The sequence below is a fragment of the Deinococcus roseus genome (assembly GCF_014646895.1).
Lineage (GTDB): Bacteria > Deinococcota > Deinococci > Deinococcales > Deinococcaceae > Deinococcus_C > Deinococcus_C roseus.
Window position 1 is genome coordinate 119,172 of record NZ_BMOD01000001.1, and the last position, 57,671, is coordinate 176,842.

Here is a 57,671-nt window from a genome sequence, read left to right on the forward strand (position 1 = left end):
CGTCCCAGGTGCTGCTGGTGGTGAAGGCTGCAGACAGAATCGCTGCCTGCTGGCTGACCTGGGAGGTCTGGGAAAGCCCCTGAACATCGGTCTGGCTGCAGGCAGCCAGAGAAGCGGTGAGCAGCAAGATTCCAATCTGTCTCAGTCCAATCTGTCTCAGTCCAATCTGTTTGAGGTGCTTTGACTTCAGAAGTTTTGGCATGGTTCACTCCTTTCGGTGGGGTCTTCAGGTTCTGACCCTTTAAAAAATGCGACATCAGAGAACAATAAAAAACCGTCAGGATGAGGTGAGAGACTCACCCTGACAGTGGAGACTGTGTAGCTTAAAAGCTGTGTAGGTTATTTGAGGTTGTTGTAGATGGCTTTGGCGAGGGTTGCGGTGCTGTCGTCACCATCCAGGGACCAGACCATGCTGCCGCCCAGTCCTTTGGCCTTGATGTACGCGGCCTTGTCTGCAATGACCTGCTCGTCGTCGTAGCTCCAGAAGGTGCTGCCGTTGTACACCCACATCTGCTTGGTGACAGCGTTGCGGAACTTGGTACCAGCGAAGTTCTTCAGCACTTTGTAGTCTTCGATGCCAGCTTCATAGGTGCCGGGGGCAGCTCCAGAGGCGCTCTGGTACAGACCGTTGTTGACGTTGGGCACGCCGGTCCAGCCACGTCCGTAGAAGGGGATGCCCACGACCAGTTTGTTGGCAGGCACACCAGCGTTCAGGAAGGTTGTGACGATGTTGTCCACACTGTAGTTCTTGGAGGGGGCGGTGCCAGGACCGTTGGGATCGGTGTAGAGGTTGCTGTGGAAGTTGGTGGGTCCGGTGGCGTCCCAGGCTCCACGGAAGTCGTAGGTCATGATGTTGATGAAGTCCAGGTAGTCCTTGTAGAGGGCGGGTTCCTGGTTGGCGACCTTGTCTGCACCACCGGGGGCAGCGATGGTGAGCTGGTAAGGCTTGCCCGTGGTTGCAGAGAGGGCATTGAGCTGGGTGCGGAACTCTTTGAGCAGCAGGGTGAAGTTCTGCTTATCGGCAGCACTGGCGGTGTTGGTGGGCAGACCGCCGCCACCGGGGTATTCCCAGTCGATGTCGATGCCGTCGAAGACACCTGCGCCCACACCTGCTCCACCGGTGGCAGAGCCAGAATCCACGGGCAGGTTGCCTTTGATGTAGATGTCAATGCAGCTGGAAACCAGGGTTTTGCGCAGGGCATCGGTGGAGGAAGCGTTGGAGAACCACTTGCTCCAGGTCCAGCCACCCAGGGAGATCAGCACTTTCAGGTTGGGGTACTTGGCCTTGAGTTTCTTCAGCTGGTTGAAGTTGCCCTTGAGTTTCTGGTCCCACACGTCGGCAACGCCGTCTACAGATTCGGCTGCAGCAAAGCCCTTCTGGTAATCAGCGAAGGCGTCGCCACCGTCCTGGTTGCCGCTCTCTGCACGGGTGATGATTCCGCACTTGTAGGTTCCATCTGGCTGAGCGTACACATTTCCGAAAGCGTAGTTGATGTGGGTGAGGGTGGAAGCCGTGCCGCTGGTTTCGATGTTCTGGACCTTGTAACCACGGCCATAGATGCCCCACTGGGAGAAGTAGGCGACTCGACGGTAGTTTCCACCAGGCTGCACAGGGATGTTGACAGTGACATTGACAGCAGTGCTGGTTTTGTTGTTGCCCGCAGCATCAAACGCTTTGGCCGTGTAGCTGTAGCTGCCGTTCTGGCTGCTGTTGCTGTAAGCATGGGCATAGGTGTAGGGTGCGGTGGTGTCGGTGCCCAGCAGGGTGGTGCCCCGGTAGAACTCCACTTTGGACACGCCCACATTGTCAGAAGCTGTGGCGGTCAGGTTCACGTTGCCTGCAGCAGTCAGGTTGGTGGGACTGGCAGCCAGGCTCACGGTGGGAGCGATGGTGTCACCAGAACCTGCAATGTTGACCGTCACGCTGGCGGCGGTGCTGGTTTTGGTGTTGCCAGCGGCATCAAAGGCTTTTGCAGTGTAGCTGTAGGTGCCGTTCTGGCTGCTGCTGCCGAAAGCGTCAGCGTAGCTGTAAGGGGCAGTGGTGTCGGTGGCAATCAGGGTGGTGCCCCGGTAGAACTCCACTTTGGTCACCCCCACGTTGTCCGTTGCAGTCGCAGAGAGGTTCACATTGCCTGCAGCCGTCAGGTTGGTGGGGGAGGCAGTGATGGAGGAGGTGGGAGCAGTGGTGTCACTGGAACCGCCTGCACAGCTTGCACCGTTGATGGTGCAGGTGTTCACGCCGCTGAACACTCCGGTGCCGCCGTAGGACACAGTGACGCTGCCGCCTGCGGGAATGTTTCCGCCACCCCAGGTGTTGGGCAGGATGGTGTAAGAGCCGTCTGCATTTTTGGTGGCACTGCCGCCTGCTCCCCAGGGCGCACCAGAGATGTTGGCCGTGCCGTTGAATTTAAAGTTGAGGGTCCAGTTGGTGACCGCTGCAGCGGTGTTGTTGGTGAGGGTGATCACCCCGTTGAATCCACTGTCCCAGGCACTGCTGGTGGTGAAGACGGCAGTCAATCCCGTGGCCTGCTGGGTGACTTTTGCAGTCTGGGCGAGGGGGGTGGTTTCGCTGGAGCAGGCCACAAAGGTGACGGCTCCCATGACCAGAAGACCAGTGATGAGCAATGACTTCTTCACAGTAAAAAACCTCCTAGCGTGCGGATCCCGCACACATGAGCAAACAAGTTGATGGGTTTGTGTAACCAAACTATACCCAACCACTTTATTACCAATTCCAATTTTGTATAGACAAATTTTACCGGTATATGTGTGATCAATTTCTCAACTTTACATGTAAATATCGAGTAGAAAATAGATTTCTCGACTGGTACAGGTTTTCCTGCAGGGTGGTATTATGTTACCACTTGCATACCAATTCCGCATCTGGTCCTATCCACCCACACCACTTCAGCACCACCACATCAAGTGGTCCCAGTCAAATGCGCAAATTGATCAAAATGCCATCGGTCCAACATTTACAATTGCTTTACAACCCAGCCTCTCATTTCACTTCTCAGCGAAACACCATACCTCTCATCCAGAAGGCTGCCCCCTCAGGAGCACAACACAAAAGGCCAGCCGAAGCTGACCTGAGGATTTTTGTGGTGTTTTGTGGTGAATTGCAGTGAAGGCGTTTAGACTGCGCCGACTTTTTCAGCAATGATGCCCTCGATGTACTTGACCACGTTCTCCAGAGGGAGCCTGGACAGCACATCCTCCAGAAATGCCGTCACCAGCATCTTCTCTGCACTGGCACGGGGAATGCCGCGAGACAGCAGGTAGAACAGTTGCTCATGGTCCACAGGTCCGGTGGTGGAACCGTGGGAGCAGCGCACATCGTTGGCGTTGATTTCCAGCTGGGGAATGCTGTCGTTGCGGGCTTCGCTGGACAGCATCAGGGTGCGGTGCTTCTGGTAAGCATCGGTCTTCTGGGCCCCCAGATCCACCTTGATCATGCCAGAGAACACGCCTCTGGATTCATGGCTGTTCACGGCCTTGTAGAGCAGGTCAGAGTGGGCGTGGGGAGCAGCATGATGCTGCAAGGTGTAGTGGTCAAAGTGCTGGTCTTCACTGGCAAAGTACAGACCCAGCATTTCACTGCTGGACCCGCTGCCCCGCAGGTAAGACTGCATTTCGGTGCGGGAAAGGTCTGCACCCATGGTGACCACCAGGCTGTTGAGGGTGGCGTCACGGTCCACATCACCACGCTGGCGCTGGATGTGGGTTACACCTCTGCCCCAGTTCTGCACGCTGACGTAACGCAGGTTGGCTCCATCGCGCACGATCAGTTCCACAGCCCCGAAAGCGTAGGCATCAGACAGTTCATGGCTGTCCTGCTCGTCAATGAAGGTCACTTTGGAGTTGGCTTCTGCAACAACCAGGGTGCGGGTGGCGGTGTAGGCTCCACTCTCCTCCATCACACGGAAGGAACCCAGGGGGAGGTCCACTTCCACGCCACGGGGCACGTACACAAAGGCACCGTTGGTCCAGACTGCAGCATTCAGGGCGCTGAATTTGCCTTCAGAAGGATCCGGGGATTTGCTGGGGGTGGTGCCCGGGGCAGCAATGGTGGTGTCGTCTGGCACTTCAGCAGGCACAATGCTGTACAGGTACTTGCGCACCAGATCAGGATGGGTCTGCAGGGCACTCTTCAGGTCGGTGAAGACCACACCCTTGGCAGCCAGTTCCTCGGGAACGTGCTTGTAGACCACATCAGGACCGTTGAACACCAGGTAACCCGCCACGTCGGTGCTGGCCAGACGGGCTTTCACCAGTTCAGGCAATTCTTCAGCGCTGCTGACAGGTTGAACAACCTGGGCCGGTTTCAGGCTGGGAAGGTCGATGTAAGACACATCGGTGTATTTCCAGGCCTCCACCTTGCGGTTGGGGACAGGCAGGGTTTCATAGAGGCCAAATGCCTCCACTCTTTTCTGGGCAAGCCACTCTGGCTCACCGGTGCGGTTCAAAATCTGGGTCATTGTTCTCCTCGAAATTCAGGGGACTGCACAAACAGACACTACAGTTTCACAGGGGAAGGATTCACAATTTCAGCCCTGGGCACAAAACTTCTCAGCAGCGCACCCGCCAGTTCTCTGGCCGTTTGCTGGTCTGTGCTTCCAGAGAAGAAGTTGCGCTGGTAGGTGTAACGCCAGAGGGTGTCACCGGACTGGCGTTCAATCACCCGCAAGGTCACCTGGGAAATCAGCTGTGGATCGGAGGGCTTGCCGCCCTCGCGGCTTTCCACATTTGCCACCAGCAAATGGTCTCCATCGGTTTTGGCTGGATCCCAAAGCAGTCTAAAGCGGCGGGTTTCCAGTTCGGTGGCCAGGAGGTCCTTGAAACGGCCTCCCAGCGCACCGGAGAATTCACCCATCACAAATGCATCCACCACCACGGGTTTTTTCAGCTCCTGTTGCAGAGCAATGGGGGTTGCCTGAAGCACGGTGGCTGGCGCACAGCCAGAGAACACCAGACAGAGCAGGAGTGCAGTCCAGGGGTGCTTCATGCTTTAACCGACAGATCCTTCCATTTCCAGCTCGATCAGGCGGTTCAGTTCCACTGCGTATTCCAGAGGCAGTTCCTTGGCAACGGGCTCGATGAATCCGCGCACAATCAGGCCAGCAGCTTCGTCTTCAGAGAGGCCACGGGACTGCAGGTACAGGATCTGATCATCGTTGATCTTGGAAACGGTGGCTTCGTGGCCCACAGAGGCGTCTTTTTCCTGAATTTCGATGTAGGGGTAGGTGTCGGTGCGGGCCTCATCGTCCAGCAGCAGGGCATCGCACTCCACGTTGGACTTGCTGCCGTGGGCACCTTCGTAGATTTTGACCAGTCCACGGTAGCTGGAACGGCCAGAGTCCTTGGAGATGGACTTGGAGATGATGGTCCCGGAGGTGTTGGGCGCAAAGTGCACGATCTTTGCTCCGGCATCCTGATGCTGACCGCGGCCCGCCATGGCGATGGAGAGCACTTCACCACGGGCACCTTCTTCAAGCAGGTAACAGGCAGGGTACTTCATGGTGACTTTGGATCCGAGGTTGCCGTCCACCCATTCCATCACGCCGTCTTTGTAGACAGAGGCACGCTGGGTCACCAGGTTGTAAACGTTGTGGCTCCAGTTCTGGATGGTGGAGTAACGGAAACGCGCTCCAGGACGGACCACAATTTCAATCACACCAGAGTGAAAGCTGTCGCGGCTGTAACTGGGAGCGGTGCAGCCTTCGATGTAGTGGGCCTGTGAGCCTTCCTCGCAGATGATCAGGGTACGCTCAAACTGTCCAGCGCTCTCTGCATTGATGCGGAAGTAGGTCTGCAGGGGGATGTCCACCTTCACGCCTTTGGGGATGTAAACGAATGAACCACCGGACCACACAGCGCTGTTCAGGGCAGCGAATTTGTTGTCTTCGGGGGGAATGACCGTGGCAAAGTATTCACGGAACATCTCAGGATGCTCTTTCAGGCCGTCTTCAATGGAGAGAAACAGCACGCCCAGTTTTTCCCACTCCTCTTTGAGGTTGTGGTAGACCATCTCGGATTCGTACTGTGCACCCACACCGGCCAGAGCAGCACGCTCGGCTTCGGGGATGCCCAGACGCTCGAAGGTTTGCTTGACATCATCGGGCACATCGTCCCAGCTTCTGGCATTGACGCCCTCGGGCTTGATGTAGTAGTAGATTTCGTCGAGGTCCAGGCCAGAGAGGTCGGCGCCCCAGGTGGGCATGGGCTTGGAGTAATAGATGTCCAGGGCTTTCAAACGGAATTCGAGCATCCACTCGGGTTCATTTTTGGTTCTGGAGATCATTTCCACGACTTCGCGGCTCAGGCCTTTGGGCGCTTTGACAGAGTAGCGCTCGGGGTTGGACCAGCCGAACTCGTAGGCGTTGTTGATGCTTGCAATTTCTTCAGACATTTCTGTCCTCCTGTGTGGGCCGGGTCTTGAACACTAGACTTCCCACGTGGACTGGTACGTCCGGTTGGCCAGACACTCCAGCAGTTCTTTTTTCACGGTCAGGGTTCTCAAGATGCGGGCTTTCAGCTCATGGCCTCCAGCGGTGTCCAGAATCTCTCCGTGCTCGATGTCCGCACTTCTGGCATACACCATGTACGGGTTGATGATGCACTTGAAGTCCAGCATGAGGGACATTGCCGCAGAAGAATAGGACATGTAACTGTGGTGCAGTCCTCCGATGCTCACAAAGGTGATGATCCTGTCAAACCAGACCGCAGTGCGTCCCAACTCTGGATAATGGGTGCCCACCGTTTCGATCAGTTTCTTGAGGTTGGCACAGATGCTCCAGTTGTACACCGGAAACATCAGGATGATCCCCTCGGCCCCCAGAATTTTCTCTCTCCATAACCGCGTGTTCGGGTGGTTGAAAATCTGGTCGTTGTCGAAATCGGGCAGAAGGTGGTCCCCATAATCCAGCCATTCAAAATCCAGGGTGTCAGAGGCATGCTGCTGCATCCACTGGGCCAGCATTTTGCCTTTGCTCTCTGGATCAAGACTGGTGGAGATGAGGATCACCCTTGCCATGTCACAGCCACACTCAGGCGTTGGCGAGTTCTTTGACCCAGTCGTAGCCTTCGGTGTCAAGCTTCTTGGCAAGCTCAGGGCCACCGGACTCCACAACGCGGCCATCCACAATCACGTGAACTTTGTCAGGCACGATGTAATCGAGCAGACGCTGGTAGTGGGTGATGATGATGCCACCAAGACCCGGGCCACGCAGGCTGTTCACACCTTTGGAAACGATTTTGAGGGCGTCCACGTCCAGACCGGAGTCGGTTTCATCCATGATGATGTACTCGGGGTCCAGCATCAGCATTTGCAGGATTTCGTTGCGTTTCTTTTCACCGCCGGAGAAACCAGCGTTCAGGTAACGCTCCACGACGCTCTCGGGCCATTCCAGCACTTCGAGGGCGTGGGTCAGCTTCTGGTAGAACTCCATGAAGCCCACTTCTTCCCCTTCGGCTTTGCGGGCCTGCATGGCCAGACGCAGAAAGTTGGCGATGGTCACGCCAGGAATTTCCACAGGGTACTGGAACGCCAGGAACAGGCCTTTGCGGGCACGCTCGTCGGGTTCCATTTCCAGGATGTTTTCGCCGTCCAGCAGGATTTCGCCAGATTCAACCGTGTACTCGGGGTCACCGATCAGCACTTTGGCAAGGGTGCTCTTGCCGTTGCCGTTGGGTCCCATGATGGCGTGCAACTCACCTTTGGGAACAACCAGGCTCACGCCATTCAGGATTTTCTTGTCTCCGACAGAAACGTGCAAGTCACGGATTTCGAGTTGATGGGTCATGTGGTGGTGCCTCCATTTTTTCCATCCCACAATTGGTTCTTGTGGGATTTCTGGGTCTGCCAGGATGCTGCTTATTGCGAGTCATTCCTATTTCCAGAGTCCATTGTAGCCGCCAAATCACTTAAAGTCGAGTGATTTACTGTAGATTCTAGACCCTTTCTGGAGCGAAAAATGTCCTGTTGGCACCATGAGAAACATCGGGGCGGTACTGGTGTGGAGACAGGTATGAGGCTGTAAAATTGCAGCACAGATGAACGATGTGATGTACAAAAGGGCAGGCCCGCTGGTCCTGCTCATTCCAGAAAAACCCGATGAAGAACGGGGAAAGGTGGCAGAGGCCTGGGAAGAACAGGGAAAAACAGTGCTTGCCCTGGGAAAATTCTGGGAGCCTCCAGTTCTGGACTGCAGCACTGTAAGGCTTTATGGCAATGACACTTTACTGTCTGGTGCTGGCCCAGTTGCTGAATTTGCAACTGGTCTCCCCTGCTGAAGATTTTCTGGTTCGTGTGGATTCCAGGTGGCTGAAACGCAAAGTCTGGAGCAACACCATCAGGGACCTCCAGCCTACGGATTTTCCCCTTTTTGCAAAATCTGCAGTGCCCAAACTGTTCCGTTCTGGGGTTTTTCAAACCCTTGCGGATCTGAAACAGGAGTGCACAGGATTGGAGCCTGACACCCAGCTGATGTGTTCAGAAGTGGTGTCTTTTTTGGCCGAGGCACGGGTCTTTGTGCTGCAGGGCCGCCTGATGACCTGTGCCATTTATGAAGGCGAGGGATCTCTGGAAGATTTTCAGGAAAGCATTCAGCCTTTTCTGTGGGAGCATCAACTTCCCGAAACCTGCACTGCAGATTTCGGCTTCATTCCAGAGAGGGGCTGGGCATTGATTGAATTGAACCCCACCTGGGGGGCGGGTTTAAACGGGTGTGATCCTGGGGCCGTCAGCCTGTGTCTGGAACATGCCTGTTTTCCCATTCAAAACCCTCTTTGAGCTTCAAAAGGGCTTCTGGACCTTTCACTTTCTGATTGAAATTCTCATATGATAAATGAGGAGGTCTCATTGAATTGACCCTTGCTCAATGGCCCGTTTATTTTGTTTCTCAGCCTGTCACTCACACCATGAGGTATCAAATCTGATGCAAAACATCAAATCTTTTCTGCTGCTGGGCACTGTGGGGCTTGCTTCCTGTGGGATGCTCTTTCCTCAACCCCACACACCCTCCACCCCTGAGGGTTCTGAGGCTGCTGTTGAAAAGCTCTGGGTTCCCCCCACCTGCAGCCCCTACACCATCAACGGCTCTGGCTGGACCCGAAGCTTCGTCACAAACGATGGGTCTGCACCTCTGAATTACCACAGTTACGCCACCCTGCTCCCCAGTACCAGTGACATCAAATTGCTGCCTTATGCCATCAACAACAGTGGAAAAACCACCCAGGCCCTGCCTTTTTTCTACTTCTACACCTTCCGTCCCATCCTGCCCCTGACGGGAACCCCTGAAGGCGGTGGAAGCGCCACCCAGGTGTACATTGACACCCAGGTCATGGAAGGACTGGTGTACCGTGCAGCCACCCAGAAATTTGAACTGGTGGTCAACAACAACGCCAATGCCTTCAGAACCATCTCTGGCACTGGCGTGGTCAGCAGCCAGATCAACAGTGGAAAATCGTGGGGCTCTTTCAGGAACAACACATTCCTTCCCAGCCAGAGGCTGCTGGTCGAGGCGTATCTGAAAGGCAACATCACCTATAAAAATGAAATGGTGCTTGCAAATTACCAGGGTCAGGGCAGCAGTCCACAGAAGTGGTTTAAAGTCAGCATGCCTTATCAGGAGATGGTGATCAAGGTTACTCCAATGGAGTCTTACGCGAATGACACCTACTTTCCGGCAGAGAATCCCAGGTATTACACGGTCCCGGTGCGGGGTTTCACCAGCACCCCAGACGCAGAACACCGTTTTGTGCTGCGCAACGAGTTGTTTTATGAAAATCCCTATGACACGTCCAGAGGCACCACGCTTTCCGCAGGGACCACCGCTTTCTACAGCTGGCTGAACACCCGCAAGGACTTTGTCCTGAACTGGAACTTCACCAACCTGCGTCTCGCCCAGGCTTCAGTGGATGGCAGCAACAATCCCACCAGCCTCAGCGGTGTTCGAGATGCCTCTGGCTGGAACCTGGGCAGTCCTTCAGGTTTCAACGCTGCCAATTGCACCAGCAAAACCGCGCAGGTGTACCAGAGCGAAAAACAGGTGGATCACATCATGCCAGCGGCCACCCAGAGCCCTGCCACCCTGCCCAGTCCCAAACTGTCTGGACCATCGGTAGACAGCATCAAACTCCGAACAGTCAGCAGCCGGGATCCTCTCATTCTGGAAAAAAGAGGCACCACCACTTTCGTTTTGAAAAACACAGGCGCCCAGACCCTGACCTACCAATGGAACCTGGACCATGACCTGGTCATAGACGATGGTGGGCAACCTGACCTGATGGCCCCAGGAACATCCCGTACTTTTACCGTCAGTGCGCCATGTCCAGCAGAACCCCTCACGGGACGACCTGTGGTGGACACTTATCTTCAGACACTGAGCCTGTCCACCAATGATCCCACCGGGTCTGGGTACAACGCATACAAAGCCATTCAGGTTGAAGTCACCTGTGCCGCCAACACGCTTTATGGCTGGAGTTCTGGGAGCACTTTGTATGGAAGCAGCGAATACCCTGCAAACAGTGCTTCTGTCCAGTTTGAACCCAGCAACAATCCCCTGGGCTACTTTCAAACACGGCTGAACCCGGATCTGGTTTACAGCAACATCAAGGAAGTCAATCCAGCAGGAGGATCAGGCACCTGTCAGGGGGCAACCAACCGGGCAAACAATGCCAGCCGCTGTTTCTGGGCAGAAGTGGAAGCCAATCCTGCGTATCAGGCGGGCAACACTGTTGCCATGGTGTGCGCCAGACAACTGCGCATGGCTGCCATTGTTACTTACGTCAATGATCCCAATGCTGCTGGCTATCTTCCAGCTTCAGCACTGTACGGCACTCCTACCAAAGAAGCAGAACATCAAACGGCCATTTGCAACAATCCCAGTTTGACCATCATCGGGCCCGCTGGAACCTCCGAAACCTTCAGGTACACCGTGAGACACAGCCAGGGAAACCGAACCTATGCAGTCACCGAGGGGGGATTTGATCCAGACCCTGGGGCATTCAATGCTCAGGCTGTCTCCTGTGCTTACCGACTGCACAGCGCTGCAATCATCTGGCAAGTCAATGAACCAGGACATGACACAGGGTATCCAGCGGCATCTGATCTGTATGGAGATGAAACCAAAGCCATTCATTATGGCACCCTGGCCTGCAACACTCCATTGATGGTGATTTCTGGAGATGCGGTTACCAGCGGTTCTTTTCAGTACACCGTGAAGCACACCTATGGCAGTCAGGTTTTTACCGTCTCTGAGTCAGGTGTATCTCCTGATCCCACCCCCCGCACACCAGAAACCTTGGCTTTTTGGTGCAGCCTTGATCTGTATTCTGCAACCAGAATCTGGAACAGTGAGCACGATACCGGATATCCTGCGGCATCTGAGTTCTATGGAGATGCCACCAAGGAAGCCCTTTACCACACCAGACACTGCAACAACCCCGACCTGACCATCACGGGTGCAGCCGTGTCCAGTGGGCCTTTTCTATATACCGTGACCCACAGGTATGGCAACCTGATCTACACCCTCACCCCGGACAGCCGAACCACCACCAGCAAGTATTGATGGTGTTCCTTCAACACCCTTCCTGGTCAACCAGGAGGGGTGTTTTCAATTTGCCCGAGAACTTGCTCACCTCTGGTGTGCTGGATGTGAAGTTGCCTTCCCGCAGCACTTTGTGCTGATGGCTGACACCTGACGGCTTTTTGCTGCTACACTTCCCCCATCAGCTCTGCAAAAGCCTGGACCACCTGGGGATCAAAGTGTGTGCCTGATTGTTCCTGGATGTAGGACAGCACTTCTGCTTCAGGAAGCCCTTTGCGGTAGGGGCGGTCACTGGTCATGGCGTCCCACACATCCACCACCGAAAAAATCCTTGCAGAGAGAGGAATCTGTTCCCCTTTGAGGCCCAGAGGGTACCCTGTTCCGTCCCACTTTTCGTGGTGGTGGTAGGGGATGTCCAGGTCCCGCTGCAGGTATTCGATGTCCCTGAGCATGTTGCGTGCCCAGACCGGGTGCTGCTTGATCACCTCGTATTCATGGGTGGTGAGTTTGCCAGGTTTATGCAGGATTTCATCGGGGATGCCCAGTTTGCCGATGTCGTGCAGCAAGGCACCCCTGCGAATGTGCTCCAGAGCCTGCCCGGAAAGGCCCATGTGTTTTGCCAGCCTGAGGCTGCTTTCCATCACCCGTTTGGAGTGCCCCTCGGTTTCGCGGTCCCGCAAATCCAACGCACGCACCCAGCCTTCCAGGGTGGCGTCGTAGGTGCGGATCAGTTGCTGGTTGGTGTGCCGCAGTTCGCGCATCAGGGCCTGCTGGTACACCGAAATGGCCAGATGGGAGGCCAGCAGTTCAAAGAAGGACAGCCACCAGGCGTTGGGTTTCAGGGTGTCCCGCTGGAACACCTCCAGAATTCCGAGCAGTTCCCCTTTGACGATCAGGGGCGTACCCACATAGCTTTTGAAGCCTTCTCGCAGCAGAAATTCACGGGAATCAGGTGGGAAATCCTCGGGGTTGATGTTGGGGATCACCTGGGTTTTCATCCGGGAAAGCACCACCCCGGCCAATCCTTCATTGCGCCCAATGCGGTATCCGTAATCGGTGGGGGTGAGGTGCCCGATGGTGTCGATGAGTTCCAGGGTCTGGGTGGCCTCGTCCCACATGAAGAAAATGGCTGCATCTGCCTGCAGCGCTTCACGGGTGTAATACAGCACCAGTTTGAGGGTGTCCTGCCACTCCAGATGGTCGGTGATGCTGACCTGCAATTCCTGAAAGTAATGCAGGGCATTGAGGTAACGCTGGAACACATGCTGGCGTTCCAGGGCTTTTTGCAGGTGGGTTGCAAGTTCGGGCAGCACATCCCAGTGCTCTCCCTGCAGTTCCCAGCTCTTTTTGCGCTGGTCGTCCAGCCTCACCGAAAACGTGCGGCTGGCAGAATTGGGGGAATCCAGCACTGTGAAACCCAATTTTTCCTGCAGGAATTTCTGGGTGCACTGCAGAATTTCATGCTCGCTGGTGTGCTGGGAGAGGTCCTGCAAAAACTGGTTCCAGTGGTCTTGCAGTTGCTGGTCCCGCACCACCAGCACCGAGCCATCAAAGAGCCGGTAGATGCGCCAGCTTCCCAGAAAGGCCTGCAATTCCTGCCCTGCTTGAAAGTTTTGCACCAGGGTCTGGAGGTCTGGAGGAAAAGACCAGTCTGCGGGTGCCTGCAACACCGTGCCATCTGCACCAAGCACCACTGGATCTGACAGCTTCACACTCTTCCCTCTCCTTCTTTTGCTGGGTGACTTTTTTCTGGGTCACAGTGTACCGAAAAAGCCCTGACCACTTGTTTAAAAAGAGCCTGTCTGTGCCGGGTTCAAAGGGTCATCAAATCTGAACATCCAGCGCAGGATTTGCAGGTGTGTTTCCTGAGTGTACCCCCAAAGAAGTCTCAGAAACACCGGGCACACTTCAATCCGGGATGAGTTCTTCTGGATCTGGGTTTTCAAACCAGGTGGCCCACAAATCCATTTCTGCAGCCGTGATGGGATAACTGCCCTGCAGGTTGTGGTTTCTGGCTGCCACTCTGGCTTTCAGTTCTTCGAGGGGCACATCCAGATAAATCAGGCAGGTGCTGGCTCCAGCTTCCCGTGCCCTGCTCCTGAAATCCTCACGTTCTGCCCTGGACCACACGCCGTAATCCAGCACCACATTCACACCCAGTTTGAGGGCTTTGACAGCCAGATCCAGCAGCAGGGCTTCCATGGTGTCTCTGGCTTTCAGCAGGTCCGGGGTGCTGTGCTGCTCTCCAAAAAGAGGCAGCATCCACTCGTCGGTGGTGAGGCGCAAAGCTGGAGCCTCCTGCTCGATCTCTCTGGCACAAGTGGTCTTGCCTGCTCCGGGAAGGCCACACATCAGGTAAAAAGTGGGCTGCATGACAAGAGCATATCTAAAGGACCAGCAGACCTGTGGCAAGGTCTGAGCATTCTCGGACCTTTGATCGTTTGTGACACCTTCCCGTTCTCCTACCGAGGGTCTTTCAGCCTCTTGTGCATCACAAACCAGAACACCCACAATCCCACAGATGCCAGGATCAGCATTGTTTTGAGCAACACAACCACACCTGGGGGTTCAGACAGAATCAAAAACTGAAAAACAAATATTCCCTGCACGAAAGCAATCAAAAAAGTCAAAAATCCTGGGCTCATTTTTCCAGAGGGCTTTTCTTTTTTATCCTCTCCCTGCAAGCGTTTCTTGAGATTGCCAAAAGACCACCAGATTCGGTAAATTGCCAAGAGGAACAGCAGAATTTTGCCTGTCAGACCATAAAATGAATGGCTGTATTCAGACACATCCAGCAGCACATAAAGCACGCATAGAAAAACCAGGGCAGCCAGCAGCGCAATCAGCACATCAAGATACAGTTTCCATTTGGAGTCACCAGACACATCCAGATTATAGGGTACGGCTTGCAATGACAGTCCTTAAGGATTTGCTCGTCTTGTACAACGATCGCATCACCAGGGTTACCTGAAAATCGTCCAGATCTAGACCTGCTTGCTGTACAAATTCTGGAAAAGTGAGATGGATCGCTTCACCAAAAGCTGACCTTTCAGGTAAACTGCAGCCATCCTTCGGGGCGGGGTGCAATTCCCCACCGGCAGTGAAAGGTTGAAAAACCTGCAGCCTGCGAAGCCGTGCAATCCACATCGCGCGGCCCGAGCCTGGTGAAAATCCAGCGCCGACGGTGACAGTCCGGATGAGAGAAGGAGATCCCACATGCCCCCGCATGCTGGGAAGGTTATGTTGTATCAAGACAGAACAGAGCAGGACACCCACCTGATGCAGGAGGCGTTATCGCTTGCTGCACGGGCACTGGGTCGCACCAGCCCCAACCCTCCGGTGGGCTGCGTGATTTACCACCACGGACGGGTGGTGGGTCGGGGATTTCATCCGAAAGCTGGAGAACCCCACGCTGAAGTGTTTGCTTTAAAGGATGCCGGAGATCTTGCCCGTGGCAGCACCGTTTACGTGACGCTGGAGCCGTGTTCACACCATGGCCGCACCCCACCCTGCGCCGATGCCCTGATTGAAGCGGGCGTCAGGCGGGTGGTGGTGGCCGCACTGGATCCCAATCCGCTGGTGTCTGGCAAAGGAGTGGAGAAACTCAGGAACGCTGGCATCCAGGTGGCTGTGGGTGTGTTGCAGGAGCAGGCCACTGTGCAACAAGCCGGATTTCGCACGCGCATTGTGCAGGGGCGGCCCAGGGTGACCTACAAGTTTGCCCAGACACTCGATGGCAAGATGGCCCCCCTGCAACGGGAGCAGGTCTGGCTGACCGGTTTGTCCTCCCGGCGTTTTGTGCATGAATTGAGGAACCAGACAGATGCCATTGCTGTGGGCAGCGGGACGGTCCTGATGGACCACCCGCAACTCACCACCCGCCTGGAAGGCCGCGACGACACCCGCGATCCCACCCCGGTGGTCTTTGACCGCTCTGGACGGGTTCCCGTGACCGCAAAGGTCCTTCGTGAAGGGGCCGTGGTGGTGACCGAGAGCCAGCAGGTTTACCCTGAAGGCATCCGGGTGATCCGTTCTGCAGACCTGAGAGAAGTCCTGCAGGAACTGGGGACCCTGGGCATCAACAGCTTGCTTCTGGAAGGAGGCCCCACCCTGGCCAGCGCGTTTTTGAAGGCCCACCTGATTGATGATTTGCTGGTGTTCATCACCCCCAAAATCATGGGAACGGGCCTCAGTTCCATCTGGACGGAATTGTCCGGTCTGCAGGAAGTGCATGGAATGCATGCAGAAAATCTGGAAGAGGATGTGCTGTTAAGGGCCTTCCTGAATCCCATTCCGGGCGTGGAGGGTTGAATGTTTACTGGAATTGTTGAACAGACTGGAAAAGTGACTGAAGCAAACTGGCAGGACGGAAACCTCAAGGTGACCGTGACCCCCCAGAAGATGTGGAGTGACCTCTCACTGGGAGAAAGCATCGCCTGCAACGGGGCCTGCCTGACCGTGGTTGGCTGGGATGACCACAGTTTTGCCGTGGAACTCTCGCAAGAAAGCGTGAACAAGACTGCTTCCCTCTGGAAGCTGCAAGACACCGTCAATCTGGAACGGGCCATGCCTGCAAATGGGCGCTTCGGGGGCCATGTGGTGACCGGACATGTGGATGGGGTCGGAGAAATTCTGCAGGTGGAAGCCCAGCCTGGAGCCTACACCATCAAGGTGTCCGTTCCAGATGAATTCGCCCGTTACCTGATCCCCAAAGGCAGCATCACCGTGAACGGGGTGAGCCTGACCGTGGTGGATGTGGGCGGTCCTGCAGGCAGCAAAGCAGACCTGCAAACCAACGAATTCACGCTGTGGATCATTCCGCACACCCTGGAAGTCACCAGTTTAAAAGGCATCAAAGCAGGAGATCTTGTGAACCTGGAATACGACGTGCTGGCCAAATACCTGGAACGCCTGACCCTGGTTGGGGGTGCAAAATGATCTCCCCCATTCATGAACTGATTCAGGACATCAAAGAGGGCCGCCCGGTGGTCCTTGTAGACGATGAAAACCGCGAAAACGAAGGGGATGTGGTGGTCGCAGCCGAATTCGGCACCCCCGAGATGATCAACTTCATGGCCCACAAAGCCTGTGGTCTGATCTGCGTGTCGATCATGCCAGAACTGGCCTCCAGACTGGATCTTTTGCCGATGGTCAGCAAGAACAGCGACCCGAACGGCACCGCTTTTACAGTCAGCATTGACCACACTTCCAACAGCACCGGAATCAGTGCCCGTGACCGCTCCAGCACCATCCTGGCATTGCTGGACGAAAACACCAGAGGCGAGGATTTCAGAAGACCGGGGCACATCTTCCCGCTGATCTCCAAACCCGGAGGGGTGCTCAGGCGTGCAGGTCACACCGAAGCTGCCGTGGATCTGGCCAGACTGGCTGGCCTGAAACCCGCTGGCGTCATCTGCGAAATCATGAACGAGGACGGCGAGATGAGCCGCCTCCCGGACCTGATCAAATTTGCAGAGGAAAACAACCTGAAAGTCGGGACCATTGCCGACCTGATCGAGTACCGCCTCAGGCGTGAACCTTTCGTGCTGGAACAGGCCCGGGCCAAACTGCCCACCGAATACGGCGAATTCCAGATCGTGGGCTTTGAGGACACCCTCTCTGGGCAGGAGCATGTGGCCCTGGTGCTGGGTGAAATCACTGAAGAGCCCACCCTGGTCCGCATGCACAGCGAATGCCTCACCGGAGACGGCCTGCACTCCCTGCGCTGCGACTGCGGAGCACAAAGGGACGCTGCCCTGCAAGCCATCTCAGAAGCCGGAAGCGGCGTGCTGGTGTACCTGCGGCAGGAAGGACGGGGCATTGGACTGCTGAACAAAATCAAAGCCTATGCCCTGCAGGACCTGGGGGCAGACACCGTGGAAGCCAACCAGAAACTGGGCTTTGCCCCGGATTTGCGGGACTTTGGCATCGGGGCACAGATTCTGCACGGGCTGGGGGTCAAGCGCATCCGCCTGCTCACCAACAACCCCCGCAAGCTGCATTCCCTGTCCGGGTTCGGGCTGGAAATCGTGGAACGGGTGCCCCTGCAGGTGGGCCGCAACAAGTTCAATGAACATTACCTCAACACCAAAAAGGAGAAAATGGACCACTTGCTGTGAGAAATGACAGAAGCGAAATCCCAATGGGGGCAGAATCAGTGCCATGAAACGGGAACCCGTTGTGATGGTCCACGGCATCAACGACTCCAGCGCAGGACTCAGAACCATGCGCCAGGTGCTGGAGCACCACGGGCACCATGTTTATGCGCCCGACCTGAAGCCCAACGATGGCAGGCACGGCATCAAGAAAATGGCTGAATTCCTGAGAGACTACATCGACAGCAAAATTCCAGAAGGACCCTTCGACCTGATTGCTTTCTCCATGGGAGGCATCATCGGGCGCTACTACCTGCAAAGGCTGGGAGGCCTGGACCGTGTGAAACGCATTGTTCTGGTTTCCAGCCCCCACCAGGGCACCATCTGGGGCCATGTTTACCCGCTTCCAGGCGTGAAAGACATGGCTGTGGGCAGCGAATTCCTGAAGGAACTGAACACCGATGTGGATGTGCTCGGAAACAAGCCCTGCCTGACCATCTGGACCCCTTATGACATCACCATCTGGCCTCCCCAGCACTGCATCCTCCCCAATGCCGAAAACCATGAGGTCAAGGTCTGGCGGCACGGCGCAATGATGAAAGACCCCCAGGTGATCAAAAAAGTGGTGGAGTTTCTGGATGTGCCAGAAGTCCAAAGCAGTCCTGTGGTTGTGGGTACAGCAGAAAGGAATTTTTAATTGGGGGTGCGTTTGAGATTTCTGGAGGGTAGATCCCCCTGTGCCTCACTTCGTTTGGCACTGTCCCCCTTAACGAAGGGGGATGGTTGGTTCCTTCAATTGGAAGCCATGCCAGACGATCTACAACCCCCCAACGCTGACGGGGGGACCTTCGAGCGAATGCGAGAAGCGGGGGGATCTCACCCGCAATGCTCCCAGACCATCATTTCAATCCACCAGAGGGCGTTGTTCCATCACCGTTGCCCGTCCTTCAATTCCGATGGAGAGGTTCACCGTGCGCCCCGAACCGTGGGACCTGTGGGAGGTGCCCTTGAGAACGGTGTAAGCCTGTCCTGGCGTGAGGATGACAGGCTCCCGGTCCCGGAATTCCAGGGTGAGCACCCCCTGCAGGCAGATGAAGGTTTCGTCGCTGTCAGGGTGGTGGTGCCAGGGGTACTGGCCGGAGAAAACCGACATCCGCACACTGTGGTTGTTGTTCTGCTGGGTCAAAACGTTGGTGTAGGCTTCTTTTGCCTGCGCCGCCAGGGTCAAAAAGTCGATTTTTTCATTCATGGGTTCTCCTGCCCTTTCGAAAGGTTGTGCAACATGCGTAGAGTTGAAGCGAATCTCCTTGCAAACGGTCTGAAGGTTGCCATTGTGAACACCCGCTGGAACCATTTTATTGTGGACCGTCTGGTGGAGGGGGCCGTGACGGCCTTCAAACAACACGGCGGCAATGAGGAAGACCTCACCTTATATACTGCACCCGGTTCCTTTGAGGTGCCTCTGATCGCCAAAAAGCTTGCCCAGAGCGGCAAATTTGATGCCGTGGTCTGTCTGGGCGCCGTGATCAAGGGCTCTACCGACCACTATGATTACGTTGCCGGATCTGCAACTTCTGGGATTGCTGCTGCTGCACTGGATTCGGGTGTTCCTGTGGCTTTCGGGGTGCTGACCACTGAGAGCATCGAGCAGGCCATTGAACGTGCTGGCACCAAAGCAGGCAACAAGGGTGCAGAGGCGATTCTGGCCGTGGTGGAAACGGCGAACCTGTTGAAATTGATTGACTGATTTCTCACTCCTCAACACCATTTCTGTCAGGAGGGCGCAGCGTGCTGCGCCCTTAAATTTTGCAGCTGGAGATTCCTCGCGTTGGGCGAGGCACGCCTCGCCCCTACAGTCGCGGTCACAAATTTCTGCCTTCTGCAAATCCCCATCTGCCCCAACGCCTATCCCACCATGCGCCATATGCTGGATGCCACCTGTTCTGTTTCAGGCTAAAATGCAAGGCATGGTGCATAGTTTTAAGATTGACCTGAAGGGCATCATTGATTTGCTGTCCAATCACCTTTATTCCGATCCCAGTGTGTTTGTGCGTGAACTCTTGCAGAATGCCGTGGATGCCATCACCGCCCGCAAGAACAACGGAGAGCGCTTTGAGCCGAACATCCGGGTTGAAGTGGTGCAGGACGGAGAAACCCGCCGTCTGATCTTCGAGGACAATGGCATTGGCCTGACTGAGAATGAAATTCACGAATTTCTGGCCACCATTGGCCGTTCCAGCAAGCGCATTTCTGAAGCCCGTGAATCTTACCTGGGGCAGTTCGGAATTGGTTTGCTGTCTTGCTTCATGGTGTCCAGTGAAATCCGGGTGTACACCCAGTCCAGCAAGGGGGGTCCTGCTGCCTGCTGGATTGCCCAGCCAGACGGCACCTATGAAATTGCCACCACCACCGAGGCTCCCGAGGTGGGCACAAGGGTGATTCTGGAGGCCCGTGAGGATTTTGATTACCTCTTTGAGTTTGAGAACCTGCAGGAGGACCTGTTCGGGTATGGCGAGATTTTGCCTTATCCCATTCAGCTGTCCAGCGGCGAGGAGCAGATCCAGGTCAATTCCGGGAACATTCCCTGGACCATTTATGCAGAGACAGGCGATCCTGCCCTGAAGGAGCAGGTGCTGGCCTATGCCAGAGAGCGCCTCAATCTGGACGCTCTGGATTGCTTTCCTCTCAAAACCTCTGCGGGTGGGGTGAGTGGGGTGGCTTTTGTGCTGCCTTACAGCACCCAGGCCAACTCCAGGCAGTGGCACCGGGTGTACCTGAAGAACATGCTGCTGGGCTCACAGATTGAGAACCTGCTGCCAGAGTGGGCTTTCTTTGTGCGCTGCTTCCTGAATGTGCAGGGGCTGCATCCCACTGCGTCCAGAGAGTCTTTCTATGAAGATGAACTGCTGACCGAGGCCCGTGCAGAGCTGAACAGCCAGATGCAGGCCTGGCTCAGGCACCTCACCCAGCACGATCATGAGGGTTTGCGGAAACTGCTGCAACTGCATTACCTCCCCATGCGTGCCCTGTCTGTGGACAACGATGAGTTTTACAAACTGCTGGTGCACAGCTTCTCTTTTGAGACCAGCACCGGGCGCATGACGCTGGCAGAGTATTTGCAGCACAACCCCGTGATCCGTTATGTCACCAACCTGGACCAGTTCCGGCAGATTGCCCAGGTTGCTTCTGCTTACGGGCACAGCGTGATCAATGCCGTGTACACCTACGACGTTCCCATCCTGCGCAAGTACACGGCCATGTTCGATGTGGCAACAGAAGAAATTGATGCCACCACCTACGCCCACACCCTGGAAGAGGTGCAGTCCGAGGGGTTGCAGAACTTCCTGCTGCTGGCCCAGGATGCCCTGAAAGACCTGGAATGCCAGATCACCGTGAAGAAGTTCATTCCGGATTCCCTGCCTGCACTGTTCATTGTCAGCGAGGTGCATCAGGAACTGGGTGATGTGGAGCAGGCCCAGGAGGTCAGTGATGATCTGTGGTCGGATGTGCTGGAGGATTACGCTTCTGAACTGCGTTCCCAGCGGGTGGCCCACTTGCACCTGAACTTCAACAATGCCCTGGTCCAGAGCATGCTGCATGCCGAAAACCCCAAAGTGGTGCGCCGTCTGGTGCAGATGCTGTACGTGCAGGCCCATTTGCTGGGCCACCACCCGCTCAGGCAGGAAGAACTGACCCTCCTCACCGAGGGTTTGCAGGAAATGATGTTCTGGGGCCTCAGGGCAGACCGGATGCTGAATTGAGGGGTTTTTGAAATGGAACACATGGAAACCATTGAAGAATTGATTGAACTGGCCGAAGCTCAGGGCAGCGAAGAGGAAAGCCTGCCTTTCTGGGAAAGGGCCGTGCGTCTGGCAGACACCCAGCGTGACATCGAGGCTGGATTTCGCACCCGCAGTGAACTGGTGCATGCCGCAACATTTTCGGGGCATCCCAACAAGGCCCTGGTGCATTTTGCCTGGCTGATCGGGGTGTTCGACAGGAACCGTGAACTGTTCAGGCATCAGGAGAGGCACCTGATGTGGGCCTACAAGTGGATCCTGCATTCGATTTTCGCCTACCCGAATTTCTCTTTGCAGCGGGCCTACCAGTTGCAGGAGGATTTTGAGCGCCGTTCCCAGAAGCTGGGGGCAGGCACCCACTACCACGCTTACCAGTCTCTGCGTCTGGCCCTGCACATCGGGGACATGAAGGCTGCAGAGCAGGCTTTTCTGGCGTGGCGCAGGATCCCCAGAGATGAACTGAGCGACTGCGAGGTGTGCGAGAAGAACAAGGTGATGGGCTACTACGAGGCCAGAGAGGATTTTGTGAGCAGCGTGCGTCTGGGCGAGGAGATCCTGCGCAGCGACCGCAAGTGCCACAACGTGCCCACCGTGACTTACGGCAGCCTGCTGTATCCGCTGTTCAAACTGGGGCGTCTGGAAGAGGCGCGGCAGTACCATCTGGAAGGGGTCACCCGGGCCAGAGGGGACCGCAACTTCATTCCCACCATTGCAGAGCACGTGCAGTTTCTGGTCCTGACCGAGAACCTGGATGCGGCTTTGAGGCTGTGGATGGACCACTTTCAGCTGGGTTACACCACCCGCGATCCGCTGGACCGTTTTGATTATGTGCTGTCTGGTGCAGTGCTTTTCCAGGTGCTCTCTGAGACCCGCACAGGCTTGCAGCTTCCTTTCCCCACACACTTCCGGGGTTTTGAGCTTTCTGGTACGTATGATCCACAGCAACTTGCCATTGGACTCTTGCAGGAAGCCAGCGATCTGGCCCACCAGTACGATCAGCGCAATGGCACAGCCCGTTTTCAGGATCTGGTCCAGCAATGGACAACCCGGGCCGCCTCGGAACGTCGTGCATTTCTGGTGTGATCTGTCCCATCTGAAAGGGATGTTCTGCAGTCCCAAAACATCTGAAACCGCAGTTTCTGAAGTCAAGTGCTCAGGGAAACCGTATCCCCGAGCACTTTTTGCCGTTGTTTTCGTGAGCGCTTTTTCGGATTTGTGGTTTCCTGAATTGAAAACGGTATTGCGCTTTTCTGGACTCGTGACCAGACCAGAAAAAGAAATTTTCAAACAAATAACTGAATTTCTCCTGAATCTACCAGAAATGTAACATTGTTTTTCAAGCGCACAAATCCCTTGCAGGTGGGCAAAACCAAGGCAATGGTTAAACCCAGTTCATGAAAATTTATTCATCTGATTTTGATTTTTTAGGCTACAATGAAACTACAGTTCCAGAAGACTGCGACTTCCACCACAACCCAACTCCACTTCTGTTCTGAAGGAGGATGAGATGAAAGTTCTTAAAAAAGCCGTAAATGTCGGTGCTCTCACACCCCCTCGTCAAGTGATTTTCATTCGTGAAAGCGAACTGCCCACCAGCGATGTGGTCACCCTGAAAGATGCCTTCTTTGGCTCTGCACACGATCCCTTTGTGGAAGTGCACTGCGAACATGGCTTCATCACCGCCATGGTCAGCGAACACCAGGAGAGTGGCTGGTTCATGCTCACCTGCACCAGTGGTCCCCGTTCAACGTCCCAGAGCGTTGCCTGACCCTCACCATCCAGCCAGGAACGCACCTCCTCACGAGGTGCTTCTTTTTTTGCTGGTCTTCTGGAATGGTCTTCTGGAGAAGCTATACTTGAACCATCCATGACAGCTTCTGATGGGCAACACCACCTGCAAACTTTGCTCAACCGCCTTTATCCCAGCGAACAGCACCGCAGAGATGCCCTGATGCTGCATGGAGAAGAGGTGCTGGGCCTGTTGCCCTTCGACCTGATCGAATTGAAACATCCGTCTGGCACACCTGCAGGTCTGGTGTTCATCCTGCCCTACAGCGTTCATCCGGGTTCCAGGGCCGTGCAGGTTCCCAGTCCGCTGCCAGAATGGAGTTTCTGCATGCACATCCTGCTCTGTGAAGGACCAGAACCCCTGCTGGATGCACAGCACATTGAGCAACAGATCCTGGCTTACCTGCAAAACCTGGCCCATCAGGACCCGGAAACCCTGCATGAGTTGCTGCAACTGCACGATGCAGGCCTGAAAACCCTGGCCCTGGAAGACGAAACCCTGTACCGACTGCTGATCCACCATTTTGTGTTTGAAACCACCCGTGGAAACCTGAATTTGCAGGAATACCTGAAGCACACCGGGTACCTGCGCTTCATTCCCCACCCGGACCAGTACCGCCAGGTGGAACAGGTGGCACGCGCACAGGAGCACTTCATCATCAATGCCTCTTATCCCAGAGACACCGAACTGCTCACCCTGTATGCAAAGCTCTATCCAGATTCCAGCGTGGAACTGATGGACGCCGCAGGGTACGCCACCCATTTGCCAATGATTGAGCACCCCAGCCTGGAACACCTGCTGGAAAACGCAAGACAGGTGCTGCAGGAATTTCAGCTCACCATCGACATGCGCAGCTTCAAACCCGCCTCGCAGCCTGCCCTGCTGGTCGCCAGCGAAGCCTACAAGCACCACCAGCACTTTCAGAAGAACCGCACCCACCTGAGCCCCCTCTGGACCGAAGTGATTGAACAACTGATCGAGCAGGAGCAGGCACCCCAGGCCAGACTGTTCCTGAATTTTGACAGCCCACTGGTGCAATCCTTGCTGGAAGTGCAGGACCTGGCCGTGATGCAAGAAAGCCTCAGGATGATTTACCTGCAAGCCGTGTTGCTGGGCAGGCACCCCATTTCCGACCATGAGATGGATTTGCTCGCTGGCGGGCTGCAAAGTCTGGTCACCTGGGGATTGCAGGCCAGCAGGTACCGGAATTTGAATTGAGGATCCTGACGGCTGATGGTGGATCCTGTCCCTGTTAAAATACACCCGTGAACATTCCCTTGCTTGCCATTGATGTGGGAAACACCAGCACCGTGCTGGGCCTGCTGCAGTCGGATGGCACCCCCATTCGCAGTTTCAGGATCCGCACAGACCGGGATGCTTTGCCCGACAATTACGCCCTGATGATCCGCAGTTTGCTGGACCTTGCCAGAACCCCCGAGCCGCACAGTGCCATCATTTCCAGCGTGGCCCCTCCGGTGGGTCAGAACATCATGCTGGCCTTGCAGGATTACTGGGGCATTCCGGTGTACGAGGTGGGGCACCACAACCTGAATGTGCAAATCGACCTGAAAGACCCCACCACGGTGGGTGCAGACCGTCTGGTCAACATGTTCGGGGTGTGGGAGCATGTGCCAGAAGGCAGATACGCCATCATTGTGGATTTCGGAACGGCCAGCACCTTCGATGCGATTCAGTCCCCCAGAAGGTTCATGGGTGGGGTGATTGCTCCGGGTCCCTCCACGGCGGCAGATGCGCTGTTCAACAAGACCGCCAAGTTGCCCCGTGTGCCTCTGGTGGCACCTCCAACTGCCATCGGTCGCACCACCCCGGAGGCCATTCAGTCGGGTCTGGTGTACGGGTATGTGGAGATGGTGGACGGCATGATCCGCCGCCTTTCCGAAGAAATGCCCGAAAAGCCCATTGTGGTGGCCACCGGGGGTTTTGCCCGCACCCTGAAGGGATTGTGCCGCAACATCGATGTGTACGACGATGATGTGACCATCAAGGGCCTGATCAACATCTGGCGTGAACATGCTCAGAATTGAATACAGGCTTTACCCGAACCATGCAGAAGCAGGTTACATGAACATCGACCTGCAGATTTTCGATGGGGAGGTGCTGCTTTTTTCAGAGCCGCGCCTGTACATGTACAACATTTTTGGCCTCAGGAACTGGTTCATCAGCGATTTTTACCAGCAGAAAAGCCACATGGTCACCGATGATGTTTATGCACCGCCTCTGGTGCTGGGTTTGGTGTTCCTGACCCAGAAAACCGCCTGGACCTTCCTGACCCGCACAGAGGATGACGGCTACCAGCTTTGTGAGCGCAATTTTTCAGAGCGGGAAATGGCCCGCATGCTGGAAGACTTCTTTCACCGCCTGCGTCTGGAAATGAAGCCTCTTGGCATTGTCCTTTAAACAGCTTCATGGGCAAGCCTGCAATTGCAAGGCCTGTCCCAATCGGGGAAAACAGAACCCATATGCTGTAATGTCATGGGCACAATGTCTGATGGAGTGTCTGGCACAATGCCATTTGAAACAGCTTTTTTCCTGAAAGGCCTGATGCTGGGGTTCAGCCTGATTCTGGCGATCGGGGCACAGAATGCTTTTGTGCTCCGTCAGGGGCTGGCAAGGCAGCAACCCTTCTGGATTGCCTTCACCAGTGCTCTGGGAGATGCTTTGTTGATCACCCTGGGAGCACTGGGGGTGGGCACCCTGATTTCCAGCGTTCCCCTGCTCAAAGGCCTTGCCATGTGGGGGGGGGCCCTGTTTCTGCTGTGGTTCAGCTTCAAGAGTTTTCGTTCTGCCCTGCAACCTGCAACGCTGGACAGCACCCAGAAGGCCCAGAAGCTCACGGTCAGGGCCGCCATTCTGACCAGTGTCGGGTTCAGTTTGCTCAATCCGCATGCCATTCTGGACACGGTGGTTTTGATTGGCAGCATCTCCGGGCAGTACAGGGCAGGCCAGCGCTGGACTTTTGCTGCTGGCAGCATCGTGGCGTCTTTTGTGTGGTTCTTTGCCCTGGCTTACCTGTCGGGCTTTCTCGCTCCCCTGTTTCGGAAGCCCATCACTTGGCGGGTTCTGGATGTGCTCATTGGCCTGGTGATGCTGGGCATTGCTGTTTCACTGGTTCTGACCCACTGATTTTGACCGAGTAATTTTGACTCAGTGAAATCCCTGATTTATGAACAATTCTGATTGGAGGCGTTCAACAGAATTGTTTTACAGACAGGTTTTAAGTCCACCATGACCTCTGATTTTCTCCAGATGAGAACAGGACTCAAAATCTTTTCATTCTCCTTACAAATCTGACACCGAAGTTCCTTTTGCTGCATGGTACTTTCAGGCCAATTGACATACCCTGGAGGTGCTTTTGTTCGCTTCATCTTTCAAAAAGACCTGGATTGCTGTGACCACCACACTCTTGCTGGGGTCAGTGGCCCTGGCACAGCAAGACTTCCCTGACTGGAATGTTTCACAGCAAGGAGAAACCTGGACACTGGTCCCCAAAAAGCTGGGGCAGAACCAGAGCTTCAAAGTGGTGGTTTTTCCGGTCACAGCACTCAAAAACCAGACCCTGCAAAGCTGGATGAACGCCTTCATTCAGAAAGACAGTGCCAAAAGAGGACAGGTGATCTCTCCCCTCTCCGACCTGGAACAGCAGGACCAGATGCTGGTGGGCTCGATGGGCATCCAGGCTGGCGACCAGCAACACATCCTGCTCTACGCAGGCATTCTGGCAAAAGAAGGACACGGCCAGATCTTCCTGATGGAGTCCAGTCTGGACAAAACCCTCAGCAGCACTTACGGCCCCACCTTTTCCAGATTGGTGGCTGCTGCCCTCAAGGAATATCATCCAGAAGCAACATCAAATGCTGCCTTCAACTTGCCAGCAGGGGCAAAACTGGGAGGCAAGCTGGATTATGGCACCTACAGCTGTCAGAAACCTCTGGACACTGGAACAACCATCAAATTCAGCGTCAGACTCTACGAAAATGGTGAGTATGCCCTGGGTGAAGACGACACGGGCGAATTCAAATACGATGCCAGGAACGGAAAAATTGACATCAGCGTGACCCATGACCTCTACAACTCCAGTTACGACGAAACGGAATTTTCGGTGTATTACCGGGCCAAAAACAACAAACCCGTGATATATGCAGAGGAGGATTACGGTCTGGGGGTCTGGAAAACCACCTGCCTTTATGCAGGAAAGAACACGGTGCCCTCCCCCAGCCAGCAAGAAGCCGAGGACCGCAAAAAACGAGAAGAAGAGCGGCGCTTCAAATGGGTGACCGCTCCAGGGAAAGGCGTGCAGCCCAGCCAGATGGAAGGACTGTTCCTGCACTACGAACTCAAGGTCAATCCCCTCAACAACATGGTGATGCAGATGCCCGAACTGGCCCTGGTTCTGAAAGACGGCACCGCTTACACCGGACTGAGGGTTCCGCCAGAAGACCTGGACATCCAGGCCAGCCGCAAGAATGAGCCCAAAAACTGGACCAGATGGAAGAAAAACGGCAAAAACATCCTGCTGCAGGAAGGCCAGAAATGGAATGACATTGGAAGCTTCAAGGTCGTTCCGGCCCAGAAAAACGAGAAGCTGCAAGACAGTTTCAAGAACATCGCCAGTTCCTATCAGGCGGGTCTGGGCGGCACCACCTGGACCACCTATTACCTGTTTGATGGCAAGGGTAAGTTTGAGATCAGCAATTCCACACTGTCCAGCACAGGAATCATTCAGGCCAACAACGGGTTCAGCAGTTCGGCCAGCAGCACCTCTGACAAAGACGGCACCCAGAGCACTGTAGGCACAGCAGGTGGAGGGGACGGCATGGGAGGCGGTCCTGCAGCGGTGGTGACCACCCAGAACCAGAGCAAGCAGGGCAACCCTGAAAAAGCAGGCACCTACACCCTGAATGGCTACACCCTGCAACTCAAACTGGGAAATGGCAAGGTGGTGCGCAAACTGTTCTTCTTCTTTGACAGCAAAAAAGAAGACGTGTGGATTGAAGACACCCTTTACAACACCACCAGAAAGGACTGACCCTCCATGAAAAAACATGCGTTGGTTCCTCTGCTTTGCATGCTGCTGGGAAATCCTGTGCTGGCAGCCCCAAAACCCGAAGTCCCTTCAGGTTGGAGTGCCACCCAGACCGAGGAGGTGTGGACCCTGGTTCCAAATGGCCTCAAAAAAGACCAGGTGTTTCTGCTGCAGGTGTTTCCAACCACCTCACTGAACGGGAAGGACCTGCAAACGTGGGGAAAATCGTTCATCCAGAAAAGCAGCAGTGCACTGGGGAAAAGCATTCAACCCCTCAGTTTCCAGCAGGAGGAAGGCTTTCTGGTGGGCTCCACCGGGGTGATGGTGCAAAACCAGCCTCTGGTACTGATTTATGCGGTGGTGGGCACAGGGGAAGATCAGGCCCAGGTGTTTCTGATGGTGTCCAGTCCAGATGCTTCCTTGGGTCAGGCTTATGGGAAAGTGCTGCCCGATCTGATTGCCACTGCAGTCAGGCAAAACCAGAACCCTCCAGATCCTATGGTGTCTGGAACATCTACAGGCTTCAATTTGCCTGCAGGAGCCAAGCCGGGCGGCAAACTGGACTTCGGTGCCTACACTTGCACCAAGCTGTTCACCGATGGAGACAAAAACACCTACACCCTGCAGCTCTATGAAAACGGGGAATACCGGGTGGGCAAGGATTCCACCGGGAATTTCAAATACCAGTCCCAGACAGGCCGGATTGACATTGATGTGCTATACGATCTGGTCAACTCTGCAGATGGAGACGATTTGTCGGTGCACTACCGGGACAGAAACAGCAGGTCTGTGATTTACGCAGAGAACGATTATGGTCTGGGGATCTGGAAAACCACCTGCCTGTATGCAGGGGAAAACACCATACCCTCTCCCACCGCTCAGGCCGCAGAAGAGAAACGCCAGGAAGCAGAAAAGAACCGTTTCAAATGGGTGACGGCTCCAGGGAAAGGGGTGCAGGCCAGCCAGATGGAAGCCCTGGTGATCCATTACGAGAACGAATACGATCCCAGAACCCTGCTGACCCTGCCTGTTCCCCATCTGGCCCTGCTGCTGAAAGACGGAACGGCCTATCTGGGCCTCAGGGTTCCGCCTGAGGATCTGGACCTGCAGACCAGCCGCAAAAACGAGCCTGAACAGTGGACCAAATGGAAAAAAACCGGGAAAAACATCCTGTTGCTGGTCAAAAACAAATGGACAGGCTTTGAGGCAGATCCCGTGTTTCCTGCCAAAAACAACGAGAAGTTGAATGGAGAATTCAAGCACATGAAAAGCTCCTACAACTTTGTGCTGGGCGGGACCACTTCCAGCACCTTCTTCACTTTCGATGCAAAAGGGAAATTTGAGATCAGCACCTCCAGCCTGTTCTCCACGGGAAACCTGCAGTCCATCAATGGGGAATCGGTGTCCTCTGCATCCTTCAGGGACAGAGAAGGCAGTTCAGGGAGCACTGGATATGCAGGAGGCAACATCAACGGAGAGGGGCCAACCGTGGTCAGCAGCGTGCAGCACAACAACCAGACCCCCAACCCGGACATGGCAGGCAGTTACACCTTAAATGGCTACACACTGCAACTCAAGCTGGGCAATGGTCAGGTGGTGCGCAAGCTGTTCTTTTTCTTCGACGACAAAAAAGAGGACTTCTGGATTGAGGATGCCTCTTATTACCCCTCTGACCGCTACGAGTGAGGCTCCATGAAACTTCAAAGCGTTACCATTCTCCTGCTGTTCTCTCTGGCCCTGGCTGCTCCAGTGCCTGCAGGGTGGCAAAAACAGCAGCAAAACCAGCAGGTCATTCTGCAACCTGCAAACCTGCAAGCTGGTGAGCTTTACAGCATTACGGTGTTTCCAGCTTTTTCCCTGCAGGGAAAAGATTTGCAGGACTGGATGCAGACATTTGTGGCTGAGGATGCAGCAAAGCGTGGCAAAGTCACCCAGAAGGTGCAGGTTTCAAACCAGAAAGGCATTCTGGTCGGCTCTGGCATGGTGCAAAACCAGAGCAAAACCGAAAACCTGATGTATTTTGGTGTGCAATCTGATTCGGGATGGGGTCAGGTGATGCTGGTCCAGACCGGAAACGATGCCGAGGTGGCTGGAAAGTACAGTTCAGCCACCTCAGAGGTGCTCTCTGGCCTGATCGAAGAACTGAATGCCAGAACCCCTCCATCAGAGCAAAAAGCCCAGCAGACCCCTCAAGAAGAAACCTCAAAAAATGAACCTGAGGAAAAGCCCTTCCAGTGGACCACCAGACCAGGGAAAGGCCTTCAGACCAGCGAAATCAAAGGCCTCTACCTCACTTATGTTCCAGAATTCAACGGTCTGAGCCTGCTGTACGAATACAAAGAGCATCTGGCCCTGCTGTTGAAAGATGGAACGGCCTATCTGGGTTTACAGGTTCCACCAGAGGATCTGGACCTCAAAGCCAGCCGCAAAAACGAACCTGAACAGTGGACGAAGTGGAAAACCACTGGTCAGAAGCTGCTTTTTCTGGACCAGAAAACCCAGAAATGGCAAGAATTGAAATCAAAACTGGTGGTCCCAGCCAGAAAAGGCGAGAAAATCCAGGGCGATTTTGAGGCCATTCAGAACAACGCCAGTGCTTTTTATGGGGGCAGCATCCGGGAAGAACACTACCTGTTCAGTGCAAAAGGGACTTTTGAGATCGCCAGGAATGCCGAATTTGCTTCCAGCTCAGGATCCACGGTTTCGGGGTATTCCCAGAGCAACAAAGAGGGGTCAAGTGGAGGGGTCAGCACCGGGTCGGGGGTTTCCACCTCCTCCAGCAGCCAGAAAACCAACCCTGACCTCTACGGCACTTACACCCTGAATGGCTACACGCTGGAACTGCACCTCAAGAGTGGCGCGGTGCAAAGAAAACTGTTTTTCTTCACCAGCAGCAAGAAAGATGAAATTTTCATCGAGAAAGCCACTTACTTTCCATCCAGCAACGAGTAGGAGAACCATGTCAAAAAGAACTTTGAACACAGCTCTGAAATTGCTTTTCTGCACCTTGCTGATGGGCTCATCCATCGGCATCGCTGAGCCCATCAAGTTGCCCGAAGGCTGGCAGGCCAAACAGGACGGCAACCAGTGGATTTTGCAACCTTCTGGTTTGCAGGGACAGCAGGTGTTTCAGCTGGTTGTTTACCGGGATGTGGATTTGCAGGGCAAAGACCTGCAGGTTTACCTGAAAAATTTCATGCAGCAGAACAGCGCAAAATACGGCAAGGTGCTGCAGCAAGGGGAAGTGCAAGACCAGAGCACCTTGCTGCTGGGTTCGGTGGCGGTGCAGGCCAGAGGCCAGACCCTGACCCTCCTTTACACCGCTTTTCCTGCTGGAGAAGGACGGGGACAGGTGGCCCTGATGGTCAGCAGCCAGGACCAGAGCTTGCTGGACAAATATGCAGCCCAGGCAGGGAAAGTGCTGGGGAATGTGGTGGGCCTGTATGAATCCAACAGAGCCCAGCTGAATTACGCTGGGGAACTTCCTGCAGGGGCAAAACTTGGAGGGAAAGTGCAAGAAGGCACCTACAAATGCACCCAGCATTTCTCCAGCATCGAACCCGGTCATTATTCCGTGAGCATGTATGCCAACGGCGAATGGCGCCTGGGTGACGACACCGGAAATTACCAGTACAATCCCAAAACCGGCCAGATTGACATCAGTGTGCTGCACAACCTCTACAATTCCGATTACCGCCCTGAGGAATTCACCCTGTATTATCTCGACAAGAACAACGTTGGGAACATCATGTCCAATATGGGCATTTCACCCACCACCTGTGTGCTCGCTGGAAAAAACCAGGAGATCTCCCCTGCAGAGGAAGCCAGAAAGCAAGCCGAGAAGGAAGCCGAGGAGGCAGAGGCCAGACGCTTTAAGTGGTACACCGCCCCAGGCAAAGGGCTGCAAATGAACCAGATTGAAGCCATCTACCTGCATTACCGGCAGCAATACAACTACAACAGCATGCTCTACGATTACATCGAGGACTTCAATCTGCTGCTGAAAGACGGCTGGATGTACAGCCATCTGGTGGTCTCTCCGGCAGATCTGGATGTGCCCGCCAGCCGCAAAAATGAGCCCAAAACCTGGTTCAAATGGAAACGCCAGGGAGAAGACATCGTGTATCTGGATGGTAAAGAGTGGCGCAAACTGGAAGGCACTCCCGTCAAACCTGCTGCCAAAGGGGAAAAAATTCAGGGCAGTTTCCTGTACCTCTCCAACAACAGCAACATGGTCACGGGGGGGTCGGTTTACAAGGAGTATTACCACTTTGACAGCAAGGGAGGTTTTGCCATCAGCTCCAGTTCCAGCCTGTTCGCCGGGGGAATGCCGGGTTACTCGGGTTATTCCACCAGTTACACCAACCAGGATGGCACCATCAGTTCTTTTGCAGCAGGCACCCCAAATGGCGCTGCTGGAGGCGGTTCAGACAACAACAACCCCAACAACGATCTGGCAGGCACCTACACCCTGGACGGGTACACCCTGCAACTGAAAACCCTCAGTGGCAAGGTGGTGCGCAAACTGTTCTTCTTTCCGGGCAGCAAGAAAGACCAGGTGGTGATTGATGGCCTCACCTACTGGATTCCCAGCGATTGAAAGCTGCAATCAAATGCAGCACATCCTTGCTGACAGCCTGACCCCAAAAGCCGTATGCTCAGGGCCATGCGTCTGATTCTTGCCCACGACAACGCCGATCTGGATGCCATTGCCAGCCTTGCCCTGGCCCGCAAACTTCACCCGGATGCCATCCCTGTGCTGCATGGGGGTCTGGACGGCAGTGAGCGCACGGCTTTCATCCTGTTCAAGGACGCGCTGGGCATCCTGACCCCGGAAGACCTGCCCGACGAGGAGATCGAATCCCTGATAGTGGTGGACACCCACGACCTGGGAAGGCTGGGAGAGTACGCCGAGGTGGCCCGCAAAGTGCCGGTGCTGGTGTACGACCACCATCCCACCGAAGGGGAAGTGCCTCCCGGCCATTATCAGCTTGTGGGGTCCTGCGCCACCTTGCTGACCCGCAGGATCCAGCAGGAAGGCATCGAACTGACCAACCCGGAGGCCACCCTTGCCCTGGCAGGTCTGGAGGCAGACACCGATTTTTTCCAGAACGGCAACACCACCAGAGAAGATTTTCAGGCTGCAGCTTACCTTTCGCAGTTTGCAGATTTGCGGGTGGTGCGGGAAATCACCCGTCAGTTCTTTGACCCCGAGGCCCTGAACATCCTGGCTGAGTTGCTGAAAAATCCGGGCTGGCAGGACATCGGAGCGTTTCGGGTGATTTTAAAAATCCTGCAGCCTGAAGACCGCATTCCCGGAGCGGGCCTGGCCATGCGCCTGATCAGCCTGACCGGAGCAGATGCCGTGTTTCTGTTCTTGCAGGATGGAGAGCGCACCGATGTGGTGGCCCGGGCCAGACAGCGCGGCCCCAATGTGGCCCGCATTTTGCAGGACCTTGGAGGAGGAGGGCACAAGCAGGCCGCCAGTGCCCGTGTGGATCTGCCGCCTGAAGAAGCTTACAGAAAGGTGCTGGAATGCACGGCATGGCAGGAGAAACCCATCCTGGTTCAGGACCGCATGACCAGAGACGTGCGCACCCTATCAGACAGCCTGAAAATCAATGAAGCGATTGTGGAACTGGTCAAGATCGGGCACAACGGGGCACCTGTACTGCACGAAGGGAAACTGGTCGGGATGGTGTCCAGAAGGGACCTGGACCGGGCCATGCGACACGGGCTGCAAAATGCTCCAGTCAAGAGTGTGATGTCCAGAAGGGTGATTTCCATTGAACCCGATGAACCGCTGGGCCACGCCACCGAACTGATCCGCAAACATTCGGTGGGCAGGCTCCCGGTGGTCAAAGGCGGTCACCTGCTGGGCATCCTGACCCGTTCGGATTTGCTGGGAGAGGCCCCCCCCAAACCCGACCTCACCGAGAAGGTCCTGGGGCACCTGCAAATGCAGGACTGGGAAATGATCGAAACGGTGCGGGAAAATGCCCCCTCAACCGCCCGGATCATGCTGGTGGGAGGTGCAGTCAGGGACGCTTTGCTGGGCAAACACCCCACCGATCTGGATGTGGTGGTCAGTGGTGTGGATGTCATCGAAGTGGCACAGCAGAGCGGTCTGGATTTCAAATGCTACCCCCAGTATGGCAATGCCACCCTGACCCTGCCCAACGGCAATCACCTGGACCTGATTCAGGCCAGAGACGAGTACTACACTGCCCCAGGAGCAGCCCCCACCGTGATGAAAGGCACCCTGGAACAGGACCTCGCCAGACGGGATTTCACGGTGAATGCGCTGGCCCTGCAACTGACCCCGGAAGTCAAATTCATAGACCAGCACGATGGACTTTCAGATTTGCAGGCAGAGGTGCTGCGGGTGCTGCACCCCCTGAGTTTTCTGGAAGACCCCAGCCGCATTGTGCGCGGAGCAAGGCTGGCTGTGCGTCTGGGTTTCCGCCTGGAGGAACGCACCCTCAGCACCATCTCTGATGCCCTTCCACATGCAGAAATGGCCTTCAAACGCCTGAAAAACGAGCTGCTGCTGGTGTTTCAGGAGCGCACCCCCGGAGCGGTTTTTGAGATGCTGCAAGAGTGGGGGGCCGGGGAACTGTACGGATTTGGGGACCTCACCGCCTTAAAACGGGCCGATGAAGCCCGCCGCAAAGGGGAACATGTGCCCACCGAAACCCTGATGGCCCTGTGGTTGCATTCCTTTGCCCCAGAACAGCGCAAGCAAGTGGCCCGCATCTGGCAGATCCCCAAACGCACCCGCGAAGTGGCGGATCTGGCTGGACCCGAGGACTTCCTGCGCATGAGCGACTGGGAATTCCTGTACTGGTGCCTGCTCAACCCGGATCAGGCCAGAGCTTATGAGGTGGCGAAACTCACCCCTCCCCGTCAGGTCACCGGCAAGGACCTGCTGGACCTGGGCATGAAACCAGGATCTGCATTGGGAGAACTGCTGGAACACCTGAAGGTTTTGAGGCAGCAGGAAGAAGTGAGCGGTTTTGAGGAAGAACTGGAAGTGGCGAGGAGGTGGATTCGGGATGGGAGAGATGCCGAGGGCTAAAAGCTTCCTGAACGCCTGAATGGTCGTTCAAAACAAAACCGCACAGCCCTGAACTGCACAACACCTGTCTTCTGTCTTTTGCACTCGGCCCTTGGCCCTCAGCTCTCGGCAAGGCGAAGCCTCACGCCCCAATCGCCTCCTCCTCTGCCAATTGGTAGTATTTGGCCTGCAGCCTGAACATGGTGGCGTATTCTCCGCCCAGATGCAGCAGTTCTGCATGGGTCCCCTGCTCGATCAGGTGGCCGCCTTTGAGCACCAGAATGCGGTCTGCCATCTGCACCGAGGCCAGACGGTGGGTGACCAGCAGCACGGTTTTGCCTTTTGCCAGTGCAGCAAATTGTTCATAAAGGTCATGTTCGGATTTGGGGTCAATGGCGGCGGTGGGCTCGTCCAGAATCAGGATCTGGGGATTGCGATAAAAAGCCCTTGCAATGGCGAGTTTCTGCCACTGGCCCCCGGAGAGTTCCGTTCCTCCGAAGGATTTTCCCAGCAGGGTCTGCAAGCCCTGGGGCAGCACCTCGAATTTAAAGCCGCTCTTCGAGGCGGCCTGTTCTGCGCCTTGCAAATCCTGTTTCTGCAAATCCCCCAGCAAGATGTTGTCCTGCACGCTCAGGTGGTATTTGCCAAAATCCTGAAAGACCGCTCCCATTCTGCTTCTCCAGTCCTGCACATCCAGGGTTCTGAGGTCAGTTCCGTCCACCCGGATGGTGCCCGTGGTGGGGTCATAAAAGCGACACAGCAGTTTGATCAGGGTGCTTTTTCCTGCCCCGTTCTCCCCCACCAGGGCCACGGTTTCTCCAGCTTTGAGGGTGAAAGTCAGGTCTCTCAGGATCTGGCGGCCATCGGGGTAAGAGAAGCTGACGTTTTCAAACTGGATGCCTTCTTGCAAGGTGCCTGAGATGTGCTGGGGGTTTTGAGGCAAGACCAGCGGTTCCTGAAAATCCAGAAAGTAAAAGAGCTTCTCGAAATACAGGATGTGCTCTTTCAGCAGGCTGTGGTAAATGGTGAAGCTGTCCAGCAGGCTCTGGATCTGACCGAGGGCCTGCACCACAACCACGATGCTACCGGCGGTGACTTTTTGAGATGCAGCCAGCAAAAGCACATATCCAAAACTGAAAACGCCTCCTGCAGTGCTGAGCAGCAAGGTCAGGATGGGTTCACGGGCCAATTTCAGGCGTTCTTTGCCCATCACCTGCTGCAAAGCCTGAAAAGCCCCCATCAGACGGTGTTCAAAATGGGGCCCCAGGTTGTAGATGCGGATTTCCCTGGCACTGGACTCCTGGGTCAGGAGTCCCCGAAAGTAATTGATTTCCAGGGCTTCCTTGCGTGTGGACATCAGGCCCTTCCAGCCCGAAGCCCGCAACGCTGTGTTCTTGAAGACCCCCGGGAGGCTGCAGGCCACCAGTAAAAAGGGCATCCACCAGACCAATGTCCCCACCAGAAACAGCAGGCCGGTCAGGGTCACCAGCAAACGCACCCAGTTGATGGTGGCGACCAGCAGGTTCAGGGGGCGGCTGCTGGAAAGCCTGTTCAGCACTTCCAGGTCCTGGTAGAACACGCTGTTCTCAAAAGGTTGCAGCCCCTGAAAACCGTGGGCTTTGCGCACCAGTTGCTGGTTGATGAAGGCGGTGGTGTGCTCGTTCATGTGGGCCACCAGGTAATTGATCCAGGGTTCCAGCACCTGACCCAGCAAGACACTGCTGCCCCACCACACCAGCACCCAGATCAGTGGTTCAAAGTTCTGGGTGGGCAGGTGAAACAGCACATCCAGGGTGATTTTGGAAAGCCAGGTTTGCAGGGCTGGCAGCAGGCCTTGCAACACCATCAGGACCACCAGCAGGGCGGCTTCTCTGGGCATGGACTTGAAAATCAGGGCATATGATCTGTAAAACAGGCGGCTTTGTTGGGCGTAACCTTTGATGTTCATTCTGGCCTCCAGCATTGCAAACAGGGATTGGGAAACAAAAGATAACACAATCAAAAAGGGCTTCTGCATTGAATATACAGAAGCCCGATGCTGGGTCTGGGGCGTGTTATGCTTGCATCATCAAAGACAACCCAGAATGATTTTTCTGCTCATTTGCTGGCAGGTTTCCAGAAGTCCTGCAGGCTGTTAAACACAGGTTTGATGCGCAGTTTGAAAGGAGGCTGCTCCCAGGTGTCCCAGGTCAGGTCGTACACTTTGCCATCCCAGGACACTTTGATGCCAGGAACCTGCACGTAACCCTGATCTGTGGTGAGGTCCAGCACATAACGGCTGCTGGGGTCCGTGAAGTTGATCAGGGTCCAGGGCAGGCGCACATGGGTGTATTTCTCTGCAACACAGTAATCCCGGGTGGCATCCCGTCCAGTGCTTTCATTGCCGGGTTTCAGGATGCCCGGGAAATCCAGTTTTCTGGGGTACAGCTTTTCATCCCTGGAGAAGCGCAACCGGTTGGGCTGGGAAACGATGGGCACATATTCCGCTCCGGGTTTTGGTTTTGCCGTGCGGTTGAAAACCAGCGTGCGGTAACTGCCATCCTGCACGTCCAGAAAGGGCGCATATGCAGCGTTGACCCTGACCTCTGTGATGTCTTTCGGTTTGATCAGCACCTGATATTCGTAGCCTTCTGCAGGGTGGGTGTTCAGCTCAAAGCTGGTGTCTCCGGTGGTGGGCAGCCAGAAATGCAAATAGGCAGAGGTCACCCGGGCTTTCAGGCCCTTCTGACCGTCCAGTGTGATGGCTGTGCTGGGGGCGGGAGAACACAGGGGCACTTCACGGGCATCTTCGGCAGCGACCACACCATAGTTTTGCTCTGCATCCATCACGTTCAGCCACCTGGGGTTGTGCTCTGCCGGAAGTTCAAAATCCATGTACAGCCAGTTGCGCTTGAACCACTCATCCAGCAGGGCAAAGAGGATGCCTCCGGCCAGACCCGCATCTTTGATTTCTTTGAACAGCTCCACATCTATGCGGGCCTGTTCGGCCTCGCTGTGGCCTCCGTGGGTGAAACCCTGATTCTGGAAGTGGGCCACACTGCGGCTGCTGGGCACCCCGATTTCGGAAATCAGGATGGGCATGTCTCCATAGTGTTTTTTCAGGTCTTCCAGGTAGCCCTGGTAGTTGGACACCGGGTGCTGGCTGTATCCACCGTCCAGGTTCATGAAATCCGGGTAGTAAGGGTAAGCGTGGTAGGAGGCGAACTGACCTGCTTTGAAGGCACTGGTGGAGTGGATCTTTTTGGCATCCAGACCCACCTCATCGTTGTTGAACTCGTTGACCAGGGATTTCTCGAATTGCTCTCCGAGTTTTTTGCGGATGGCATTTTCCTCATCGCGGGTGGTTTCGGTGATGTGGGTGAGGGGATCCAGGGTGGGCCAGTTGGTGAAGGCCATGGGGGTTTGCTGGTTGTAGGTGTCCACCTGATAAGCAATGATGCGGTCCATGATGCGGGTCAGCCAGGCTTCCATGGGCTGCACGTTCTCTGCGGTCAGGAAACGACCCTGATAAGCGGTGAAGTTGGGGGCCATGTCGTGAAAGGCAATCACCGAGTAAGGTTCCCACTCGCGACCAATGATGATCCCCAGCAGGTAGGGGCTGACATCTCTGGTGTAAAGCCCAGAAGCGTGTCCCGGAACAGGCTGTATGGCAGCACGTCCGTGAATCACATTGATCACGTGGGTGGCTTCTCTGTAAAACTGCTCCTCGAAGGCCCCCTGGAAGTTGTCGTCTTCGGGGAGCTCGGTCCAGACCCCGTGAATCAAATAAATGGGGTCCTGCTTGTGGCTCTGGTTGTGTTCATAGAGGGCTTCATAAAAGCTGGGCGGCAGGATGGTGTAGGCCCGCACCACGTTGCCGTGCATCTCCCCCACCATCTTCAGCCACTGCTGATAATAAGGTTTGTCCGGGAATTCCGAGGGGAATTTTCCAGGCAGTGCCACCCCGAAATTCACCCCTTTGACTTCTATGAATTGACCAGCAGCCGTCTGAAACCCTCTGGCACTGAGGGTGTAGGGCATCACCAGTTTGGCAGGCTTTTTGTAGGCAGGAAGGTCCTTCTCTGAGATGGCGGCAGGGTACTTCTTGTATTCCTCTGCAATGTCTTTGCGCTCCGGGTGTGCCTTGAGGGTGCTTTGCAACAACAATCTGGCCTCTTCGGTTTTTCCAGTGCGGGCCAGAATGAGCGCTTTCACATACGCAGCATCAGGGTCTTTGAGGTCCACACCTTGCAAGGCATTCAGGGCCTCGGTGTATTTTTTGAGCTGGTAATAGGCAAAAGCCAGCAAAATGCGAACATCCTGATCTTTGGGGGTGGTTTTCAGTTGCTGCTGCAGCAAATCCACAGCTTTCTGAAATTCCTGGTTGCGGTAGGCTTTCTGGGCATCCTGATAGGGTGTGGCGTGAGACATGGAAACCACCAGCACAAACAAGAGGGCAATGGAGCGGTAAAACTTCATGCTTTTACTTTAGCGTGTCTGGAACCAGAAAAATGAAGCTTTTGCTGAAAAGCAGTCAGTTTTCAGCAGTCAGCCGTCAGCAAACAGAGCATCTCTTACACTCCTGCTGTTGCACAGGACCCATCAAGCACAAAACGCCCTCCTCCAACGCACAGGTTTGCAAGGGAGGTTTTTGCTGACAGCTGACTGCTGAAAGCTCCAAAAAAGTGCACAGCACTCCCCTCACAAAGCTTGAGTGTGTTATTGTGAAGTACAGGTATGGATTACTACCAAATCCTTGGTGTGGAAAAAGACGCCTCACAAGAAGAAATCAAGCGCGCCTACCGTGCTCTGGCCCTCAAGTACCACCCGGACCGGAACAAGGAGGAGGGCGCACAGGAAAAATTCGCCCAGATCAACAACGCCTACGCCACCCTGTCTGACCCTGACAAGCGGGCACACTACGACCGTTACGGCAGCGAACCCCAGACCGGGGGCATGCCCGGAGGCGGTGCAGGCGGTTTCAGTGTAGAAGACCTGTTTTCCCAGTTCTTTGGAGATGCCTTCTTCGGGGGGCAGGGGAACCGCAGGGGCAACGCCAAACCCAGAGGTGAAGACCTGCAGGTGGATGCAGAAATCACCCTGGAGGAAGCCCGTGACGGCGCAGAAATCGAAGTGGAGGTGGACCGCCTCACCACCTGCGATGCCTGCGAGGGCTCCCGCAGCGAACCCGGCAGCACCCCCAAAACCTGCACCACCTGCAGCGGTTCAGGATACGTGCGCCACCAGCAAAGAACCATTCTGGGTTCCTTTGTCACCGAACAACCCTGCCAGACCTGCCGGGGTGAAGGCGTGCTGATCACCGATCCCTGCAAAAAATGCAAAGGTCGGGGCCGCGTCATCAACACCGAAAAGATCAAGGTCAAACTGCCCAAAGGCATTGACGGAGGTTACCGTTTGCGTGTGACCGGACAGGGCAACGATGGACCGGGAGGTGCAGGAGACCTTTACGTTCACCTCACCATGAAGGCCCACCCCCATTTGAAGCGGGAAGAAGAGCACCTGCATTACGTGGCAGAACTGGGCATCACCGAGGCGATTTTTGGGGGCAAGATCAATGTGCCCACCCTGGATGGAGACAAAGAAGTAGAGGTCAAACCCGGCACCCAGCACGGAGAGTACACCCGCCTGCGTTCCATGGGCATGCCCAGACTGCAGGGGGGTGGCAATGGTGATCTGTGCGTGCATTTCAAGATCAACATCCCCAGTGCCGCCAAACTCAGCAAGGAAGCCAAAACCCACCTGGAAGCCTACGCCAAAGTGGTGGGCGAGCACCCCGAGGAGCACAAAGAAGGCTTCTTCGAAAAAATTGGCAAGGCTTTAAGGGGCGAGTAACCCTTGCGCAGCACAAAAAGAGAACCAGAGGATTTTTCCTCTGGTTTTTTGATGGGGTTTGATCGGTGGGGGTTCATTGCACTTTGACAGGCACCTTCACCAGCATGGTGTTGTTCTCGGTGAGGTAACGGATCTCGTAATCTCCTGCTTCATCGGGCAGGCTCACATCGAACTGCAGGGCATCTCCCACCCCGTATTCATAGATCCACTCACCGGCATCTGAGCCTTTGCGGGCCAGCACAATGCGGTCGTTGGGGCCACCAGGACCCGACCAGGTGATGCGCACTGAGGTGCTGACTTTTCCAGAAGCTGGGGCCTGAATGGTGGCTTTTGCGGCTGTGAGGGTCAGGGGCTGCCTGAACAGCACGGTTCCGCCATTGGCTTCACTCATGTAGCGGACTTCATAGGTGCCAGGGTCTGCAGGTGCAGGGACCATCACCGGGTTGCCTCCACTGGTGTAAATGTAGGACGTGAAAGTCCCGTCCGGGGCATCTTTGGGCACAATGGTGAGGTAATCTCCATCGTTGTTGGGTCCCTGCACCGTCACCCTCAGGATGCTGCCTGCCATCACTGAACCCGGATACTTCAGGCTGATGCTGGCGGCGGCAACCTTCAGCGGAACACGGGCCAGCACAGCATTGCCCAGACCTTCACTCTGGTAGCGGATTTCGTAATCTCCGGGGGTCACAGGAACCTGCAAATTCAAAGGGGTGCCACTGCTGGTGTAGGAATACTGCAGGTACGTCCCATCCTGGGCCGTTCTGGGCACAATGGTGAGGTAATCTCCGGGAGCATCGGCCCCTTTCCATTGCACCGAGATGGTGCTGCCTGCCACCACAGAAGCGGGTGCTGTGATGCTGTAATCGGTGCCTTCAATGGTGATGTTCAGCACCGTGAAAGCCTGACCGGTGGCTTCGGAGTTGAAGCGGATCTGGTATTCTCCTGCCACCTGAGGGGCAATCAGGGTGCCTGTGCCTTCAGGTTTGTCTGCATAGAAGTACTGGGTGTAGGTGCCTTCCGGGGCATCTCTGGGAACGATGGTGACGTAATCTCCGGGCTGACCGGGGCCTTTCCAGGAGATTTTGATTTCTTTGCCCACTCCCATCTTCTGGGGCGCACCCAGGCTGTATTTGCCCAGGGTGGCTTTGAAGGTCTGACGGGCCAGCACCCGGCCTGCTCCGCTCATGTAACGCACTTCATAGGTGCCCGCCACAGGTCTGGTGCGAATTTCCAGCGGAGATTGGGCATTCTGGGTGTAGGCGTAAGCATCGTAGTTGCCATCCGGGGTGTCCTGTGTGACCACTGTGATGTAGTCATCCAGGTTGCCGGGACCCGTCCAGACGACCTTCACCACATCTCCAGCAGTGATTTCTGCGGGCACTTTCACGGTGGCGGGCACTTCACGGGGGGTGAAGGTGGCACTGCGGCCCAGCACCTGCACCGTGCCATCAGGCAGGGTCAGGACATAGCGGAACTGCATGGGCTGGGGAATCTCAGGGACGCGCAGTTCGGTCTGGCCTTCTTTGCCCTGCACGTATTCATAATTGCCGTACTCGTTGTCGGAGGCATCTGCAGCCACCACCGTGATGTAAGCATCTCCGGTGGCTTCTTCTGGCACGTTCTTGAACAGCACTTTGGCAGAACCGCCCATCACAGGGGCCTGGGGGGTGAAACTCAGTTGCACCAGGTTTTTCACCTCACCCACTTCAAAGGTGAAGCGGTTTTCACTGGCGGCATTCACCGAGATGCCCGTGAATGTTTTGACTCCTGTGGAGGTGTTCACCTGGGCGGAATAGTTGCCCACAGGCACATCCTGGGCATACAGGCCCTCTCCGTTTTGCAACAATGGGTGTTTCTCGCCATTCAGGGAACGGATCAGGGTGACGGTGTTGCCTGCGGGGGCAGGCTGTCCATTCACGGTCAATTGCACTTCCACCGGCACCGTTTGCTGCACAGGTTTTGCAACCTGCTGCACCGCGTTCCCCAGAGCAGAAGCCAGCTGGTTGGCTGTGGTGGTGTTCTGGAAGCTGCCAATGCCCTCAAAACTGCGCTGGGCACGGGCATCCAGGTCAATCCCGATGACTTTCAGGTCAATGCCTCTGCTCTTGAACAGCTCCATCGCGGCCTTGAGGTCTCCGCCACAAGACTCCTGCCCATCGGTCACCAGCACCACCATTTTTTTGCTGGCATCGTTGGGAAAGTCCTCTGCGGCTTTTAAGAGGGAGTACGCGATGGGGGTGGCCCCTTTGGGGGTGGTTTTGCGCACTGTGTCTTGCAGGGACTTGCGGTTCAGGCCTTCCATGGGAAGCACCAGTTCGCTGTCCTCGCAGCTGCCCGGAGCCACCGCCATGGTTTTGGCCCCATAAATGCGCAATCCCACATTCAGTTCCGGATCTTCAGGCAAGCTGGCAATGAAGCCTGAAAGCACATCCCTGGCCACAGAGATGCGGGTCTGGCCATCTGCCAGTTTGTTGTACATGCTGCCTGAGGCGTCGAGAATCAGCTCCACTCTGGTTTCAGCACTGGCCTGTGCAGCCAGCAGGAACCCCAGGGTGAGCATGGTCCGGGATAAATTCATGGTCTGTCCTCCTGTTCTCCATGATAAGAGCTGCCAGCCGTTGTCTGCCTTTCTGCGACACATCCCGAAGCAGCCTGGCAAGCTTGATGAAGGTTCTGGCCACTGCAAACCCACGATTAAAACGTTCAGCCATCGGTCATCAGCCAGAGACACCTGAAAAGCAGTGGCTTTCGCACACCTCAGGCCAGCGATGGTTCTGCTCTTGCTGACCCAGGTGAGCAACCTCCCAGTAAAGCAGAGGATCGCTTGCTGACCGCTGATCGCTTGCATGCATGACCTGTCCCTGTGAAAATGATGGTTTTGCCAAAACCAGACAGGTTCCCCTAGCACCCTCCCCTCAAATGCTTTATGCTACTGACTTGAGCAGAACAGACTTAACCCTGTTGGTCTGTCCTGACCTTTCAATTCGCTTTGCTCAGGCAGAAGAGCGCCAGGCCCTCTCCTGCCGAAAGCAGCAACTGACGGTCTTTTGCGAACTGAAGCCCACCACTCCCGGAGGTTCTGAAGGTGTTTGCCAATCAACGTCCCCTGAAAGTGTTTTCAGGTCAAAGCAATAAAGCACTCGCACAGGAAGTCTGTGACAACCTGGGGATCCCCCTGGGCCAGAGTGAAACCCAGAAATTCAACAACGACAACATCATTGTGCGTTACAAAGAGTCCCTGCGTGAAGCCGATGTTTTCATTGTGCAGGCCCTGAGTTCCCCCACCAGCGACAACCTGATGGAGCTCCTGCTGATGATTGACGCGGCCAAGAGTGCTTCTGCTTACCGGGTCACTGCGGTGATTCCTTACTACTCTTACGCCAGAAGCGACAAGAAGGACGAGCCCCGCATCTCCATCTCTGCGCGTCTGGTCGCTGACCTGATCCAGACCGCAGGTGCAGACCGGGTGCTGACCATGACCCTGCACAGCCCCCAGGTGCACGGTTTCTTCAAGGTGCCTGTGGACCACCTGTCTTCTGAAGTGGTGATCGCCAACCACCTGATCACCCACATCGACAACGTGCAGGAAGGCGTGGTGCTGGCCACCGACGCTGGAGACATCAAACGTGCCTCTGCACTGGCCCGTCGCCTGAATGCCAACCTGGCCTTTATTGACAAGCGCAGGCTGTCAGACACCAATGTGCAGGCCCGTGGCCTGATTGGGGACGTCAAGGACCGCAAGGTCTTTGTGGTGGACGATGAAATCTCCACCGCAGGCTCTCTGGTGGAGGCCGTGCATGTGGCCAAAGCTGCCGGGGCCACCGATGTGTATGTGGCCGTGACCCACGGGGTGTATGTTGGCCCTGCTGTGGAACGCATTGCCGGTCTGGACGCGGTAGAAGTGTGCAGCACCAACACCGTGGAAGTCCCCGAGTGGAAAATGGAGCAGGGCAAGAAACTGAAAGTGCTGACCGTGGCTCCCATTTTTGCCGAGGCCATCCAGCGCATCCACACCGGCGAGTCGGTGTCTTCTCTGTTTGAATGATCTGAGCAAACCTTTCTGAGCAAACCTTTCTGAGCAAGCCTGTTTGATGTGGAGCCCCCAGGATCAAAACCTGGGGGTTTTTGTCTCTATTGGGACATGTGGTACGCCAAATAGTGTATATAGTAGTGTCATGGTTTTGTCACGCTTTTTACCCAAAAACCCCGAGTTCATTCAGATGTTCGTGAAGTCGGCCAAAAATGCCCATGAAACGGCCATTGCCCTGTCTGACCTCATGGACAATTATGTGGACGTTGAAAACAAAGTCCGCAAAATCCGCGATCTGGAGCACATCGGAGACAACATCACCCACGACCTCACCAACGCCCTGACCACCACTTTTGTGACCCCTTTTGACCGGGACGACATCATGATGCTGGCCAGCCGTCTGGACGATCTGGTGGACTCCATTGAGGAAGCCGCCCGCCGCATGTGGTTGTACCGCATGCCCTCCCCCACCCCGGAAGCCCAGCGTCTGGCAAAAATCATTGCCGGGCAAACCCTGGCCCTGGCCGAATCCATGCACATGCTGATCGATGCCAGACACAGTGAAACCCTTCGCGATGTGGTCAAGAAAGTCACCTCCCTGGAAGACGACGGCGACCAGATTCTGGATGAAGTGCTGGCCAAACTCTACGACGGGGTGCAGGACATCAAAGGTGTGATCAGCTCCATCCGCTGGGGCGAGCTGTACCAGTACCTTGAAGATGCCACCGACCGTGCCCAGGATGTGGCCTACACCATCGAAGGAATCCTGCTCAAAAATGCCTGATGCTGCCCTGATCGGTCTGATTGCCCTGATCATTCTGGCCCTGGCCTTTGATTTCATCAACGGCTTTCACGATACCGCCAATGCCATTGCCACCAGTGTGGCCACCCGGGTGCTTTCTCCGGGTCAAGCCGTACTGATGGCCGGGGTCCTGAATGTGGTCGGTGCCCTCACGGGAAGTGCTGTGGCCAAAACGGTGGGGAAAGACATCATCCCGCCAGAATCCGCCACCCTGGAACTGGTGGGGGCGGCCCTGATTTCTGCCATCATCTGGAATTTGTTCACCTGGTGGAAAGGCATTCCCAGCAGCTCCAGCCATGCCCTGGTGTTCTCCATTGTGGGCGCAGGGGTGGCACAGGGCGGCTGGAAACTCATTCAGTTCAAAGGGGTCAACAAAACACTCACGGGACTCTGGACCTCTCCCATCCTGGGCTTCCTGATTCCCATCGTGCTGATGATCATCCTCTTGTGGGTGATTGCCCGCTGGAGACCCAAGACGGTTTCCAGGGTGTTTGCCAAACTGCAGATTGTTTCTGCCGCGTTCATGGCTTTCAGCCACGGCAGCAACGACGCCCAGAAAACCATGGGCATCATCACCATGGCCCTGGCCGCTTATATGGGCTGGAGCGGCAACGAGTGGGACGTGCCCACCTGGGTGGTGCTTTCCTGCGCAGCCGCAATGGGTCTGGGCACCTCCATTGGAGGATGGCGCATCATCAAAACCATGGGACACAAGGTCGTGGACCTGAAACCCGTGGACGGCTTTGTTGCAGAGATCAGTGCTGCCACCATCATTGAAACCGCCAGCCACCTGGGCATTCCGGTGTCCACCACCCACGTGATCTCCACCAGCATCATGGGGGTGGGAACCACCAAAGGCATGGGCAAGGTGAACTGGGGCATTGCAGGGCGAATTGTGTCTGCCTGGATCATCACCATTCCCACCTGCATTGCCGTGGGCTGGCTGTGCTTCAAGCTGCTGGATTTGTTTGTGCGGTAAAAACACAGAACCCAGAACCCGGACTGCAGTCCGGGTTTTTTCATGGCTTTTCCCTCAAACCCATGCTTTCAAAAACACTCCTTTCAAAAAACACTGCGCCTGGGCACCACTTCTGACAGCAGAATGTGGGTGGTGGTCTGCCCGAATTTCATCAATTCGCGGATGAGGGCTTCCAGATCCAGCATCTTTTTGACGCACACCTTCAGGGAGAAAGCACTCTGGCCCAGCAGGTGGTGGCATTCCAGCACCTCCTGTTTTTCGCCGGCATACCGCATGAAGGCCTGCTCGTCTTTGTAGGTGACTTCAATGAGGATCAGGGCCTGCACGTCAAAGCCCAGTTGCCGCAAATCCAGTTCGGTGCGGTATCCGGTGATCACCCCGGCATGTTCCAGCTTGCGGATCCTTTCGGTCACGGCTGGCGCAGTGAGGCCCACCTGTTTGGCAATCTCGGCAAAGCTGGCACGGGCATTTTCCTGCAGGGCATGCAGGATTTTGAGATCGGTCTGGTCCAGACTTTTGATTTCCATGGTTTTGATCCCTTCAAGCTTTAGATTCGCAGATTTTCCACAATGTTTTTTTCTTTTTGCTGATGGACACGACAAAAAATCAGCTATAGAATACCAGAACAACAGTCTGGAGGCCCAACGTGAACACACAAGATTATGTTTTTCTGGATGAAGCCCATGGAGCCCACAACTACCACCCCCTCGATGTGGTGATCGAACGGGGTGAGGGCGTGTGGGTGCATGACGTGGAAGGCAAGAAGTACCTGGATTGCCTGAGCGCCTACAGTGCCGTGAACCAGGGCCACTGTCACCCCAGAATTTTGAAGGCCATGATCGAGCAGGCCAGCAAAGTCACCCTCACGTCCAGGGCGTTCAGGAACGACCAGATGGGCCTCTTTTTGAAGGAACTCTGTGAATTCACGGGCTATGAAATGACCCTCCCCATGAACACTGGAGCCGAAGCCGTGGAAACCGCCCTCAAAGCCGCCCGCAAATGGGGGTATCAGGTCAAGGGCATTGCAGAGAACCAGGCCCAGATCATCGTGGCGAATGGCAATTTCCATGGTCGCACCACCACCGTGGTTTCTTTCTCCACCGAAGAACAGTACAAAAAAGATTTCGGACCTTTCACACCGGGTTTTCTGGCTGTGGAATATGGAAGCATTGAGGCCCTGAAGGCTGCCATCACCCCTGATACAGCAGCCATTCTGCTGGAACCCATTCAGGGTGAGGGGGGCGTGATCATTCCTCCAGAGGGGTACCTGCGTGCAGTGCGTGCCCTCTGTGATTCGCACAACATCCTGTTCATTGCCGATGAAATCCAGTCCGGTCTGGGCCGCAGTGGTGCCCGTTTTGCCTGCGACCATGAAGGGGTGCGTCCAGACATGGTGATCCTGGGGAAAGCCCTCTCTGGTGGGTTTTATCCCGTTTCCGCTGTGGTGGCAGATCAGACCGTGCTGGGATTGTTCAAGCCTGGCGACCACGGCTCCACCTTTGCAGGGAATCCGCTGGGGGCTGCAGTGGCCCGTGAAGCCCTCAAAGTCCTGCAGGAAGAAAACCTGATTGAGCATTCGCGTGACCTTGGAGCTTACCTGAAAGCAGAACTGGAAAAGATCGACAGCCCGGTCATTGATTTTGTGCGGGGCAGAGGGTTATGGATTGGTCTGGTCCTGAAAGAACCTGCCCGCCTTTACTGCGAAGCACTGCGTGAACAGGGAATCTTGTGCAAAGAAACCCATGTGAATGTGATTCGCATTGCCCCTCCTCTGGTGATCGAGAAGGCAGAACTGGACCATCTGGTGCAGGTTCTGAAAGACGTGTTGCAACCCCAGACCATCCAGCAAACAATTTTATAAATCTTAAGACTTTTTATATTTGACTGCAATTCGGTTTCAATTGTGTGTGCCAGATCATCGGCTCCGTTGCGATCAGTCACCAGTCAAAGAAGAGGAGCCCGATTATCTGTTCGGGCTCCCTTTGTATTTTTAAAGATTTCATAAAAAGTCAATGATATATCCCCTGGACCAAAGGAGTGTGCATTTCTCTGGCATCAAGAGATGCAAAGATTATATGGAAAAGCGACAGAAAGTCCGAGGAGTAAATTCAGCAGAATATGCTCATTACACTTGATTGAAAACCTAAAAATCACTCACTTTTACCTCCGTTCGCTGGTTTTTCTTCCTGCAGGAGGTTGTCCAGGAACAATTGCCTGAGTTGATCAGACCACAGGCGGATGTTGAAACGGGTGGCGCCCACGCGTTGCATGTACTCCCGATGGACCCTCAGTTGTCGCAGTTCATTTTCATCGAGATCCAGCCTTTGTGCTGCATCCATCTGATGAAGCGTCCGATGAATCACGCGTGTGGGATAAGATTTCTTTCCATTGGTGATCTTTTCTCCAGCCAGAAAGAAACCATTGCGCTGAACCTCAGCAATGCTGTCTGGAATTTTTAGATCCACAATTCCCTGCAACACAAATGGAACCACTGGAAACCACAGGGCACACATCCTGTTCAAAGTCTCTTTCTGTCGGGTGTTCAACAAGAGCACACGATCCAGCATTTTCTGGGCAAAGCCTGCAGGCAAGGGTTGCAAATCCCTGGCATGGGTTTTCATCTGGAGCAATCCAAAATCAAGAACCATCTCCAAAACCGCAGAAACTTCCCTGCTTCTGAATTTCAGTTGCTGGTATCTGTTTTGTGCTTCTTCCATGTCCTTCAGAGAAACCGCCAATGCCTGAATCAACAGAGGGATGATGTCATCCCAGTAATCCACAGAAACATCAAAATGCAGCCCAGCATCGTATGCAGCATCAATTTTATCGATCATTCCATGCAGATGTTTCATGTTCTGCTTGCTGATCTGATACGGATAATTGATGTGATAGAAATAAAACAATTCATGACCCAATTCAATGACTTCCATCATTGTGGCAAGCTGGCTTTGACCCCTCAGGGTTCCGGGCTTTCCTTCCAAAAAAAAGCTGTATGCCACCCTGACTTCAGGACCACCCACCTGATCTACAGGCAATCCGCCAAACAAAACAGCATAGAAAAGCACATCGTCCGCTGACCATTTGAGGTGTTTTGTGGCAAAAGCAGAATGCGCGACCTGCGGAAAGATCACTGCAACATTTTCATATTCACACAGGATGCAATGCAGCCTCATCAATTGATAGAAAATTCTGGGAATCATGCTTCTGGTTCCCAGCACCTGAGCGAGATAATAGGCTCTGTTGAGGGATTCTTTCACCCCCTGCCCCTGAAGAAATGCAATTGCCAGTGAAGATTTCAGCAATTCCAGGCGCATGATGCCTTCAAAATCTGTGGAATCCCTGCCCGGTTCCAGATTGATCTGGTGGAGCCTTTGCAGTTCCTGGGGGCTGAAATGGTGTTGTCCTGCTGACCTCAACAGGGCCTCCATACTGACGCTCAGCAAGCAGTTTTGCTGGAATTCGATTTCACGGATGGCAATGTCCCTTTTTCCCATGCGCATCAGCACCCAGGCCTGACGGGCAGCGCACACCGCAGATGCTGGCAAACGCTGCAAGGCCTTGAGCAGTTGTGGCAGGGTGCCCTCCTCTTCATGTCTGGCCTGTAAGGCATCAAAAGCCGCTGCTCGAAAAACAATTTCTGGATCAAGAATCCATTCCTGCTCATCCATCTGTTGAGTCATCTCCACCTCAATTTGTTTTACATTGCATTGCTCCCCTCCATTAAAGCAGACCCTGAATGCACCCCCAGCAGGCCTGTACGCTCATCTGGCCCACCGCAAACAATAATTGATAAGCATGATCAACTATGCCTAGCCCGCCCCTTGACCCTGACCAGAGAAGCTGAAAGAATACTCTTCTAGTGTGCGTTTCCCACGCACCTTCATCCAGAGCGTGTCAGGGACCTGGCCCGAAAACCTGCAACTACACACCCGCAGGCAGAGCACGCAGCAACCCGCCCCCCATTTCGGGCAAGGTGCTCTCCAGCCACCCAAGGAGCGGTTAAGGATGACATGTCGGGTGGAAAGATGGAGGATCACATGCACAAACCCCCCATTCGTGAATTGCTCAGAGACCGCATCCTCGTTTTAGATGGTGCGATGGGCACCATGATCCAGCAGTTCAAACTGTCTGAAACAGACTTCTGGAACAAAGAACTCATTCAGGCGGGCATTGGTTGCAACCTGAAAGGCAATTCGGATCTGCTGAACATCACCCGCCCGGATGTGATTCTGGAAATCCACAAACGCTATCTGGAAGCGGGCGCAGACATCCTGGAAACCAACACCTTCACGGGAACCAGAGTTGCCCAGAGCGATTATGGCACCGAAGGCTTTGTGTACCAGATCAATTATGACGGTGCCCGTCTGGCAAAGCAGGCTGCAGACGAGTTCACTGCAAAAACCCCCGAGAAACCCCGTTATGTGGCCGGAGCCATCGGACCCACCAACAAGACCCTCAGCATCTCCCCCAAAGTGGAAGATCCCGGATTCCGGGGTTACTCCTGGGATGAACTGGTGCGGGATTACATCGAACAGGTGACCGCCCTGCTGGATGCAGAAGTGGATTTGCTGCTGGTGGAAACCACCTTCGACACCCTGAATGCCAAGGCTGCCCTGTACGCCATTGAAGAGGTGTTCCAGAGCACTGGAAAACGTGTGCCTCTGATGGTGTCTGGAACCATCACGGACGCTTCCGGGCGCACCCTGAGTGGCCAGACTGCCGAGGCTTTCTACATCTCCATGAGCCACGCAGACATGCTCTCTGTGGGCTTCAACTGCGCGATGGGCGCAGAGGACCTGCGTCCTCACATGCGTGCCCTCTCCAAAATTGCCTCGGAATACCTGAGCTGCTACCCCAATGCGGGTCTCCCCAACGCCTTCGGGGAGTACGACGAGACCCCCGAGCAGATGGCTGCTGTGCTGAAAAGCTTCGCTGAAGAAGGCCTGCTGAACATCGTGGGCGGATGTTGCGGCAGCACCCCGGACCACATTGAGGCCATTGTGAATGCGGTCAAAGACCTCAAACCCCGTGCTCCCATTGCCCCCCTGAACCTGCCCAATTACAGCGGTCTGGAGGCCCTGTTCATCACGGAAAACACCAACTTTGTGAACGTAGGGGAGCGCACCAACATCACCGGAAGCCCCAGATTCTCCAAGGCCATTCTGGCCGGAGATTACGATGCAGGTCTGAAAATTGCTGCCCAGCAGGTCCGCAACGGTGCCCAGATCATCGACATCAACATGGATGAGGGGATGCTCGATGGTGTGGCTGCCATGGAGCGTTTCATCAACCTGGTCGCCAGCGAACCCGAAATTTGCCGGGTGCCCATCATGATCGACTCCTCCAAATGGCAGGTGATCGAGGCAGGCCTGAAGTGTTTCCAGGGCAAGTGCATTGTGAACTCCATCTCGCTGAAAGAAGGCGAGGAAGCCTTCAAACAGCATGCCCGCAAGCTGCGCCAGTACGGTGCTGCCGTGGTGGTGATGGCCTTCGATGAGCAGGGCCAGGCGGATTCCTACGCCCGACGCATCGAGATCTGCGAACGGGCCTACCGCATTCTGGTGGATCAGGTGGGCTTCAAACCCCATGACATCATCTTCGATCCCAATGTGCTGACCGTGGCCACAGGTCTGGAAGAACACAACGGTTACGCTCTGGACTTCATTGAGGCCACCCGCTGGATCAAGCAGAACCTGCCCGGAGCGCTGGTGTCCGGGGGCATCTCCAACGTGTCTTTCAGCTTCCGGGGAAACAACCACGTGCGCGAAGCCATGCACAGCGTGTTCCTTTACCACGCCATCAAAGCGGGTCTGGACATGGGCATCGTGAATGCCGGGATGCTCGGGGTGTATGAAGACATCGAACCTGAACTGCTGGAAAAAGTGGAGGACGTGATCCTCAACCGCCACGCAGACGCTGGCGAGGCCCTGCTGCAACTCGCAGAGAAATACAAGGACACCGAGAAAACCAAAGCGGTGGCTGCCTCCTGGCGCAACCAGCCTGTTTACGAGCGCCTGAAACACGCCCTGATTCACGGTCTGACGGATCACATCGATCAGGATGCAGAGGAAGCCCACCAGCAACTCGGCAGCCCCCTGCTGGTCATCGAAGGCCCCCTGATGGACGGCATGAACGTGGTCGGGGATTTGTTTGGAGCAGGCAAGATGTTTCTGCCCCAGGTGGTGAAAAGTGCCCGTGTGATGAAAAAAGCCGTGGCTTACCTGACCCCCTACCTGGAAGCCGAAAAACAGGAAGGCTCGAAGGCCGGAACCATCGTGATGGCCACTGTCAAGGGAGACGTGCACGACATCGGCAAGAACATTGTGGGTGTGGTGCTGGGCTGCAACAGCTTTGAAGTGATTGACCTGGGTGTGATGGTTCCTGCAGAGAAAATCCTGCAGGTGGCAAAGGAAAAGAAAGCCGACGCCATTGGACTGTCTGGCCTGATCACCCCTTCTCTGGACGAGATGGTGCATGTGGCCTCTGAGATGCAGCGCCAGGGTTTTAAACTGCCCCTGCTGATTGGCGGAGCCACCACCTCACGCGCACACACCGCCGTGAAAATTGACCCGCAGTATGCCAGCCCTGTGGTGCATGTGCTGGACGCCAGCCGTGCCGTGGGGGTGCTGAGCAGCCTGCTCTCCGTCAACAAAGAGGATTTCTCCCAGCAGACCAAGGCCCTCTACAAAGACATCCGCGAACAGCATGCCGAGAAGAACATCCGCATGGTGACCCTGCCAGAAGCCCAGGCCAACCGTCCAAAACTGGAGTACAACGACAGACCTGTTCCCAGCACCCTGGGCCGCCAGGTGCTGACCTACAGCATTCAGGATTTGCGCGAGTACATCGACTGGACCCCTTTCTTCATTGCCTGGGAACTGAAAGGGATTTACCCCAAAATCCTCAACGATCCCAAGGTGGGAGAGCAGGCCAGAAGCCTCTTTGAGGATGCAGGCAAACTGCTGGACCAGATCCAGGGCCGCCTGGAGGCCAGGGCCGTCATTGGCCTCTACGAAGCTGCACGCACCGGAGACGACCTGCAACTGAGCCTGCATGGAGAACACGTGACCGTGCTGCATACCCTCAGGCAGCAACGCCAGCAGATTGGCAACAACTTTGCACTGGCAGACTTTGTGGCCGAAGAAAAAGACCATGTGGGCATGTTCGCCGTGACCATCCACGGTGCAGAAGACATTGTGCAGGAATTCAAAGCCCAGCACGATGATTACTCCGCCATCATGGTGCAGGCCCTGGCAGACCGTCTGGCCGAAGCTTTTGCAGAAAAGCTGCACAAAGACGTGCGCACCACCCACTGGGGTTACGCCCCTCAGGAAACCCTGCAAAACGAGGACCTGATCCGCGAGCGTTACCGGGGCATCCGGCCCGCTCCGGGTTACCCTGCCTGCCCCGACCACACCGAGAAGCGCACCATCTTCAGTGTCCTGAACGCCCAGGAAATCGGGCTGGAACTCACCGAATCCTGCGCCATGTGGCCCCCCAGCAGTGTGTCTGGCCTGTATTTTGCCCACCCGGACAGCCAGTACTTTGCTGTGGGACGCATTGGAGAAGACCAGGTCAAAGATTACGCCCAGCGCAAAGGCATGACCGTGGAAGAAGTGGAACGCTGGCTGCAGCCCATCCTGGCCTATCAGAAAACACTGGTAACAGCCGAAAGTTGATGGTCAAAAGCGGCTGGCCCTGAGGGAAAAACCCCGTTCCGCACACGCCTTCTGCCTTCGACCTTCAGCCTTCTGCCGCATATCATTTGCCCTTCCCCACCCATTTTGGTTAAACTTGAGGATGCACACGTCAGAGGGTCGTGAAAACGATCCTCTGCGTCTTTGTCCAAGGAGAAGCACATGACCCAGCCCAAAAAAGGCCCCAGCATCAAGCAGAAAAAACTGCCCAAAAAAGTGCAGGAGGCCATCCAGAAAAACCAGCAAGGCAAGAAGTGGGGCCGTCAGGTCAAAAAGAACCTGGCCCGTCCCGAGTTGCCCCAGATCAAAGCCGATGAGGTTTTCAAAGACCGTGATGGAAAGAAACACACCTTTTCTGAATCCGCGCTGAAGCGGGTGGCTGCCCACCTGCTGCAAAAGAACAAGAAACAGTGGCGTTACCGCAATTTCTCTTTTCCCGTGGTGGGCCACACCGGCAACGAAATGGAAGTCACCTTCGATTTTTATGTCTATGACAGCAACGAGACCATCGTGCGGGTGATTCTGGTGGTGCCCAGCGAATCCCGCGAACTGTGGGACCGTCTGGGCCTGTTCAAGAAGCAGTTCCCCATGTACCAGCATGAAGTCTGGACCCCCGAAGTGATGGCTGAATTGCTGGAAAAAAGCTGGCTGGGATACTGATCCAGCCCGCCTGGCCCTCAGATTTGGACCGAATCCAAGCTATACTGAGGCATGGATCAATTGAGTGTTTCACTTCCAGTGAAGGCTTTTGCGTCGCTGGTTCCCCAGGCCAGAGGTGTGGTGATTGTGCACCACGGCTATGCCGAACACCTGCACCGCTACCAGCACCTCATCGATCTGGTCAATGAACTGGGATTTCATGCTTTTGGATTTGACCAGCGGGGCCACGGCCACACCACCACACCGCCCACAGCCCTGGTGGAAGATTTTGACCGCCACGTGCAGGACAGCCTGGAGTTTCGGGTGTTTCTGCGCGAGAAATACCCTGACCTGCCCGTGATTTTGTTTGGTCACAGCATGGGAGGGTTGCTGGCTGTGCGCAGTGCAGAAGCCAATCCCAGAGGGGTGGACGGCGTGATCCTCTCCTCCCCTGCCCTGTTGATTGGCACAGACACCCCACCTTTTGTCAAAACCCTCTCCACGGTGCTGAGCCAGATCACCCCCAATTTGCAGGTGGTTCCGCTGGACTCTGCCAAAATCTCCAGGCGCACCGAGATGGTGGCTGCTTATGACAGCGATCCACTGGTGTACCACGGCAAGGTCAAAGCCCGCACCGGAGCAGAAATGTTGCGGGCCAGCGCCAATGTCTGGTATGGCACCGCGCAGTGGAACCTGCCCACCCTGATTTTTCATGGCACCCAGGATGGGCTGGCAGACATTGACGGTTCCAGGCGTTTTTATGCAGAAATCCGCAGCCAGGACAAAACCTTCCAGGAATTCGATGGGGGATTCCATGAACTGCTGAATGACACCATTGCCGATGAGGTGTTTGCCCTGATCCACCAGTGGCTGAATGCACGTTTTGCCAGCAAATGATCAAAGGAAGCCCCTTCAACTGTTCATGAGAACAGGAATGAAGCATGGGTTAAAACTGAAGCTGGGCTGAAGGTCTCAAACAGAGTACACTGAAAAGAGAAAGGTTCAGATGCTCATCCCCCTGTTTTTGACCACCTTGCTGGCCACCACCCCCCTGGAAGTGATTGTTTTTGACAGCAGCTTGCAGCGGGTGGTGGGCTATGGCAAACAAAATGGCAATCAAATTCGCATCGAATTGCTCGAAGGTTACAGCGGTCCAGTTGTGGGCATGTTTCTGCGAGAAAAAGTCACCAGCACTCCGGGTGTTCTGGTGGCAGGTCAATTGACCCTCACCACTGCCAATGGCACCAACACCCTGCAACAGTACCTCAGTGCTCTGGGCATTTCCCTGAAACTCACGGTGGTCAAAGCTCCCAAAATTCAGAATGATGCTGAGTCTGCTGAATCGGCCGCCTCTGCTGGCAACAACGGGAACGGAAACGGAAATGCTGGCGGGAATGGAAACGGAAATGGGAATGGAAATGCTGGCGGGAATGGAAATGGGAACGGAAACGGAAACGGAAATGGGAACGGAAATGGGAATGGAAATGGGAATGGAAATGGAAATGGGAATGGAAATGGAAACGGGAATGGAAACGGGAACGGTAGTGACAACGGCAATGGAAAAGGTAAAAATAAATAAACATGCGAAAGTGGCAAATCCTCCTTCTAGAAGATGATCCTGGGCTTTCAGACCTGCTGACCGACCACCTCAACCAGGCTGGACATCAAACCAGAGCTTGCCGCACCCTCACTGAAGCCCACCAGCAGCTGGAAGAATGGACCCCCGATCTGGTGCTGCTGGACCTCAATTTGCCTGATGGTGATGGTCTGGATCTGATTCCTTCCATTCAGGCCCTGGGCAACCTGCCGGTCTTGATTCTCACCGCCAGGGGTTCTGTTCCCGACCGCGTACAGGGCCTCAACTCTGGCGCAGATGACTACCTGATCAAACCCTTCGCCATGGATGAGTTTGATGCCCGCATCAAGGCCCTGCTCAGGAGGGTGCATCCCCAGGAGCAAACCCTTTACCTCTCGGGCACCACCCTGGACATCAACAAGTGCATGCTGTGGACCGATGCAGGCAATGTGCTGCTGACCGACCATGAAATCCGGGTGATGGAATACCTGATGCAAAATGCCTCGCGGGTGGTCAACCGGGAAGTGCTGGAGCAGTATGTGTATGGCTGGTACATTCCAGCATCCAACAGCATTGAAGTGCGGGTCTCTGTGCTGCGCAAGAAACTCAAACAAATTGAGAGCCAGCTCAACATCCGTGCCCTCAGGAAAGCAGGCTACGCCCTCTTTGTGGAGTCCTGACCATGGCTGTGGCTGTGGGCATGAAGGGCGTTCCTTTACGGACCCGTCTGGCCCTTTCATATGCCCTGCTGTCCATGCTGGCTGTGCTGGTGGTGGGGGGCA

At 55.3% G+C, this 57,671-nt stretch carries 46 protein-coding genes and 1 riboswitch (1 of these 47 only partly in view); of the genes, 30 read left to right on the forward strand and 16 right to left on the reverse strand.

Going from position 1 to position 57,671, the window contains the following annotated elements; genetic code table 11:
• The 7 genes from IEY52_RS26565 to sufC form a co-directional block, all read right to left on the reverse strand.
• The coding region (locus tag IEY52_RS26565) for a hypothetical protein (RefSeq protein WP_194510040.1) at positions 1–202 on the reverse strand (202 nt) is incomplete at its 3' end.
• A 137-nt stretch (positions 203–339) separates the two neighbouring features.
• Positions 340–2,637 carry a glycosyl hydrolase family 18 protein gene (locus IEY52_RS00475; RefSeq protein ID WP_229684590.1) on the reverse strand — a complete coding sequence of 766 codons (2,298 nt, stop codon included), beginning with the start codon at positions 2,635–2,637 and terminating at the stop codon, positions 340–342.
• A 497-nt stretch (positions 2,638–3,134) separates the two neighbouring features.
• Entirely contained in the window at positions 3,135–4,478 is a 1,344-nt protein-coding gene (sufD, locus tag IEY52_RS00490; protein ID WP_188998176.1) for a Fe-S cluster assembly protein SufD, read from the reverse strand.
• A gap of 38 nt (positions 4,479–4,516) precedes the next feature.
• Positions 4,517–5,005, reverse strand: coding sequence for a hypothetical protein (locus IEY52_RS00495; protein ID WP_188998179.1), 489 nt, complete (start codon positions 5,003–5,005; stop codon positions 4,517–4,519).
• Between the two features lie 3 nt (positions 5,006–5,008).
• Positions 5,009–6,409, reverse strand: a complete 1,401-nt coding sequence (gene sufB / locus IEY52_RS00500) for a Fe-S cluster assembly protein SufB (protein ID WP_188998182.1) — start codon at positions 6,407–6,409, stop codon at positions 5,009–5,011.
• Positions 6,410–6,442: 33 nt separating this feature from the next.
• Positions 6,443–7,033: an NADPH-dependent FMN reductase gene (locus IEY52_RS00505; protein ID WP_188998185.1), complete on the reverse strand. Its 591-nt coding sequence runs from the start codon at positions 7,031–7,033 to the stop codon at positions 6,443–6,445.
• Positions 7,034–7,046: 13 nt separating this feature from the next.
• Complete coding sequence (gene sufC, locus IEY52_RS00510) at positions 7,047–7,802, reverse strand: Fe-S cluster assembly ATPase SufC (RefSeq protein WP_188998187.1); 756 nt, start codon at positions 7,800–7,802, stop codon at positions 7,047–7,049.
• Between the two features lie 422 nt (positions 7,803–8,224).
• On the opposite strand from sufC, the gene IEY52_RS00515 reads away from it, so the two are divergent.
• Together IEY52_RS00515 and IEY52_RS00520 are read left to right on the forward strand one after the other, a co-directional pair.
• Positions 8,225–8,791, forward strand: a complete 567-nt coding sequence (locus tag IEY52_RS00515; RefSeq protein WP_188998190.1) for an ATP-grasp domain-containing protein — start codon at positions 8,225–8,227, stop codon at positions 8,789–8,791.
• 145 nt (positions 8,792–8,936) lie between these two features.
• Positions 8,937–11,570, forward strand: a complete 2,634-nt coding sequence (locus tag IEY52_RS00520; RefSeq protein WP_188998194.1) for a hypothetical protein — start codon at positions 8,937–8,939, stop codon at positions 11,568–11,570.
• A 146-nt stretch (positions 11,571–11,716) separates the two neighbouring features.
• Here IEY52_RS00520 and IEY52_RS00525 read toward each other — a convergent pair whose 3' ends face one another.
• The 3 genes from IEY52_RS00525 to IEY52_RS00535 form a co-directional block, all read right to left on the reverse strand.
• Positions 11,717–13,261, reverse strand: a complete 1,545-nt coding sequence (locus IEY52_RS00525) for a GAF and HD-GYP domain-containing protein (RefSeq protein ID WP_188998197.1) — start codon at positions 13,259–13,261, stop codon at positions 11,717–11,719.
• A 196-nt stretch (positions 13,262–13,457) separates the two neighbouring features.
• Positions 13,458–13,922 carry a P-loop nucleotide/nucleoside kinase family protein gene (locus IEY52_RS00530; RefSeq protein WP_188998200.1) on the reverse strand — a complete coding sequence of 155 codons (465 nt, stop codon included), beginning with the start codon at positions 13,920–13,922 and terminating at the stop codon, positions 13,458–13,460.
• A gap of 89 nt (positions 13,923–14,011) precedes the next feature.
• Positions 14,012–14,359, reverse strand: a complete 348-nt coding sequence (locus tag IEY52_RS00535; protein WP_188998203.1) for a hypothetical protein — start codon at positions 14,357–14,359, stop codon at positions 14,012–14,014.
• Positions 14,360–14,612: 253 nt separating this feature from the next.
• Positions 14,613–14,761, forward strand: a riboswitch (FMN riboswitch).
• Between the two features lie 28 nt (positions 14,762–14,789).
• Here IEY52_RS00535 and ribD point away from each other — a divergent pair.
• Genes ribD through IEY52_RS00555 form a run of 4 tightly spaced genes read left to right on the forward strand, consistent with a single transcriptional unit; the run spans position 14,790 to position 18,341 of the window.
• Positions 14,790–15,860 carry a bifunctional diaminohydroxyphosphoribosylaminopyrimidine deaminase/5-amino-6-(5-phosphoribosylamino)uracil reductase RibD gene (ribD, locus tag IEY52_RS00540; RefSeq protein WP_188998206.1) on the forward strand — a complete coding sequence of 357 codons (1,071 nt, stop codon included), beginning with the start codon at positions 14,790–14,792 and terminating at the stop codon, positions 15,858–15,860.
• Positions 15,861–16,487 (forward strand): riboflavin synthase, encoded by a 627-nt coding sequence (locus IEY52_RS00545; RefSeq protein ID WP_188998209.1) that lies wholly within the window; start codon positions 15,861–15,863, stop codon positions 16,485–16,487. It abuts the gene before it with no gap.
• A complete protein-coding gene (locus IEY52_RS00550; RefSeq protein ID WP_188998212.1) occupies positions 16,484–17,668 on the forward strand; it encodes a bifunctional 3,4-dihydroxy-2-butanone-4-phosphate synthase/GTP cyclohydrolase II in 1,185 nt (394 codons plus the stop codon). The genes IEY52_RS00545 and IEY52_RS00550 overlap by 4 nt, the downstream gene beginning before the upstream one ends.
• Before the next feature lie 43 nt (positions 17,669–17,711).
• The gene (locus IEY52_RS00555; RefSeq protein ID WP_188998215.1) at positions 17,712–18,341 is read left to right on the forward strand and encodes an esterase/lipase family protein; all 630 of its coding nucleotides are present in this window, start codon (positions 17,712–17,714) and stop codon (positions 18,339–18,341) included.
• 207 nt (positions 18,342–18,548) lie between these two features.
• Here IEY52_RS00555 and IEY52_RS00560 read toward each other — a convergent pair whose 3' ends face one another.
• On the reverse strand, positions 18,549–18,893 hold the full coding sequence (locus IEY52_RS00560) for a cupin domain-containing protein (protein ID WP_188998218.1): 345 nt from the start codon (positions 18,891–18,893) through the stop codon (positions 18,549–18,551).
• 33 nt (positions 18,894–18,926) lie between these two features.
• On the opposite strand from IEY52_RS00560, the gene ribH reads away from it, so the two are divergent.
• The 13 genes from ribH (at position 18,927) to IEY52_RS00625 (ending at position 35,355) form a co-directional block, all read left to right on the forward strand.
• A complete protein-coding gene (gene ribH / locus IEY52_RS00565) occupies positions 18,927–19,391 on the forward strand; it encodes a 6,7-dimethyl-8-ribityllumazine synthase (RefSeq protein ID WP_188998221.1) in 465 nt (154 codons plus the stop codon).
• A 220-nt stretch (positions 19,392–19,611) separates the two neighbouring features.
• Complete coding sequence (locus tag IEY52_RS00570; RefSeq protein WP_188998224.1) at positions 19,612–21,405, forward strand: HSP90 family protein; 1,794 nt, start codon at positions 19,612–19,614, stop codon at positions 21,403–21,405.
• A gap of 21 nt (positions 21,406–21,426) precedes the next feature.
• The gene (locus IEY52_RS00575; protein WP_188998227.1) at positions 21,427–22,527 is read left to right on the forward strand and encodes a hypothetical protein; all 1,101 of its coding nucleotides are present in this window, start codon (positions 21,427–21,429) and stop codon (positions 22,525–22,527) included.
• A 424-nt stretch (positions 22,528–22,951) separates the two neighbouring features.
• Positions 22,952–23,212 (forward strand): hypothetical protein, encoded by a 261-nt coding sequence (locus IEY52_RS00580; protein ID WP_188998229.1) that lies wholly within the window; start codon positions 22,952–22,954, stop codon positions 23,210–23,212.
• A 99-nt stretch (positions 23,213–23,311) separates the two neighbouring features.
• Positions 23,312–24,451, forward strand: coding sequence for an HSP90 family protein (locus tag IEY52_RS00585; RefSeq protein WP_188998232.1), 1,140 nt, complete (start codon positions 23,312–23,314; stop codon positions 24,449–24,451).
• Positions 24,452–24,498: 47 nt separating this feature from the next.
• Positions 24,499–25,278, forward strand: a complete 780-nt coding sequence (locus IEY52_RS00590; protein ID WP_188998235.1) for a type III pantothenate kinase — start codon at positions 24,499–24,501, stop codon at positions 25,276–25,278.
• On the forward strand, positions 25,265–25,651 hold the full coding sequence (locus IEY52_RS00595; RefSeq protein ID WP_188998237.1) for a hypothetical protein: 387 nt from the start codon (positions 25,265–25,267) through the stop codon (positions 25,649–25,651). Before IEY52_RS00590 ends, IEY52_RS00595 begins: the two co-directional genes overlap by 14 nt.
• A gap of 108 nt (positions 25,652–25,759) precedes the next feature.
• On the forward strand, positions 25,760–26,377 hold the full coding sequence (locus IEY52_RS00600) for a LysE/ArgO family amino acid transporter (protein WP_188998239.1): 618 nt from the start codon (positions 25,760–25,762) through the stop codon (positions 26,375–26,377).
• A gap of 229 nt (positions 26,378–26,606) precedes the next feature.
• Complete coding sequence (locus IEY52_RS00605; RefSeq protein ID WP_188998242.1) at positions 26,607–28,280, forward strand: hypothetical protein; 1,674 nt, start codon at positions 26,607–26,609, stop codon at positions 28,278–28,280.
• 6 nt (positions 28,281–28,286) lie between these two features.
• Positions 28,287–29,963, forward strand: coding sequence for a hypothetical protein (locus tag IEY52_RS00610; protein ID WP_188998245.1), 1,677 nt, complete (start codon positions 28,287–28,289; stop codon positions 29,961–29,963).
• A 6-nt stretch (positions 29,964–29,969) separates the two neighbouring features.
• A complete protein-coding gene (locus tag IEY52_RS00615; RefSeq protein ID WP_188998248.1) occupies positions 29,970–31,229 on the forward strand; it encodes a hypothetical protein in 1,260 nt (419 codons plus the stop codon).
• Positions 31,230–31,236: 7 nt separating this feature from the next.
• Positions 31,237–32,877 (forward strand): hypothetical protein, encoded by a 1,641-nt coding sequence (locus IEY52_RS00620; protein ID WP_188998250.1) that lies wholly within the window; start codon positions 31,237–31,239, stop codon positions 32,875–32,877.
• 66 nt (positions 32,878–32,943) lie between these two features.
• A complete protein-coding gene (locus IEY52_RS00625) occupies positions 32,944–35,355 on the forward strand; it encodes a CBS domain-containing protein (protein WP_188998262.1) in 2,412 nt (803 codons plus the stop codon).
• Positions 35,356–35,476: 121 nt separating this feature from the next.
• Here IEY52_RS00625 and IEY52_RS00630 read toward each other — a convergent pair whose 3' ends face one another.
• The gene (locus tag IEY52_RS00630) at positions 35,477–37,282 is read right to left on the reverse strand and encodes an ABC transporter ATP-binding protein (protein WP_188998265.1); all 1,806 of its coding nucleotides are present in this window, start codon (positions 37,280–37,282) and stop codon (positions 35,477–35,479) included.
• Positions 37,283–37,431: 149 nt separating this feature from the next.
• The gene (locus IEY52_RS00635; protein ID WP_188998267.1) at positions 37,432–39,792 is read right to left on the reverse strand and encodes a tetratricopeptide repeat protein; all 2,361 of its coding nucleotides are present in this window, start codon (positions 39,790–39,792) and stop codon (positions 37,432–37,434) included.
• A gap of 258 nt (positions 39,793–40,050) precedes the next feature.
• Between IEY52_RS00635 and dnaJ the strand changes: the two genes are divergently transcribed.
• A complete protein-coding gene (gene dnaJ, locus IEY52_RS00640; protein WP_188998270.1) occupies positions 40,051–41,166 on the forward strand; it encodes a molecular chaperone DnaJ in 1,116 nt (371 codons plus the stop codon).
• Positions 41,167–41,239: 73 nt separating this feature from the next.
• On the opposite strand, the gene IEY52_RS00645 is transcribed toward dnaJ, so the two are convergent.
• A complete protein-coding gene (locus IEY52_RS00645) occupies positions 41,240–43,744 on the reverse strand; it encodes a vWA domain-containing protein (protein WP_188998274.1) in 2,505 nt (834 codons plus the stop codon).
• Between the two features lie 507 nt (positions 43,745–44,251).
• Here IEY52_RS00645 and IEY52_RS00650 point away from each other — a divergent pair.
• From IEY52_RS00650 to IEY52_RS00660, 3 genes are all read left to right on the forward strand, one after another.
• Positions 44,252–45,211: a ribose-phosphate diphosphokinase gene (locus IEY52_RS00650; RefSeq protein WP_188998277.1), complete on the forward strand. Its 960-nt coding sequence runs from the start codon at positions 44,252–44,254 to the stop codon at positions 45,209–45,211.
• 130 nt (positions 45,212–45,341) lie between these two features.
• The gene (locus IEY52_RS00655) at positions 45,342–45,980 is read left to right on the forward strand and encodes a DUF47 domain-containing protein (RefSeq protein ID WP_188998280.1); all 639 of its coding nucleotides are present in this window, start codon (positions 45,342–45,344) and stop codon (positions 45,978–45,980) included.
• The gene (locus IEY52_RS00660) at positions 45,973–46,977 is read left to right on the forward strand and encodes an inorganic phosphate transporter (protein ID WP_188998282.1); all 1,005 of its coding nucleotides are present in this window, start codon (positions 45,973–45,975) and stop codon (positions 46,975–46,977) included. The genes IEY52_RS00655 and IEY52_RS00660 overlap by 8 nt, the downstream gene beginning before the upstream one ends.
• Before the next feature lie 83 nt (positions 46,978–47,060).
• Here the strand turns inward: IEY52_RS00660 and IEY52_RS00665 are convergent, their stop codons facing one another.
• The gene (locus tag IEY52_RS00665; RefSeq protein ID WP_188998285.1) at positions 47,061–47,504 is read right to left on the reverse strand and encodes an Lrp/AsnC family transcriptional regulator; all 444 of its coding nucleotides are present in this window, start codon (positions 47,502–47,504) and stop codon (positions 47,061–47,063) included.
• Between the two features lie 119 nt (positions 47,505–47,623).
• On the opposite strand from IEY52_RS00665, the gene rocD reads away from it, so the two are divergent.
• Complete coding sequence (rocD, locus tag IEY52_RS00670) at positions 47,624–48,838, forward strand: ornithine--oxo-acid transaminase (protein WP_188998288.1); 1,215 nt, start codon at positions 47,624–47,626, stop codon at positions 48,836–48,838.
• A 289-nt stretch (positions 48,839–49,127) separates the two neighbouring features.
• Here the strand turns inward: rocD and IEY52_RS00675 are convergent, their stop codons facing one another.
• Entirely contained in the window at positions 49,128–50,657 is a 1,530-nt protein-coding gene (locus tag IEY52_RS00675; protein WP_188998292.1) for a hypothetical protein, read from the reverse strand.
• Positions 50,658–51,014: 357 nt separating this feature from the next.
• On the opposite strand from IEY52_RS00675, the gene metH reads away from it, so the two are divergent.
• The 6 genes from metH to IEY52_RS00705 form a co-directional block, all read left to right on the forward strand.
• Positions 51,015–54,656 (forward strand): methionine synthase, encoded by a 3,642-nt coding sequence (metH, locus tag IEY52_RS00680; protein WP_188998310.1) that lies wholly within the window; start codon positions 51,015–51,017, stop codon positions 54,654–54,656.
• 180 nt (positions 54,657–54,836) lie between these two features.
• Positions 54,837–55,334: a hypothetical protein gene (locus IEY52_RS00685; RefSeq protein WP_188998314.1), complete on the forward strand. Its 498-nt coding sequence runs from the start codon at positions 54,837–54,839 to the stop codon at positions 55,332–55,334.
• Between the two features lie 51 nt (positions 55,335–55,385).
• Positions 55,386–56,210, forward strand: coding sequence for an alpha/beta hydrolase (locus IEY52_RS00690; protein WP_188998317.1), 825 nt, complete (start codon positions 55,386–55,388; stop codon positions 56,208–56,210).
• Positions 56,211–56,319: 109 nt separating this feature from the next.
• Positions 56,320–56,892, forward strand: coding sequence for a hypothetical protein (locus tag IEY52_RS00695; protein WP_188998320.1), 573 nt, complete (start codon positions 56,320–56,322; stop codon positions 56,890–56,892).
• Positions 56,893–56,894: 2 nt separating this feature from the next.
• Positions 56,895–57,569, forward strand: coding sequence for a response regulator transcription factor (locus IEY52_RS00700; protein ID WP_188998323.1), 675 nt, complete (start codon positions 56,895–56,897; stop codon positions 57,567–57,569).
• Between the two features lie 2 nt (positions 57,570–57,571).
• Positions 57,572–57,671: the 5' end (the start) of a sensor histidine kinase gene (locus tag IEY52_RS00705; RefSeq protein WP_188998325.1), read on the forward strand. 1,310 nt of this gene lie beyond the right edge of the window; only the first 100 of its 1,410 coding nucleotides appear in the window; the start codon lies at positions 57,572–57,574; the stop codon falls past the right edge of the window.

Excerpts from the sequence above, each read along its gene's own strand:
- IEY52_RS00700 (WP_188998323.1), top strand. The coding sequence starts at position 56,895 with ATGCGAAAGTGGCAAATCCTCCTTCTAGAAGATGATCCTGGGCTTTCA.
- ribH (WP_188998221.1), top strand. The coding sequence starts at position 18,927 with ATGCGTAGAGTTGAAGCGAATCTCCTTGCAAACGGTCTGAAGGTTGCC.
- IEY52_RS00530 (WP_188998200.1), bottom strand. The coding sequence starts at position 13,922 with ATGCAGCCCACTTTTTACCTGATGTGTGGCCTTCCCGGAGCAGGCAAG.
- IEY52_RS00555 (WP_188998215.1), top strand. The coding sequence starts at position 17,712 with ATGAAACGGGAACCCGTTGTGATGGTCCACGGCATCAACGACTCCAGC.
- sufC (WP_188998187.1), bottom strand. The coding sequence starts at position 7,802 with ATGACCCATCAACTCGAAATCCGTGACTTGCACGTTTCTGTCGGAGAC.
- sufB (WP_188998182.1), bottom strand. The coding sequence starts at position 6,409 with ATGTCTGAAGAAATTGCAAGCATCAACAACGCCTACGAGTTCGGCTGG.
- IEY52_RS00545 (WP_188998209.1), top strand. The coding sequence starts at position 15,861 with ATGTTTACTGGAATTGTTGAACAGACTGGAAAAGTGACTGAAGCAAAC.
- sufD (WP_188998176.1), bottom strand. The coding sequence starts at position 4,478 with ATGACCCAGATTTTGAACCGCACCGGTGAGCCAGAGTGGCTTGCCCAG.
- IEY52_RS00695 (WP_188998320.1), top strand. The coding sequence starts at position 56,320 with ATGCTCATCCCCCTGTTTTTGACCACCTTGCTGGCCACCACCCCCCTG.
- IEY52_RS00655 (WP_188998280.1), top strand. The coding sequence starts at position 45,342 with ATGGTTTTGTCACGCTTTTTACCCAAAAACCCCGAGTTCATTCAGATG.
- IEY52_RS00635 (WP_188998267.1), bottom strand. The coding sequence starts at position 39,792 with ATGAAGTTTTACCGCTCCATTGCCCTCTTGTTTGTGCTGGTGGTTTCC.
- IEY52_RS00575 (WP_188998227.1), top strand. The coding sequence starts at position 21,427 with ATGGAAACCATTGAAGAATTGATTGAACTGGCCGAAGCTCAGGGCAGC.
- IEY52_RS00620 (WP_188998250.1), top strand. The coding sequence starts at position 31,237 with ATGTCAAAAAGAACTTTGAACACAGCTCTGAAATTGCTTTTCTGCACC.
- IEY52_RS00600 (WP_188998239.1), top strand. The coding sequence starts at position 25,760 with ATGCCATTTGAAACAGCTTTTTTCCTGAAAGGCCTGATGCTGGGGTTC.
- IEY52_RS00580 (WP_188998229.1), top strand. The coding sequence starts at position 22,952 with ATGAAAGTTCTTAAAAAAGCCGTAAATGTCGGTGCTCTCACACCCCCT.
- IEY52_RS00520 (WP_188998194.1), top strand. The coding sequence starts at position 8,937 with ATGCAAAACATCAAATCTTTTCTGCTGCTGGGCACTGTGGGGCTTGCT.
- IEY52_RS00570 (WP_188998224.1), top strand. The coding sequence starts at position 19,612 with ATGGTGCATAGTTTTAAGATTGACCTGAAGGGCATCATTGATTTGCTG.
- IEY52_RS00690 (WP_188998317.1), top strand. The coding sequence starts at position 55,386 with ATGGATCAATTGAGTGTTTCACTTCCAGTGAAGGCTTTTGCGTCGCTG.
- IEY52_RS00595 (WP_188998237.1), top strand. The coding sequence starts at position 25,265 with ATGCTCAGAATTGAATACAGGCTTTACCCGAACCATGCAGAAGCAGGT.
- IEY52_RS00630 (WP_188998265.1), bottom strand. The coding sequence starts at position 37,282 with ATGAACATCAAAGGTTACGCCCAACAAAGCCGCCTGTTTTACAGATCA.
- IEY52_RS00675 (WP_188998292.1), bottom strand. The coding sequence starts at position 50,657 with ATGACTCAACAGATGGATGAGCAGGAATGGATTCTTGATCCAGAAATT.
- IEY52_RS00515 (WP_188998190.1), top strand. The coding sequence starts at position 8,225 with ATGGCAATGACACTTTACTGTCTGGTGCTGGCCCAGTTGCTGAATTTG.
- IEY52_RS00505 (WP_188998185.1), bottom strand. The coding sequence starts at position 7,033 with ATGGCAAGGGTGATCCTCATCTCCACCAGTCTTGATCCAGAGAGCAAA.
- IEY52_RS00685 (WP_188998314.1), top strand. The coding sequence starts at position 54,837 with ATGACCCAGCCCAAAAAAGGCCCCAGCATCAAGCAGAAAAAACTGCCC.
- IEY52_RS00585 (WP_188998232.1), top strand. The coding sequence starts at position 23,312 with ATGACAGCTTCTGATGGGCAACACCACCTGCAAACTTTGCTCAACCGC.
- IEY52_RS00560 (WP_188998218.1), bottom strand. The coding sequence starts at position 18,893 with ATGAATGAAAAAATCGACTTTTTGACCCTGGCGGCGCAGGCAAAAGAA.
- ribD (WP_188998206.1), top strand. The coding sequence starts at position 14,790 with ATGTTGTATCAAGACAGAACAGAGCAGGACACCCACCTGATGCAGGAG.
- IEY52_RS00660 (WP_188998282.1), top strand. The coding sequence starts at position 45,973 with ATGCCTGATGCTGCCCTGATCGGTCTGATTGCCCTGATCATTCTGGCC.
- IEY52_RS00625 (WP_188998262.1), top strand. The coding sequence starts at position 32,944 with ATGCGTCTGATTCTTGCCCACGACAACGCCGATCTGGATGCCATTGCC.
- IEY52_RS00665 (WP_188998285.1), bottom strand. The coding sequence starts at position 47,504 with ATGGAAATCAAAAGTCTGGACCAGACCGATCTCAAAATCCTGCATGCC.
- IEY52_RS00610 (WP_188998245.1), top strand. The coding sequence starts at position 28,287 with ATGAAAAAACATGCGTTGGTTCCTCTGCTTTGCATGCTGCTGGGAAAT.
- IEY52_RS00550 (WP_188998212.1), top strand. The coding sequence starts at position 16,484 with ATGATCTCCCCCATTCATGAACTGATTCAGGACATCAAAGAGGGCCGC.
- IEY52_RS00615 (WP_188998248.1), top strand. The coding sequence starts at position 29,970 with ATGAAACTTCAAAGCGTTACCATTCTCCTGCTGTTCTCTCTGGCCCTG.
- IEY52_RS00645 (WP_188998274.1), bottom strand. The coding sequence starts at position 43,744 with ATGAATTTATCCCGGACCATGCTCACCCTGGGGTTCCTGCTGGCTGCA.
- dnaJ (WP_188998270.1), top strand. The coding sequence starts at position 40,051 with ATGGATTACTACCAAATCCTTGGTGTGGAAAAAGACGCCTCACAAGAA.
- metH (WP_188998310.1), top strand. The coding sequence starts at position 51,015 with ATGCACAAACCCCCCATTCGTGAATTGCTCAGAGACCGCATCCTCGTT.
- IEY52_RS00495 (WP_188998179.1), bottom strand. The coding sequence starts at position 5,005 with ATGAAGCACCCCTGGACTGCACTCCTGCTCTGTCTGGTGTTCTCTGGC.